At 58.2% G+C, this 56,184-nt stretch carries 57 protein-coding genes, 2 tRNA genes, 1 other RNA gene and 4 pseudogenes (2 of these 64 cut by a window edge); 16 read left to right on the forward strand and 48 right to left on the reverse strand.

Annotated elements, in window-relative coordinates:
- A protein-coding gene (gene fabV / locus C9411_RS09690) for an enoyl-ACP reductase FabV (RefSeq protein ID WP_048322950.1) crosses the window boundary here: on the reverse strand, positions 1-364 show its 5' end (the start). Its footprint begins 836 nt before the window's first position; the window shows 364 of its 1,200 coding nt (coding positions 1-364); it begins with the start codon at positions 362-364; the stop codon falls past the left edge of the window.
- A 286-nt stretch (positions 365-650) separates the two neighbouring features.
- Here fabV and C9411_RS09695 point away from each other — a divergent pair, with 286 nt between their 5' ends.
- Entirely contained in the window at positions 651-953 is a 303-nt protein-coding gene (locus tag C9411_RS09695) for a hypothetical protein (protein ID WP_063989554.1), read from the forward strand.
- Positions 954-1,003: 50 nt separating this feature from the next.
- Here the strand turns inward: C9411_RS09695 and C9411_RS09700 are convergent, their stop codons facing one another.
- The 6 genes and pseudogenes from C9411_RS09700 to C9411_RS25985 form a co-directional block, all read right to left on the reverse strand.
- Positions 1,004-1,354: a DUF4377 domain-containing protein gene (locus C9411_RS09700; protein ID WP_004940949.1), complete on the reverse strand. Its 351-nt coding sequence runs from the start codon at positions 1,352-1,354 to the stop codon at positions 1,004-1,006.
- A gap of 135 nt (positions 1,355-1,489) precedes the next feature.
- On the reverse strand, positions 1,490-1,897 hold the full coding sequence (locus tag C9411_RS09705; RefSeq protein ID WP_063989553.1) for a hypothetical protein: 408 nt from the start codon (positions 1,895-1,897) through the stop codon (positions 1,490-1,492).
- Between the two features lie 370 nt (positions 1,898-2,267).
- Positions 2,268-3,500: a hypothetical protein gene (locus C9411_RS25590; RefSeq protein WP_146158876.1), complete on the reverse strand. Its 1,233-nt coding sequence runs from the start codon at positions 3,498-3,500 to the stop codon at positions 2,268-2,270.
- 291 nt (positions 3,501-3,791) lie between these two features.
- Positions 3,792-4,073, reverse strand: a complete 282-nt coding sequence (locus tag C9411_RS09710) for a hypothetical protein (protein ID WP_107226954.1) — start codon at positions 4,071-4,073, stop codon at positions 3,792-3,794.
- Positions 4,074-4,174: 101 nt separating this feature from the next.
- Positions 4,175-5,233, reverse strand: coding sequence for an acyltransferase (locus tag C9411_RS09715; RefSeq protein WP_063989550.1), 1,059 nt, complete (start codon positions 5,231-5,233; stop codon positions 4,175-4,177).
- A 276-nt stretch (positions 5,234-5,509) separates the two neighbouring features.
- Positions 5,510-6,013: pseudogene (locus C9411_RS25985) on the reverse strand (hypothetical protein); the annotation flags it as partial.
- A 66-nt stretch (positions 6,014-6,079) separates the two neighbouring features.
- Between C9411_RS25985 and C9411_RS26185 the strand changes: the two are divergent.
- Positions 6,080-6,187 (forward strand): annotated as a pseudogene (locus C9411_RS26185) (hypothetical protein); the annotation flags it as partial.
- Between the two features lie 106 nt (positions 6,188-6,293).
- Positions 6,294-6,524, forward strand: a pseudogene (locus C9411_RS26190) (tyrosine-type recombinase/integrase); the annotation flags it as partial.
- 317 nt (positions 6,525-6,841) lie between these two features.
- Here the strand turns inward: C9411_RS26190 and C9411_RS09730 are convergent.
- The 4 genes from C9411_RS09730 to ftnA form a co-directional block, all read right to left on the reverse strand.
- Positions 6,842-7,183, reverse strand: coding sequence for a YebY family protein (locus C9411_RS09730; protein WP_107226956.1), 342 nt, complete (start codon positions 7,181-7,183; stop codon positions 6,842-6,844).
- A gap of 69 nt (positions 7,184-7,252) precedes the next feature.
- On the reverse strand, positions 7,253-8,134 hold the full coding sequence (gene copD / locus C9411_RS09735) for a copper homeostasis membrane protein CopD (RefSeq protein ID WP_063989547.1): 882 nt from the start codon (positions 8,132-8,134) through the stop codon (positions 7,253-7,255).
- A gap of 2 nt (positions 8,135-8,136) precedes the next feature.
- On the reverse strand, positions 8,137-8,520 hold the full coding sequence (yobA, locus tag C9411_RS09740; protein ID WP_004940886.1) for a CopC domain-containing protein YobA: 384 nt from the start codon (positions 8,518-8,520) through the stop codon (positions 8,137-8,139).
- Between the two features lie 324 nt (positions 8,521-8,844).
- Positions 8,845-9,363, reverse strand: a complete 519-nt coding sequence (ftnA, locus tag C9411_RS09745; RefSeq protein ID WP_025302449.1) for a non-heme ferritin — start codon at positions 9,361-9,363, stop codon at positions 8,845-8,847.
- 340 nt (positions 9,364-9,703) lie between these two features.
- On the opposite strand from ftnA, the gene C9411_RS09750 reads away from it, so the two are divergent.
- Entirely contained in the window at positions 9,704-9,934 is a 231-nt protein-coding gene (locus tag C9411_RS09750; RefSeq protein ID WP_063989545.1) for a DNA polymerase III subunit theta, read from the forward strand.
- Positions 9,935-9,967: 33 nt separating this feature from the next.
- Here the strand turns inward: C9411_RS09750 and pip are convergent, their stop codons facing one another.
- Together pip and dksA are read right to left on the reverse strand one after the other, a co-directional pair.
- Positions 9,968-10,921 carry a prolyl aminopeptidase gene (gene pip / locus C9411_RS09755; RefSeq protein WP_063990329.1) on the reverse strand — a complete coding sequence of 318 codons (954 nt, stop codon included), beginning with the start codon at positions 10,919-10,921 and terminating at the stop codon, positions 9,968-9,970.
- Between the two features lie 194 nt (positions 10,922-11,115).
- Complete coding sequence (gene dksA / locus C9411_RS09760; RefSeq protein ID WP_107226957.1) at positions 11,116-11,541, reverse strand: RNA polymerase-binding protein DksA; 426 nt, start codon at positions 11,539-11,541, stop codon at positions 11,116-11,118.
- 423 nt (positions 11,542-11,964) lie between these two features.
- Here dksA and exoX point away from each other — a divergent pair, with 423 nt between their 5' ends.
- Entirely contained in the window at positions 11,965-12,633 is a 669-nt protein-coding gene (gene exoX / locus C9411_RS09765; RefSeq protein ID WP_004928833.1) for an exodeoxyribonuclease X, read from the forward strand.
- 35 nt (positions 12,634-12,668) lie between these two features.
- Here exoX and C9411_RS09770 read toward each other — a convergent pair whose 3' ends face one another.
- The 6 genes from C9411_RS09770 to C9411_RS09795 form a co-directional block, all read right to left on the reverse strand.
- A complete protein-coding gene (locus C9411_RS09770; RefSeq protein WP_107226958.1) occupies positions 12,669-14,702 on the reverse strand; it encodes a S9 family peptidase in 2,034 nt (677 codons plus the stop codon).
- A gap of 68 nt (positions 14,703-14,770) precedes the next feature.
- The gene (locus C9411_RS09775; protein WP_107227003.1) at positions 14,771-15,424 is read right to left on the reverse strand and encodes a tellurite resistance TerB family protein; all 654 of its coding nucleotides are present in this window, start codon (positions 15,422-15,424) and stop codon (positions 14,771-14,773) included.
- A 149-nt stretch (positions 15,425-15,573) separates the two neighbouring features.
- Entirely contained in the window at positions 15,574-16,152 is a 579-nt protein-coding gene (locus tag C9411_RS09780) for a molecular chaperone (protein WP_063989542.1), read from the reverse strand.
- Between the two features lie 42 nt (positions 16,153-16,194).
- Positions 16,195-16,932, reverse strand: a complete 738-nt coding sequence (locus C9411_RS09785) for a phosphatase (RefSeq protein WP_004928821.1) — start codon at positions 16,930-16,932, stop codon at positions 16,195-16,197.
- A gap of 90 nt (positions 16,933-17,022) precedes the next feature.
- On the reverse strand, positions 17,023-17,964 hold the full coding sequence (gene ghrA, locus C9411_RS09790; protein WP_060419491.1) for a glyoxylate/hydroxypyruvate reductase GhrA: 942 nt from the start codon (positions 17,962-17,964) through the stop codon (positions 17,023-17,025).
- Between the two features lie 127 nt (positions 17,965-18,091).
- Complete coding sequence (locus tag C9411_RS09795; protein ID WP_107226959.1) at positions 18,092-19,558, reverse strand: peptide MFS transporter; 1,467 nt, start codon at positions 19,556-19,558, stop codon at positions 18,092-18,094.
- Between the two features lie 447 nt (positions 19,559-20,005).
- On the opposite strand from C9411_RS09795, the gene C9411_RS09800 reads away from it, so the two are divergent.
- The 3 genes from C9411_RS09800 to C9411_RS09810 all read left to right on the forward strand — a co-directional run bounded on the left by C9411_RS09800 (position 20,006) and on the right by C9411_RS09810 (position 20,978).
- Positions 20,006-20,095, forward strand: a tRNA-Ser gene (locus tag C9411_RS09800).
- 627 nt (positions 20,096-20,722) lie between these two features.
- Positions 20,723-20,812, forward strand: a tRNA-Ser gene (locus C9411_RS09805).
- A 46-nt stretch (positions 20,813-20,858) separates the two neighbouring features.
- A non-coding RNA gene (locus C9411_RS09810) (RtT sRNA) lies at positions 20,859-20,978 on the forward strand.
- A 219-nt stretch (positions 20,979-21,197) separates the two neighbouring features.
- Here the strand turns inward: C9411_RS09810 and C9411_RS09815 are convergent.
- Positions 21,198-21,554: a helix-turn-helix domain-containing protein gene (locus C9411_RS09815; RefSeq protein ID WP_004928813.1), complete on the reverse strand. Its 357-nt coding sequence runs from the start codon at positions 21,552-21,554 to the stop codon at positions 21,198-21,200.
- A gap of 295 nt (positions 21,555-21,849) precedes the next feature.
- Between C9411_RS09815 and sdeA the strand changes: the two genes are divergently transcribed.
- Positions 21,850-23,037 (forward strand): multidrug efflux RND transporter periplasmic adaptor subunit SdeA, encoded by a 1,188-nt coding sequence (gene sdeA / locus C9411_RS09820; RefSeq protein WP_107226960.1) that lies wholly within the window; start codon positions 21,850-21,852, stop codon positions 23,035-23,037.
- Positions 23,038-23,061: 24 nt separating this feature from the next.
- Positions 23,062-26,205 carry a multidrug efflux RND transporter permease subunit SdeB gene (gene sdeB, locus C9411_RS09825; protein WP_063989540.1) on the forward strand — a complete coding sequence of 1,048 codons (3,144 nt, stop codon included), beginning with the start codon at positions 23,062-23,064 and terminating at the stop codon, positions 26,203-26,205.
- Between the two features lie 65 nt (positions 26,206-26,270).
- On the opposite strand, the gene C9411_RS09830 is transcribed toward sdeB, so the two are convergent.
- From C9411_RS09830 to hinT, 9 genes are all read right to left on the reverse strand, one after another.
- Entirely contained in the window at positions 26,271-26,750 is a 480-nt protein-coding gene (locus C9411_RS09830) for an Rrf2 family transcriptional regulator (RefSeq protein WP_025302433.1), read from the reverse strand.
- A gap of 263 nt (positions 26,751-27,013) precedes the next feature.
- Positions 27,014-27,550, reverse strand: coding sequence for a glycine zipper 2TM domain-containing protein (locus C9411_RS09835; protein ID WP_167325016.1), 537 nt, complete (start codon positions 27,548-27,550; stop codon positions 27,014-27,016).
- A gap of 356 nt (positions 27,551-27,906) precedes the next feature.
- A complete protein-coding gene (locus C9411_RS09840) occupies positions 27,907-29,211 on the reverse strand; it encodes an NAD(P)/FAD-dependent oxidoreductase (RefSeq protein ID WP_004928794.1) in 1,305 nt (434 codons plus the stop codon).
- A gap of 332 nt (positions 29,212-29,543) precedes the next feature.
- Positions 29,544-30,086, reverse strand: a complete 543-nt coding sequence (ycfP, locus tag C9411_RS09845; protein ID WP_033638056.1) for an alpha/beta hydrolase YcfP — start codon at positions 30,084-30,086, stop codon at positions 29,544-29,546.
- A 79-nt stretch (positions 30,087-30,165) separates the two neighbouring features.
- Entirely contained in the window at positions 30,166-31,185 is a 1,020-nt protein-coding gene (gene nagZ / locus C9411_RS09850; RefSeq protein WP_049207136.1) for a beta-N-acetylhexosaminidase, read from the reverse strand.
- 38 nt (positions 31,186-31,223) lie between these two features.
- Entirely contained in the window at positions 31,224-32,090 is an 867-nt protein-coding gene (gene thiK, locus C9411_RS09855) for a thiamine kinase (protein WP_107226961.1), read from the reverse strand.
- Positions 32,071-32,661, reverse strand: a complete 591-nt coding sequence (gene lpoB, locus C9411_RS09860; RefSeq protein WP_107226962.1) for a penicillin-binding protein activator LpoB — start codon at positions 32,659-32,661, stop codon at positions 32,071-32,073. Before lpoB ends, thiK begins: the two co-directional genes overlap by 20 nt.
- 26 nt (positions 32,662-32,687) lie before the next feature.
- Positions 32,688-33,077: a YcfL family protein gene (locus C9411_RS09865; protein ID WP_015377465.1), complete on the reverse strand. Its 390-nt coding sequence runs from the start codon at positions 33,075-33,077 to the stop codon at positions 32,688-32,690.
- 11 nt (positions 33,078-33,088) lie between these two features.
- Positions 33,089-33,439, reverse strand: a complete 351-nt coding sequence (hinT, locus tag C9411_RS09870) for a purine nucleoside phosphoramidase (RefSeq protein ID WP_004928776.1) — start codon at positions 33,437-33,439, stop codon at positions 33,089-33,091.
- 221 nt (positions 33,440-33,660) lie between these two features.
- Between hinT and C9411_RS09875 the strand changes: the two genes are divergently transcribed.
- Positions 33,661-34,566: a transporter substrate-binding domain-containing protein gene (locus tag C9411_RS09875; RefSeq protein ID WP_107226963.1), complete on the forward strand. Its 906-nt coding sequence runs from the start codon at positions 33,661-33,663 to the stop codon at positions 34,564-34,566.
- On the opposite strand, the gene C9411_RS09880 is transcribed toward C9411_RS09875, so the two are convergent.
- Positions 34,563-34,940 (reverse strand): helix-turn-helix domain-containing protein, encoded by a 378-nt coding sequence (locus C9411_RS09880; RefSeq protein ID WP_074181196.1) that lies wholly within the window; start codon positions 34,938-34,940, stop codon positions 34,563-34,565. The genes C9411_RS09875 and C9411_RS09880 overlap by 4 nt on opposite strands.
- A 99-nt stretch (positions 34,941-35,039) precedes the next feature.
- On the opposite strand from C9411_RS09880, the gene C9411_RS09885 reads away from it, so the two are divergent.
- The gene (locus tag C9411_RS09885) at positions 35,040-35,789 is read left to right on the forward strand and encodes an SDR family oxidoreductase (RefSeq protein ID WP_107226964.1); all 750 of its coding nucleotides are present in this window, start codon (positions 35,040-35,042) and stop codon (positions 35,787-35,789) included.
- A gap of 37 nt (positions 35,790-35,826) precedes the next feature.
- Here the strand turns inward: C9411_RS09885 and C9411_RS09890 are convergent, their stop codons facing one another.
- On the reverse strand, positions 35,827-37,131 hold the full coding sequence (locus C9411_RS09890) for an Nramp family divalent metal transporter (protein WP_019455828.1): 1,305 nt from the start codon (positions 37,129-37,131) through the stop codon (positions 35,827-35,829).
- Positions 37,132-37,361: 230 nt separating this feature from the next.
- On the opposite strand from C9411_RS09890, the gene mntR reads away from it, so the two are divergent.
- Together mntR and C9411_RS09900 are read left to right on the forward strand one after the other, a co-directional pair.
- A complete protein-coding gene (gene mntR, locus C9411_RS09895) occupies positions 37,362-37,832 on the forward strand; it encodes a manganese-binding transcriptional regulator MntR (protein WP_004928761.1) in 471 nt (156 codons plus the stop codon).
- A gap of 14 nt (positions 37,833-37,846) precedes the next feature.
- Positions 37,847-38,212, forward strand: coding sequence for a DUF4180 domain-containing protein (locus C9411_RS09900; RefSeq protein WP_107226965.1), 366 nt, complete (start codon positions 37,847-37,849; stop codon positions 38,210-38,212).
- Positions 38,213-38,222: 10 nt separating this feature from the next.
- Here the strand turns inward: C9411_RS09900 and C9411_RS09905 are convergent.
- From C9411_RS09905 to yceD, 16 genes and pseudogenes are all read right to left on the reverse strand, one after another.
- Positions 38,223-38,348: pseudogene (locus C9411_RS09905) on the reverse strand (transposase); the annotation flags it as partial.
- Positions 38,349-38,372: 24 nt separating this feature from the next.
- The gene (locus tag C9411_RS09910) at positions 38,373-38,882 is read right to left on the reverse strand and encodes a hypothetical protein (protein WP_107226966.1); all 510 of its coding nucleotides are present in this window, start codon (positions 38,880-38,882) and stop codon (positions 38,373-38,375) included.
- Positions 38,883-39,116: 234 nt separating this feature from the next.
- On the reverse strand, positions 39,117-40,550 hold the full coding sequence (gene ptsG, locus C9411_RS09915) for a PTS glucose transporter subunit IIBC (protein ID WP_019455831.1): 1,434 nt from the start codon (positions 40,548-40,550) through the stop codon (positions 39,117-39,119).
- A gap of 343 nt (positions 40,551-40,893) precedes the next feature.
- Positions 40,894-41,670 carry a metal-dependent hydrolase gene (locus C9411_RS09920; protein ID WP_107226967.1) on the reverse strand — a complete coding sequence of 259 codons (777 nt, stop codon included), beginning with the start codon at positions 41,668-41,670 and terminating at the stop codon, positions 40,894-40,896.
- A 19-nt stretch (positions 41,671-41,689) separates the two neighbouring features.
- On the reverse strand, positions 41,690-42,697 hold the full coding sequence (gene holB, locus C9411_RS09925) for a DNA polymerase III subunit delta' (RefSeq protein ID WP_107226968.1): 1,008 nt from the start codon (positions 42,695-42,697) through the stop codon (positions 41,690-41,692).
- Positions 42,697-43,335 carry a dTMP kinase gene (gene tmk, locus C9411_RS09930; RefSeq protein WP_063989528.1) on the reverse strand — a complete coding sequence of 213 codons (639 nt, stop codon included), beginning with the start codon at positions 43,333-43,335 and terminating at the stop codon, positions 42,697-42,699. The genes holB and tmk overlap by 1 nt, the downstream gene beginning before the upstream one ends.
- Positions 43,325-44,350: an endolytic transglycosylase MltG gene (gene mltG, locus C9411_RS09935; RefSeq protein WP_049295380.1), complete on the reverse strand. Its 1,026-nt coding sequence runs from the start codon at positions 44,348-44,350 to the stop codon at positions 43,325-43,327. Before mltG ends, tmk begins: the two co-directional genes overlap by 11 nt.
- A gap of 13 nt (positions 44,351-44,363) precedes the next feature.
- Entirely contained in the window at positions 44,364-45,161 is a 798-nt protein-coding gene (pabC, locus tag C9411_RS09940) for an aminodeoxychorismate lyase (RefSeq protein ID WP_107226969.1), read from the reverse strand.
- Between the two features lie 145 nt (positions 45,162-45,306).
- A complete protein-coding gene (gene fabF / locus C9411_RS09945; RefSeq protein ID WP_025302412.1) occupies positions 45,307-46,548 on the reverse strand; it encodes a beta-ketoacyl-ACP synthase II in 1,242 nt (413 codons plus the stop codon).
- An 82-nt stretch (positions 46,549-46,630) separates the two neighbouring features.
- On the reverse strand, positions 46,631-46,867 hold the full coding sequence (acpP, locus tag C9411_RS09950; protein WP_004719003.1) for an acyl carrier protein: 237 nt from the start codon (positions 46,865-46,867) through the stop codon (positions 46,631-46,633).
- Positions 46,868-47,021: 154 nt separating this feature from the next.
- Positions 47,022-47,756: a 3-oxoacyl-ACP reductase FabG gene (gene fabG / locus C9411_RS09955; protein ID WP_016928193.1), complete on the reverse strand. Its 735-nt coding sequence runs from the start codon at positions 47,754-47,756 to the stop codon at positions 47,022-47,024.
- Between the two features lie 11 nt (positions 47,757-47,767).
- Positions 47,768-48,697 (reverse strand): ACP S-malonyltransferase, encoded by a 930-nt coding sequence (gene fabD, locus C9411_RS09960; protein WP_015377451.1) that lies wholly within the window; start codon positions 48,695-48,697, stop codon positions 47,768-47,770.
- A gap of 18 nt (positions 48,698-48,715) precedes the next feature.
- Positions 48,716-49,669, reverse strand: coding sequence for a beta-ketoacyl-ACP synthase III (locus C9411_RS09965; protein ID WP_025302411.1), 954 nt, complete (start codon positions 49,667-49,669; stop codon positions 48,716-48,718).
- A gap of 6 nt (positions 49,670-49,675) precedes the next feature.
- Positions 49,676-50,710 carry a phosphate acyltransferase PlsX gene (gene plsX / locus C9411_RS09970; RefSeq protein ID WP_071845251.1) on the reverse strand — a complete coding sequence of 345 codons (1,035 nt, stop codon included), beginning with the start codon at positions 50,708-50,710 and terminating at the stop codon, positions 49,676-49,678.
- Positions 50,711-50,721: 11 nt separating this feature from the next.
- Positions 50,722-50,889, reverse strand: coding sequence for a 50S ribosomal protein L32 (rpmF, locus tag C9411_RS09975; RefSeq protein ID WP_004927778.1), 168 nt, complete (start codon positions 50,887-50,889; stop codon positions 50,722-50,724).
- Between the two features lie 16 nt (positions 50,890-50,905).
- Positions 50,906-51,427 (reverse strand): 23S rRNA accumulation protein YceD, encoded by a 522-nt coding sequence (gene yceD, locus C9411_RS09980; RefSeq protein WP_004927780.1) that lies wholly within the window; start codon positions 51,425-51,427, stop codon positions 50,906-50,908.
- 141 nt (positions 51,428-51,568) lie between these two features.
- Here yceD and C9411_RS09985 point away from each other — a divergent pair, with 141 nt between their 5' ends.
- Entirely contained in the window at positions 51,569-52,150 is a 582-nt protein-coding gene (locus tag C9411_RS09985) for a nucleoside triphosphate pyrophosphatase (protein WP_107227004.1), read from the forward strand.
- Positions 52,151-52,156: 6 nt separating this feature from the next.
- On the opposite strand, the gene rluC is transcribed toward C9411_RS09985, so the two are convergent.
- Positions 52,157-53,116 (reverse strand): 23S rRNA pseudouridine(955/2504/2580) synthase RluC, encoded by a 960-nt coding sequence (gene rluC, locus C9411_RS09990; protein WP_107226970.1) that lies wholly within the window; start codon positions 53,114-53,116, stop codon positions 52,157-52,159.
- A 552-nt stretch (positions 53,117-53,668) separates the two neighbouring features.
- Between rluC and rne the strand changes: the two genes are divergently transcribed.
- Positions 53,669-56,184: the 5' portion of a ribonuclease E gene (rne, locus tag C9411_RS10000; protein ID WP_107226971.1), read on the forward strand. 865 nt of this gene lie beyond the right edge of the window; the window shows 2,516 of its 3,381 coding nt (coding positions 1-2,516); the start codon lies at positions 53,669-53,671; its stop codon lies beyond the right edge, outside the window.

Below are 56,184 nucleotides of genomic sequence, written 5' to 3' on the forward strand. Positions count from 1 at the left end.
TCACGGTCTGACGGCACTCGTTGGAGAATGCGTCGCCGTTGATGCTTTTCGCGTACAGGCCTTCTTCTTTAGCTGCCTTGTCGAAACCGGCGGAGTTGTACCAACCGGCGGAACCGGTTTTGCCTTCGCTGCCAGGCTTCTCGAAAAATACGCCGATGGTGGCCGCACCGCTGCCGAAAGCGGCATTGATGCGCGAGGCCAGACCGTAACCGGTAGATGCACCAATGACCAGCACCTTTTTAGGCCCGTTTTTCAGTTCGCCGCGCGACTTAACGTAGGCGATTTGCTCACGGACGTTGGCTTCACAGCCTGCCGGGTGAGCGGTGGTGCAGATAAAACCACGAATTTTAGGTTTGATAATCATAGTAATTTTTTCTTGGTAGCTAAAAACCGAAGGACAATATACCTGATTTTCTCGATATACTTAAGAAAGTGCGAAAACAAGCGCAGTGAACAGACCAGTTTAGTCGAGGGATCAGGGTTGCCCAACTCCGCATCGTGATGCTTCCACGCGCCACGCTTCGCACCCTCAGCGCGTTCAAGCCTTCCCTCTTCAAATCAGCAAAAGTTGATCATGCTTCTGGCGTTGCGCTATGGTGTGGCTGTTTTTCGGTCGAAATCCAGGGAAGATAAAATCACCAGGAACAGTAATGGAACCGACTTTATATTATATTCTTTCTACTCTTGCTGCCGCGGCCTGTCTGGCCGTGAAATACGGCTTCAGACCGTCTCTGGGTTCCAAGGGTTATGTCGTTCTGGTTACGATATGCTTTTTAATCCTTTGCTGGCAATTTACCCTTTTTGCCAACGGCAACGCGATGTTTATTGCTGACTCTGAAACATGGGCCAAAGAAAATTGGCCTCTACGCTACTGTGCGTTGGGGTTTGCTCTTGCACATGCCTTCGCCACTTTCGAATCCTCCAGAAGAAAGAAAAAAGACAAACTTTCCTGAAGACGTCACCACCAAATGAAACGCCAGTTGGTGGTGACGAGGGAGATCCATTACGCCTTGTTCTTTTCCAACTGCTCAATCAGCGTATAACGCAGCGATGAGGCATCGGCCGGTACGTTCTCCACCGGAGTGACGCGCACTTTCAGCCGATACTGATAGCCGGGTTCGAAAGTGAAGCCCTCGATGCCGGTATAGAACAACTCCCACGGCTGCTGCGCGGAGCGGCGCACCTGCATGCATTTCATCGGGCCGACGCCCACGCAGTCCACCAGCGCGCTGTTCACCAGCAACACTTCCGTTTGGCCGCCTTTCTCGTTTGCGGGCTGATTCATCGAGGTTCCCTCCTGGCTGCAGCCGGCCAGCGCGGCCAACGCAACAAATAACAACGCTTTAATTTTCAATGTACTGCACCAATAGTCATGTAGGTCAGGCAATCCTAACAAATTGACCGGATGAATTGAACCTTGCTCCGTATCACAGGAGCGACATTATTCGCTCGCACTTATTCTCCAAACTCATACGTTACAGGACAGGGGTCATGACGGTACGCTGTCGTTTTTATCATCAGCATCGATGAGAAAACCGGCATCACGAATCGCCGCCTTCACCTGCCTGGCGTCCATCACCGCCGTTTTCACATAGCCAAAAAAGGCCACCCGCGCGCCGGGCAAACGGATTGGCGTCGCCAGTTGGGCACGGAGTTCACGATTGCGCTGCGCCATCAGCTCGGCACGCGCCTGCCAAAACGCGGCGGGATCGGTTGGGGTTTCAGTGGCGGTCTCGAACAGAGACGCCAATTCGCTTAGCGCCTCCCACTCCGCCAACAGGACGGCAACCACCTCAGGATTAGCCACTTGCCCCCAATCAGAGGGTAAAGCCCCCTCACGCCACGCCTCGAGAGAGCCGGGCAACGCCCTCTTCAATTGGCTCAACCGATCGTTCAAAGCGGTTTTCCTTTTACAACGTCTAATGCCTTGATATTCCCCATAATGCCACTCTCGTTTAACCGGTGATGGGAGCAATGACCGGAGCTTATCAGCGCCATAAATGACGTAATGACTTTTGGTGCGGCTAAATTAGCGATATGTGCGGGTGGGGAATAAGGATGGAGATCGGGTTGGGATATGGCAGCTCGAAAAGAAGACTGAGGATAGTTGCAGATGACCTAGGGGGGCTTATAAATCAATCAGATAAAAAGGCAGAATACGATTCCTTTATGCAAAAACAATGAAAGCGTCTCTATAAAAAATAAAAGAAACCCCGGATTTTCCGGGGTGAGTGATTAAATCAATAGTAGACTAAGAGGGGAAAAAGTTAGTTTATGGGTTCTTTTATCCCATACATGTTCCGATCGCTATCCATCGAAACTCCACCGGGGAACTGCTGAACAGCGTTGGGCCCAGACGTTGCCACATAGTCAGTATTTGAAGGCCTCCCCTCGAAATACCTCTGGCTAGAGTCATTAGGAAATACAACAGCATTAATCATATTATGGCCTGCGTTATTCCCCCATTTGAGTTGTGCTATTTTATTGTTATGGAGTTGAAGATTTAGGTTATTAACACCAGAATAAGACTCATCATCACCTATTTGAACACCATACGTTCTGTTGGCATAAAATGTTCCTTGCACTATAGAATCATTAGAACGCAGCAGCAAACCCACACCTTTATTTGCCTCACTTTCAATCCCATAAGCAAGAATATTCGCCCCTGACTCAGTCCTCATGCCATTACCGTTAGCATACAGATGAGTATTAGTAAGCATTAGACCTCCTCCACTATAAAAGCCCTCCTTGTGCAGAACATCAATCCCCCATCCTCCATTGTTAGCAGCAATCATCCCAGAAACGATCGAATCATGCGGTCCTCGCATCGTCCATCCGTTGCCTTTATTGCTAATTAATTTCACTCGAGTAAAGTAAGACTCCATTGCGTCATTTTCATCTGGATGAACAGAACCGCTTGGAATAAATTGAGTAACTAACGCATCACCAGAGAACCGCTCGATTGATACATCTTCAAGCCAGAACCACAAGCCGTATATTTCAACACCATTAACGTTGGCTTTTTTTCCATCACCACCATCAATAGTAATGTCTTTTATTTTTATGTATTTAACACCAGGAAGACTTTTTCTATCACCATCTAATGGCGATGCAATTTTCAATGCATTCTTTTCGCTCAGGCTTGATAGTTTTTCATAGCCAGCACTTTGAATAATAGGCCCGGAAGAAGCTGAAGCTAATTTTAACTGAGTTCGATAGATTCCAGAGCCAATAACTTGGGATGCATTATCAATTACAATGCAAGGTGACGCACTGCAAGTCCATACTCCTGGCGAAAACTCAATAGCTTGCCCAACACCAAGCTTTATTGTAGATTTAATCTCACCCGGCTCATTGGCTTTGATAGTAATTTGCTTACCATTGGCGGCAATTATTTCTTTATTAATAATTTCGCCAATATTTGCCGTAGAAAATGCATATGCATAATTAGCCACTACAAATGGAATAATTGATAAAAAAGACACATATCCTTTTGTCATTGTTAGACATCCTTTTAACTTGAAGTTGAGAGCCAATAATTTAATGCTCGATAACCAAATGTCAACTTTAAAATACCTCAAACGTCACATTTATCGAGGTATTGCAACACATCATCATTATCAGCATAGCCTGTCCATCCCAAGTCCGCTCGTCCCAAATACTCCATTAGCAGAATTATTTCCTGGTGCTGTGATGCTAAGGTTTTCCGTGCATCCGTGGTTACAGTTGACCGTCCCCATTGCTGCACTAGTCCTAATGAGAGTATCCAGCTACCTGACCCTATCCCAAAATCAGTACCGTGCTAAATCAGAGAGGAGATCAATGTAAGTATTGGTCTCCGTGATGTTCTGAGCATTTTCTGTGGCAGCCTCAGCGCGGTCTGCATCGTCAGATACTGCCACTGCTGCTGCTTTCACCTCACGGCTAAACTTAAACGCGGCATCAGCGGACTGAGTTACGCTATCTGCAGACAAGCTGCTCTTTGTTTCGTCTGTTGCTTGTTGCGTGCTGCGGGCTCCCAGCACAATGTTTGTGCCAAAGACACCATCAACGGGTAATCCTTCAGATGACATAGAAAATTCTCCGAAATGATTCAGATCATGAAATGGTTTTTTTAATTGGGGCGCGGATAAAAAAGCCCCGGATTGCCCAGGGCTTACATTGAACTCCTTACTTATTGCACTGCAAATTTAGCCTCTGCTTTTCTTATGGTTTTTTTCCTTAATTTCTCTGATTGCCTTTCAACGGCTAGATACATTAAGATGCCAAATCCTATCACGAAAGCAAAAGCCATAAATAATTTAGCCGGGGTTAAGTCGGTTCTGTCCAGTGCCCAGAAAATATAGTTATACAAATAAATAGAAAACGAGCATTTCCCTACAAATGCTACACTGCGCACAACGTTAGGCACACTTCTTTCTGAGAACCGATTAATAAGTGACACCATTAACAATGCAAAAAACGATGAAATCAACACCTCATACAGCTTAACCTTGTTGTTAAAGCCATGTCCTTTGTAGAAAAGAAGCAATATAAATAATGCAACTAATATCCATTGAGCGTTCATCTTTCTTATAAATGAACCTATTTCGTTTTGATACATAGCACAAAGCCACCCCAAAACGAAAAGTGAAAGGTAAGATGGAATACCCCATGTTAACAATTGATTCTCACTGTAAAGATTAATCAAAATGCTAATTGCAAACACACTGACCAGCAAAATAACCCTTCTCAAAGCAGTAGTAAACAAAACAACCAGGGCCGGGAGAATTAAATAAAACTGCATCTCAACAGCGAGCGACCAATAAACCCCACTAATTGAGAAGAATGTCTTTTCTGAAAAATTGTGAATAAATAAAACATGGGATATTACATCAAAGAATCCTGTAGGTTTTATTGCAATGCCAAAACCTCGAATTAGAACAAACCAAACCGCGATTGATATGTAAAACGGAATAGCTATCCGTAAGTATCTTTTTAAAAAATAGATGCCATACTTCTTTGCTGAAAAGCCACTTGAAAATGCTTTTCCACTTGAGCCAGTCATACAATAGCCTGAAATTACAAAAAACATTCCAACACCGATCCACCCGTTACCAAAGAGCCCCATTACATCGAAGCCGAATGGTAGCGGTCGACCTAAAGAACCGGACCATAAGAAAAGGTGAAAGGCAGTAACGAGCATAACCGCTACACCTCTAAAAAAGTCAATAATATCATTGCGCTGAGACATGTCAGTTCCTTTGGTTATTGACGCAATGATAAGCCACCTGCCAGCAGATTACCAACCTATCGGAACACAAGAGTAACTGTCGATATTTTCATCGTCTGTCGGGATAAAACCATAAAACTCAAACCTTGTTTTTGTGTAGTTAACAGCATTGATATAACGATTATTGTCGGCGATTTTGCAGGTATAACGATGAATGGCGTAGTTGGATATGGGGTTGGAAAATTAACAATTCCCGTATAGGCGTTAATCTGCCCATTACCTCATTAGATCAGGATATTTTGGGTTGGTTACCGACTGCCAGCCGCGTGTCGGTGCTGCCGGCAGGTGCCACAACAGCGCCATCAATCTGGCATGTCGCGGTCACGGTCACCGAACCATCGATACCGATGACCACACTCACATGATGCCGTAGCTGTCGCGCACTGTGCCGTTGGTGATCAGTGAGCCGACCTGCCCCACGAGCCGCACATCAGCAGTGGAGCGGGACGCTGGCGTTACTGAGATGCCGTTAATTTTAACGTTGGAGGCCAAACCGCGTCCCTACGCCGTTGCGGGGCTCAAAGAGTTATAGACGGCGATCGTCATGTTGTTCGAGTCATGGATCCCGTGCGCATAGATCGCCAGCATCTGACCATCTTTGCTGATAGACGCCAGATAGACGTCGTCACCATAAATCTGCTGGAAATAACCGGTCAGCGTATTGAGTATTGCCTGATAATCGGGCGTGATCCCGCTCGCTGCCACAGTGGCCGCGAGCCCTAACGTATCGAGATTGAACATTGTTCCTCGCTGGTTACAGTTGTTTCACCGAAGTGATTAATGATACGGCGAAGAGAGAGTTATGACATGCGCTTACCGAAAAACCTGACATTCCGCCGAAACCGGAACGCGTTCTACTGGCGCAATCCAGTCACCAAAAAGGAGCTCTCTCTCGGTCAGATTTCGCGACACGAGGCTATCGCCCAGACGATTGGGGCCAGCCACTATATCGAGCAAAATGACTCTCCCGTTCTGCTCCTGGAGAAAATCAAGGGCAGCCACGAATACACGCTAAACGCCTGGCTTGATTCATCCCAACAGGTTAACGAAAAAATTTGTGGCCGCACGGAAAGCATCAGGTTTGGAGTTTCAGGAAAGCCCGCCGACGTTCCACGAGATCCGAAGCCTGTCCGGCCGCCTGTACGAAAAGCAGAACGACAAGGCATTTGCTCAAAAGCTGCTGGGGCATACAACCGAAATGATGACGCTGAAATATCTCAACACGAGGGGGAAGGAGTACGTGATGCTGTAAAAAACCGAATATCAAAATTAGAGTAAATTTCGAGTAATTTCGATTTTTTAGAAAAAAAAGACTTATAAATCAATCACACAAAAAAAGACCGAATACGATTCCTATATTCGGTCTAGGGAAATGGCTCTTGGGAGAGAGCCGTGCGCTAAAAGTTGGCATTTAATGCAGGGCTTGTTCAGCCGTGCACTTTAAGAGTAGCCTACCGCGCCAGTTTTGCCAGCCGCCCGGCGGCCGCGTGATAGTTTCGTGACGAAATAACTATGCGGCAAATGCGCATCAATCCGCGCGCGTTGGGCAAGGCGTTGGCAAACAAGCGGTTAGTCAGCGCACAGCTTCTCGGCGCGTTCAATGAACGGCGCCAGGCTCACTTTTTTCCCCGGTTCGGCAGGGTCGTCCAGCAGGAGCACCTCCAGCGGCTGCGCACGCTGATGGCCCTTCTTCACCTGTTGCTCCGCCGCGTCGTTGAGCGGGTATTGCATCAGGGTGCTGTTGTTGAGCACGAACAGCGCGCCGCCGCTGCGGCACTGCAGCGTCACTTCTTCCTTGGTGAACGCCCACTGTTTGCCGTACTCCAGTTTGGTGATGTTCACCAGTTTGTCTGCCGCCAGCGCGCCGGTCGCGGTTGCCAGCAGCGTAATGCCGAGTAATACCGATTTCATGTATTGGCCTTAAGGTTGCTATTCGCGTCAATTTTCTCGCAGCTTACCCGGTTGCGGCAAGCTGAAATGTCATACCGGCGCATAGGTTGCAAATAAACTGACCAGCAGCAGCACTGCCATCCCCAACCCGACTTCGAGCCAGCAGGCCAGCACCACGCCGCGCTGCGCCAGCGCCGGCACGCGGCTCATCGCCGGCACGATGGCGTAGCGATTGGCCAGCGCCACCATCACCATCAGCACCACCAGCGCGGCTTTGATCAGCAGCAGGCGTTGATAAGGCGAACTGAGGTTGAGCGGCCAACCGCCGAGAATGATCAGGCTGTTGACGATGCCGGTGACGATCACCGCCGCCACCGCCAGGTGCCCCCAGCGCGAGAAACGGATCAGCGTGGTGATGGCGTCGCTACGCCACTGCGGCGGCTGCAGGTAGCGCAGGCAGACCAGCAGCGGCGCCAGGCAGCCGAACCAGTAGCCGGCGGCCAGCAGGTGCACCGCATGGTTGGCGCGGTGCAGCGCGCCCAGCGCGCCTTCGTGCATCGCCGCGTGGCCGATAAACGCCAGGCTCACCAGCAGCAGCGCCGAACACAGCGCCAACGCCTGCGCGCGCGGCCGTTCCGGCAGCAGCAGGCTCAGGATCGCCAGCAGCGACAGGCCCAGATGCCAGCGCCACACTTCGCCAAAGGTGGTGCCGAGCACCGCCCACCAGACCTCCAGCCGCCAGGCGTCTTCCCAACCGTCGCCCATTTGCCCGGCCTGAATGGCCAGCAGCGCCACGGCGGAAAGCCCGGCAATCCAGGTGCCGGCAAGCAGCAGCGGGCGCACATCGCGGGAGAGGATCGGGGAGAGGCGCCGCGGTGACAATAAGGCGGTGAACAGGCTGATGCCGAACATCAGCATCACCGCCGCAAAGTGCACCAAGCGACACAGAACGAACAGGGTCGCCAGACTCACGATCAGTTTACGGTGAAGCTGTACTGGCCTTTGGTTTTATGCCCGTCGACCGACACCACATGCCAGCTGACGTTGTATTTGCCCGCGCTCAGCTCGCCTTCGATCGGCACGTTGACCTGGGTGTTGTTGTTCGGATCGAGCTGCAGCTTGCCGGTTTTCACCACGGCGTTGTCCGGGCCGGTGATTTTCACGCCGCTGAAGTTCGGCTCGATGCCTTCGGAGAAGCTGAGGGTCAGCGCTTTCGGCGCCGGGCTGACGCTGGCGTCGGCCTTCGGCGTTTCCACTTTCAGATGGGCGTGCGCCAGCGCTTGCTGCGAAGACAGGCCGACGAACAGGACGAAAACGGTGGAAAGCAGGCGACAGGAGGAACGAATTTTACCGATCACAGTGGTATCCCTTAACAGTAAAAGAGGGTCATAAGGGTTAAGGCCACAGCCAAGGCGATGTATCAGCGGCCCCAACCCACCGCAAATGATTGCGCCACGGGTAACAGAAAAAACGGGTCGTATCGGCTAACCCGCTGTTTTGACTCTACCATCCCTGTAGCGTATCGCGGTAAATCATAACGACCACGCTGCGGCAAGTCGAGCGCATCACTGGCATTTTGCGATCCGGCAGCACGTATCGCCGCATAACCGCGATAAACGCAGGGTAAAAAAAACCGCGCGTCAGGCTCGCCCGCGCGCGGTTTTTCGGTGTTCTGTTGCAGATTAAGCCTGGCCGTTGCCGCCCTGGCCCATCGCGCCCATTTTCTTCAGATCTTTGTCGATGAAGAACAGGCCTTTGCCGCTGGTGCCCACCAGCGCCAGCTTATCCAGCACGGATTTGAACAGTTTCTCTTCTTCGTGCTGCTCCGCCACGTACCACTGCAGGAAGTTAAAGGTGGAATAATCGTGTGCGGTCATGGCGGCGTGCGCCAGTTCGTTGATCTGACGGGTGATCAGCTGTTCGTGTTCGTAGGTCTGCTGGAACACGTCCGCCAGCGATTCGAACGCCACCGGCGGCGCGGCGATGCTGCCCAACAGCGGCAAAGAGCCAGTGTCGCTCAGGTAGTCGAACAGACGTTGCATATGCTGCATCTCTTCCTGAGAGTGCTCTTTAAGAAATGCGGCGGCGCCTTCAAAGCCTTTATCGCTGCACCATGCGCTCATCTGCAGGTACAGGTTGGCGGAGTAGAACTCCAGATTCAGTTGCTCATTCAGCTTTTGAGTCATTTCTTGCGTCAGCATAATGATTCCTTTTATTTTTCAGGTCATGAATTTAATTTCCGCGCATTATGCCCTGCTGCCGTAAAAATAAAAACACCTTATTTACACTCAAAACACATTTATTATAAATCATTTAAATATCATAAAGTTAAAATATTAAATCCGCATTGAGAATTAACATGATAATTATTTCCATCTTTTATTTAAATCAAAAAGCGAATCATTCTTATTTAAAAGAATAAATAGATTGCATTACTCCTGGGTAAATATCGCCCGCGACGGCGGCGCAACGGGCTTGCCAAGCGCCGCCGGGTGGATTACCTTCTGCGCAGGTTCAATGCGGCAAAGTAAGGAGCATAAGGTGGTTTACAATCTGGCCGAGTTGTCCAAAGAAGAAATGGACAGGGTGAACGTGGATCTCGCCGCCTCAGGCGTGGCGTACAAAGAGCGCTACAACATGCCGGTGATCCCGGAAGTGGTGGAGCGCGAGCAGCCGGAGCCGCTGCGCGACTATTTTCGCGAGCGCGTGGCCCACTACCGCGCGGAATCCCACAGGTTTTCGCGCCTGCCGTACGAGCCGAAGGTCAAGTAATAAAAAACCCGCCGTAACGGCGGGTTTTTTACGTCACTTGCCGGCGAACCGGTCGGTGGCGATCATCAGCTGGTGCAAAATGCCCGGCTCGTCATACGAGTGCCCCGCCCCTTCCACAATATGCAATTCCGCTTCCGGCCAGGCTTTGGCCAGATCCCAGGCGTTCTGCACCTGGCAGGCCATGTCATAGCGGCCGTGGACGATCACCGCCGGAATATGGCGGATCAGCGGCACATTGTGCAGCAGCTGGTCGTCGCTCTCCAGGAAGCCCAGATGGGTGAAGTAGTGGTTTTCAATGCGGGCGAACGCCAGCGCGAAATCATCCTCGCCGAACGAAGCGGATTCGCGGCTCGGCAACAGCGTCACCGTCTCCCCTTCCCACACGCTCCACAGCTTGGCCGCTTCGAGCTGCACCTGCGGATCGGCCGAGGTCAGCCGCTGCCGGTAGGCGGCGATCACGTCTTTACGTTCGTCATCCGACAGAATGGACAGCACGCGCGCCCATTTGTCCGGGAAGAAGCGTGAAGCGCCATCCTGGTAATACCAATGCAGTTCCTGTTTGCGCAGGGTGAAAATGCCGCGCAACACCATTTCACTGACGCGCTCCGGGTGGGTCTGCGCATAGGCGAGCGCCAGCGTTGATCCCCAGGAGCCGCCGAACACCAGCCATTGGTCGACGCCGGCCATTTCGCGCAGCCGCTCGATATCGGCCACCAAATGCCAGGTAGTGTTGTTGTCCAGACTGGCGTGCGGACGGGAGCGGCCACAGCCGCGCTGATCGAACAGCAGCACCTTGTAGCGTTCCGGGTCGAACAGCTGACGATGATGCGGGGAGATGCCGCCGCCCGGCCCGCCGTGAATGAAGACCGCCGGTTTACCGTTCGGGTTGCCGCTCAGCTCCCAGTAGATCCGGTGGCCATCCCCAGTGTCCAGCCAACCGCTGTCGTATGCCGCTAACGGCGGGTACAAACCTCGTAATTGTTCCATGGCGCTTTCCGTCTCTCTGTGAGTCATGCTTTCATCAAAGCGGAAGCCGCCCGGCAGGTCAACGGTAAAACCCGAAAACTCGAACGCGCGCCGAGAACTCGGCGCGCGTTTGCTCAAAATCGCAACGACCTGCCTGCAAAATGCCCACAGGCCCGATCGGTTGAGGGGCGAGATCGCCCCCCGGCAGGACTCAATTAGCCACCTTTGCGCATATGCGGCTCGCGCATCTCCTGTGCGGTTTTCGCTTCGATGCTCAGCTCTGCCGTCGGGCGCAGCAGCAGCCGCGCCAGCCCGATAGGTTCACCGGTTTCCCGGCAGTAGCCGTACTCGCCGTTCTGCAATCGCGCCAGCGCCGCATCGATTTTCGGCAGCAGGCGGCTTTCGCGATCCAACTGGCGGAACAGCAGGCGCAGATCCTCTTCGCGTGCCGCCTTGTCGGCTTCATCGCCCGTCGCTTCACCACCGTCGATCTCTTTTTTCAGCTCATCGATGTGCAGCAACAGTTTTTGCCGCTCATCCTGCAGCAGCTGACGGAAAAACGCCCGTTGAATCGAGTTCATATAATCAGAATCCGGCATGGCCAGCAGTTGCTGCGTATCCGGTAACGTCATGACTGTCATTGCGCTCTCCCAACATCAAAAGTGTAATATTATAACATAATATTAATTTTTAGCACCTGGTCATCAAAAAACAAAATTTCACGCACAAACAGCCAGTTAACCTAAACCTGCACTTTGCCGCTTGCATCCTCTTGGCTTTAGGCGGTTAATGGCTGAGCAAGCCACCCAATCATAGGTAACGAGAGGCCATCATGAGTAAGGGAATGGATAGCAAAAAGAATGCGAAGAAGAAGCCGTTGAAAACCCCAGCTGAGAAACGTGCGGAGAAACGCGCCAAAAAAGCGCATCCGTCTGGTGAGTAAGCGTCCTTCCATCCGTCATTAAACCCGCCAAGGCGGGTTTTTTATTGCCAGCAGCAAGGTGCGGTTGGCACGGCCGCCTGTGCCGGTTAAGCTGAGGCCTGACGGCAACGCGGAGGAAAACATGACGTTACGCGTAATAGATACCGAGACTTGTGGGCTGGACGGCGGCGTGGTGGAAGTGGCCTCCCTCGATCTGCTCGACGGTCAGTTAACCAACCCGATGAGCGATCTGGTCAGCCCGGATCGCCCCATCAGCCTCGACGCGATGGCGATTCATCACATCACCGAACAGATGGTGGAAGGCAAACCGCGCATCGCGGTGGCGATCGGCCGCTATCAGGGCAGCCCTTACTATGTGGCGCACAACGCCGCTTTCGATCGCGGCGTGCTGCCGGAGATGAATGGCGCCTGGATCTGTACCCTCAAGCTGGCGCGTACGCTGTATCCGGACATCAAGTACGGCAACCAATATCTGCGCTACGCGCTGAACCTGGACGTGCAGCTACCCGCAGACGCCACGCTATACCCGCACCGCGCGCTGTATGACTGCTACGTCACCGCCGCGCTGCTGCAACGCATCATCAAGGATTCGGGCTGGACGCCGGAGCAAATGGTGCAGATCACCGAACAACCGGTGCTGCTGAAGAAGTTCAAATTCGGCAAATATCGCGGGCAGGAGATCGATCGCATCGCCCAGGAAGATCCCGGCTATCTGCGCTGGATGCTGAAATCCATCGACGATCTGAGCCCGGACATGAAGCACACGCTGAAATACTATCTGATTGGCTAACACGGTGGGCGGCACAGGCCGCCCGCCGTTCGCCGTTACTCCGCCAGCGCCAGAATGAAGGCGTACTCCAGCGCAATATCTTCATAGGCCTTGAAGCGCCCGGACTTGCCACCGTGGCCGGCATCCATGTCGGTATACATCAGCAGCTGCCGATCGTCGGTTTTCAGCTCGCGCAGTTTGGCCACCCACTTGGCCGGCTCCCAATACTGCACCTGCGAATCGTGCAGGCCGGTTGTCACCAGCAGATGCGGGTATGCCTGTGCCTTTACCTGATCGTACGGGCTGTACTGCTTGATGTAGTCGTAATAAGCCTGTTCGTTCGGGTTGCCCCACTCGTCGTATTCGCCGGTGGTCAGCGGGATCGACTCGTCCAACATGGTGGTCACCACGTCGACGAACGGCACCTGCGCCACCACGCCGTGGAACAGCTGCGGCGCCTGGTTGATCACCGCCCCCATCAGCAGGCCGCCGGCGCTGCCGCCCATGGCGAACACCCGCTTGCCGTCGCCGTATCCCTGGGCGACCAGCGTTTCGGTCACGTCGATAAAATCGTTGAAGGTGTTCTGCTTGTTGAACAGCTTGCCGTCTTCATACCACAGCTGCCCCAACTCGCCGCCGCCGCGAATGTGCGCCAGCACGAACACGAAACCGCGATCGAGCAGGCTCAGGCGGCTGGCGCTGAACGCCGGATCCATGCTGCTGCCGTAGGAGCCGTAGCCGTACACCATCAGCGGGTTGGCGCCGCGCTGGAAGCTGTCCTGGCGATACACCAGCGAGACCGGCACCTCGACGCCGTCGCGCGCCTTCACCCACACTCGCTCGCTGCGGTAGTTTTCCGGCGTGAAGTTCTTCACTTCCTGCTGTTTGAGCATCGTCCGCTCGCCGCTGTCCATGTTCAGCTCGTACAGCGTAGTCGGGGTGGTCATCGACGAATAGCCGTAGCGCAGCAGCGCGGTCTCCGGATCCGGGTTATACGCCAGCCAGGTGGTGTAAGTCGGATCGTCGAAGGCGATGCGCTTCTCTTCGCCAGTCTGCCAGTGGATCTGGCGCAGCAGCGTCAGCCCGGCGCTGCGCTCCTCCACCACCAGCCAGTCGCGGAACAGGCTGAAGCCCTCCAGCATCACGTCGGCGCGCGGGGCGATCAGCGTCTGCCACTGCGCTTCGTCCGCCTGTTCGCTTTGGTACAGGCCGAAGTTCTTGCCGTCCTTGTTGGAGCGGATGTAGAAATGCTGGTGATAATGATCGATGGCGTACTCGTGATCCTTGCGGCGCGGCACGAACAGCTGCGGCTTGGCGTCCGCACGATCGGCGTCCAGCAGCAGGATCTCCGAGGTGGTGGTGCTGCTAAGGTGGATCAGGATAAAGCGCTCGGAGGTGGTCTTCTCCAGCCCGACGTAGAAGGTATCGTCCCGCTCTTCATAAATCAGCTCGTCCTGCTGCGGATCGCTGCCCACCACGTGGCGATAGACCTGATACGGCAACAGCGTCTTGGCGTGCTTGCGCACGTAGTAGATCGTCGAGGAGTCGTTGGCCCACTCGAAGCTGCCGGAGGTGTTCTCCAGCACTTCGTTCGCCCAGCTGCCGTCGGCCAGGTTCTTGAAGCGAATGTCATACTGGCGGCGCGACAGGAAATCCTCCGCCACCCCCAGCAGCTGGTTGTCGGGGCTGACGTCCAGCCCGCCCAGGGTGTAAAACTCGTGGTTCTCGGCGCGCTGGTTGCCGTCGATAAGCACCTCCCAGTGCTCGCTCTCGGCCTGCGGCTGGCGCACGGAAATCGCGTATTCGTTGCCCGGCTCATAGCGCGTCTGATAGCGATAGCCGTGGCGCACGTAAGGCACCGAATGTTCCTGCTGCGGAATGCGCGCCACCATCTCTTCGTACAGGGTTTCGCGCAGCGCCTGCTGCGGTTTCAGCATCGCATCGGTGTAGGCGTTTTCCGCCTGCAGGTAGTCCAGCACCTGGCGGTCTGCGCGCTCGTCGTCGCGCAGCCAGTAGTAGTCATCCACGCGCGTGTCGCCGTGGATGGTGATGGGATAAGGGCGTTTTTCCGCTTTCGGTGGGGTCATCATTGCTAAATCATCCGCTTACATAGATTGCGGCAAGAGTGACACGATTCCCCCCGGCTTGCCAAGCGGCGCTATGCCAGCTCGCGCTTTTTCTCGTTGACGTCGCTCTCGATGCCCTGCTTGACGTCCGCCGGGATCTTCAGCGCCTGCGCCAGCGCATCGAGGTAGCCGCGCTCCATAAAGTGGTCGACGTCGATCACCAGGCAGCTCAGATAGTAAACCTCCAGCGCCTCGTCTTCGTTTTGCACGCTGCGGGCGATCAGCTCCGGGTTGAGCGGCTGATCGAGCGCTTCCTGCACCCAACCCTGCGCCTCCTCCCCCACCTGCAGCTGCGCCAGGCTGTGATCAATGGCACGCTGCTCGTCGGCATCGATATGGCCGTCGCTCTTGGCGGCGAACACCAGCACCTGCACCAGGCGTTTGGCGCGCAGATCCACCGGCGTGGTTTGCAAACCGAACTGCGGTTCGCCCTGGTGGGTCTCTTTCACCCGCTGCTTGTACTTGTTCCACAGCACCGCGCCCACCGCCGCGCTGCCGCCGACGATCAGCGCATTCTTGCCGAACTTGCCCACCAGCTTGCGCGAGGATTTGTTGGCTAACAGCACGCCGACCAGGCCGCCCAGCGCCGTGGGCGCCAGCAGCTTACCGATGCCTTCCGCCCCGCCCATCGCGCCGGCCTTCTGCCCGATCAACGTTTGAATCTGCTGCATCCAGTTACTTTTCATCATCTACCCCTTGCGTGAAAAAGCGCGGCGCGCAGGCGCGGCCGAACCGACGGTAAACCGCCAGATTAGGGGATCTTTTGTCAATTTACGTCTGGGGGATGCAAACCTGTGTTTAGCGGGCCGGGCGGCCCGCCGGGATGGCTGCGGCGTTACGCTTCTTCGTCGCCCGCTTCGTCGTCCTGCTCGTACTCCGCCAGCTCGTCGCGCATCGCCTGGATGGCGTCGCGGGTCATCAGCGCCAGCGTGCGGTAAAAACCGGTGGTGGCGTGCGCTTCCACTTTGCCGAGGAAGCGGCCGCACCACGGCAGCAGGAACTCGTCGAACAGGGCGATCTGCGCCTGCGCTTCATCTTCCTGCGACTGATCTTCCAGCCAAGACGCCGCCAGCAGCAGCTGGCCGAAATGGTCGGCCGGCGCCTCCGCCAGCGGCATGCCGCGCTGCTGCAGGAAGGTGCGCACTTCGGCTTCGTTTGCGCCTTCGACGTAGTCGGAGCGGAACGGCGACACGCTGCATTCGCTGCCGACGAACATCGCGTTGAAGTCGGTCGCCAACTGGTTGACGTCGCAGCCCTGCTGCAGGCGCTTCAGCAGGTCATCCTGCTCCAGCGGCCAGTGCTGCTGCAGCTTGCCCTCTTTGATCAGCGCGAACAGCGGCACCAGAAGCGGATCCTGCGGCTGACGGTAGAACAGCGTACCCAGCACGCGGCAAACAATGGAAAACTCATTCATGATAATGCCTTATACAATACGGAAAATTTTGCCGGGACGATGTCACAAATCGGCCAATTCCGCAATCGCCGGCTTGCCGCGCCGTTCGAGAAAGTCCAGCAACCGGCGCGGGCTGACGTTGAGAATGCGCTCTTGCGGGAAGCCCACCTCTTCGATGATGCGTTCGCAGTGCTCAAAGTTACCCAGCGAAAAGGCGACGTGCGAATCCGAGCCCAGCGCCAGCCAGCCGCCGGCATCGCGCACCGCGGCGGCGATCGCCCGGCAGTTGGCCTCGCTGCCCTTGCGCGAATGGGTGAACGACGAGTTATTCAGCTCCAGCGCCACCTCGTATTTGGCCGCCGCCGCCGCGACGGCGGGAATGTCGATCGGGTAGCGCGGGTTGCCAGGGTGGCTGATGATATGCACGTCCCCCTGCGCCATCGCGGCGATCATCGCTTCAGTATTGGACGCTTTATCCTGCGGCGCAAACACCGGCTCATGGAAACCGGCGATGATCACGTCGGTGGCGGTCAACATCGGACCGGTGCAGTCGATGTCGCCCTGCAGGTTTTTGATGTTGGCTTCGATGCCGCGCAAAATGCCCACGCCGTTCACCCGGCGCGGCCACACGTGCATGTTCATAAAGTGCCAGTAGTGCGGCGCATCGGCCATGTCCGGGCCGTGATCGGTGATGGCGAACAGCTTGATGCCCTTCTGCTGGGCTTCGGCGATGTAATCGTGCAGCGTGCTGTAAGCGTGGGTGCTGGCGACGGTGTGCATATGCAAATCAACGGGGTACATTGTTTCTCCTTCCAGAGGGCCCGCCCGCAAAGGTACGGGCAGGCGCGATGACGGTGTCAGCTTATCAGTTACCGAACGGCGGCTGAAGGATCAGTATCCCCGTTGCCTGTCGACCACGCCGGCCGGGGCATGCCCCGCCTCCAGCGCGCGAATGTTGGCGGCGATCTGATCCATCGCCTGCTGCGGCAACGTGATGGCAGCAATATGCGGGGTAATGGTGACACGCGGATGACGCCAGAACGGGTGATCCTGCGGCAGCGGCTCGCGGGCGAACACGTCCAGCGTGGCGGCGGCCAGCTGCCCCTGCTCGAGCGCCGCCAACAGATCGGCCTCCACCAGATGCGCGCCGCGCGCGATGTTGATGAGATAGGCGCCCGTGCTCAACTGCGCGAACAGCTCGCGGTTGAGGATGCCGACGGTCTCCGGCGTATTGGGCAGCAGGTTGATCACCAATTTGACGCCGTCGAGGAAGGCCGCGCGCTGCGCCTCCCCGGCGAAGCTTTGCACGCCATCGATCTGTTTGGCGCTGCGGCTCCAGCAGCGCACGCTGAAGCCAAACTCGGTCAGTTTGCGCGCCACGCTCTGCCCCAGCACGCCGGCGCCGAGGATGCCGATGGTGAAATCATCCAGCGAGTGCGGATCGAGCGGCTGCCACTCCTGCCGCTGCTGCAGCGCCTGATACTCGTCGAAACGACGGAAATAGCGCAGCACATAGCTCAGCGCATATTCCTGCATCTGCTGCGCCATGCCGGTATCCTCCAGCCGCAGCAGCGGTACGCCGGCGGGCAGCGTGCCGGGGTGCTTTCGCTCCTGATCGAGGATCGCGTCAACGCCGGCGCCGAGGGCGAACACCGCTTTCAGATCGCGACGATTGGCCAGCATTTCGTGCGGCGGGCGCCACACCAGCGCATAATCGGCCGGCCGCTCGTCGCCGCGCTGCCACTCGCGGATCTCGGCCTGCGGCAGGCGTTGCTTGATGCCGGCCAGCCATTCCTGGGCGTTGAACAAGGGGTGGTAATAAATGATGTTCATACTGCGGGGCTCCCGTTTGTTTTTATTGGTTTTCCTCCAGCCTTCCGCGATTCGCCGCCGGATGCAAGCGTTAAAGCCCAAAATAAAAACAGCCCCGACCAGTGGGGCTGTTGTGCATACTCATCAATCAGGCGGCAGACGGGGCGTCGCGCTGGATAAGGCGCCGCAGCAGCGGAATGAGAATCAGCATCGCCACGCCGACGCCCGTCGCCCCCCAGCCCAGCGCGCTGAAGATTTCGCTGTAGCCGGGGTTGGTTTGCAGCGGCGTGCTGCCGCTGTTTTCCGGCATCAGGCCGGAGACGTAGCCCGCCAGCACCGAGGCGACGCCGGTCACCATCATCCAGCAGCCCATCATCACGCCCTGATAGCGCGGTGGCGCCAGCTTGCCGATCATGGCGTAACCGATCGGCGAGATCATCAATTCACCGACGCTTTGCAACACATAGCTGATAACGATCCATTTGAATGCCACCAGCCCGTCGCCGCCCGTCATGCTGATACCCAGCGGCAGCACCAGCATGCCGAGCCCGATGCAGAACAGCGACCCGGAGAACTGCAGCGGAATGTCGATGTTGCAACCGCGAGCGCGCAGGCGGTTGAACCACCAGGCCAGCAGCGGGCCGCCCACCACGATCACCAGCGTGTTGATGTTCTGGAGCCACTGCGGCGCCACCTGAATACCGTAAACGTTCAGGTTGATGTTGTGCTCGGAGAACAGCATCAGCCCCATCGGCGCCAGCTGGTACAGCGCCCAAAACACCAGCGAGCCCAGCGCCAGAATCAGATAGGCCGCCATTCTGCGGCGCTCATCGCGTGGATGGTGGCGCAGCGTCACCACGCACAGCATCAGGAAGATCAGCGCACCGAGCACGATCACGAAGTGGCCGCTGAACTCGGCGTGGGTCAGCATCACGCGGATGATCGGCACCAGTGCCACCAGTACCGCCAGCCCGACCAGCATGCGCCAACGGTATTGGCTGCGGCTGGCGTCGTGCAGCGGGGTATTGAGATCCGCCAGAATGCGCCAGCGGCAGACGGCGACGATGATCGCCGCAGCGTTACCCAGCGTAGCGAACAGGAACAGCGCGCGGTAGTTTTCCGTCAGTTGGAAATAACCGGCGACGGTAAAGCCGACGAAGAACCCGAGGTTCATGCCGGCATAGTTCCACAGGAACGCCGATTCGCGCCGGTCATCATCCGGCTTGAAACGCTGGGTGAGCATCATATTGATGCAGGTGACGTTAAGGCCGCTGCCGGTCAGGAACATCGCCAGCCCCCAGTACAGCCCCCACACGCCCGCGACGGCAATCAGCGCGCAGCCGATCACCTGCAGCACCATGCCGAGCACGAACAGATTGCGGTTACTGAGGAATCGGCCGCCGAGGTAGCCGCCGAACATGTGCAGACCATAGTTGAAGGCGCCGAATACGCCCATCATGGCGTTGGCGCTGCTTTCGTTGAAGCCCAGCCGCTTGGTGGCGTACAGCACCAGCGTAGAGTAAAGCACGGCGAAGCCGAGCGTGGCGAAGATCTGGATGAAGAACAGCGCCCCCGCACCGGGGGGAATGGCATGGCGCGCTTGCGGCGCCGGCATGGCATCTGAAGGAGTCAAAACGAACCTCTACTGCATTATTATGTAATGAGTCTGTCCCTGTCTGCGATATCGCCGGCCTGTCACCCGGCAATCTGCGCGGCGTCGTGATATTCCTTGCCAAAAACGCCGCGCCGACATGATTCCATTTAGCGACACATCTGACTAATAATCCAGTATTAATGCATATAACAGCAAACAACCCAATCTCATTGGCGATATATTGAGCTACCTGCACAGAAAAAGGTCAAACAATCGTCTTTCATGGATTCTGGCCGCTGCCTGCCCTGCCCGCTGGCGACCACGAGTGGAAATATCGTTCGGTAAATCAGCAAATTGCTGCAAGTTTGGCTAAACAGTCATGAGAATGAAATAAGAGGGTTGACGCTGAGATCAGATTCTCCTACATTAGCGCCCGTCGACAGCGCAAAGCGTTTTCGACAACAAAACGGTGAGGTGTCTGAGTGGCTGAAGGAGCACGCCTGGAAAGTGTGTATACGCGAAAGTGTATCGAGGGTTCGAACCCCTCTCTCACCGCCAAATTCAAAGAGAAAGCCTGGATTCGCGTCCAGGCTTTTTTTTGCATGGTGTACCGCCGAGAGGGGCGAGAAGCCTCGACAGGGTTCGACAAAACGCCTGAGTTTTGGACCGCCAACGGCGGCCCGCAGGGTGAGCGCAGCGAATCAAGCCCTCTCTCACCGCCAAATTCAAAGAGAAAGCCTGGATTCGCATCCAGGCTTTTTTTTTTGCATGATGCACCGCCGAGAGGGGCGAGAAGCCTCGACTGGGTTCGACAAAACGCCTGCGTTTTGGACCGCCAACGGCGGCCCGCAGGGTGAGCGCAGCGAATCAAGCCCTCTCTCACCGCCAAATTCAAAGAGAAAGCCTGGATTCGCGTCCAGGCTTTTTTTTGCATGGTGTACCGCCGAGAGGGATGCGCATCCCTCCCTCTGCGATCGCGACTCCCATTTCCGCCGGTTATCCGCGAACCTTACCCCTGATTTTCTCGCCCTTTCATGGCTTCAGCCCTGCCGTTCGCCGCAGTTTTCAGCAAAGTGCGCACGGCTTGAGCGGACGAACAAAAACACAGAAATTATTCTTGACCGGATCGGCCCCACTCCCTATAGTAGCGCCCCGTTGCAGCGATGATTTCGCAACAAAAAATATGGTGAGGTGTCCGAGTGGCTGAAGGAGCACGCCTGGAAAGTGTGTATACGCGAAAGTGTATCGAGGGTTCGAATCCCTCCCTCACCGCCATATTCTACAAAGAAGCCTGAACTCACGTTCAGGCTTTTTTGTATGCATAGCGCACTGACCGGGAGGGTGAAAACCCTCGACAGGGTTCGACAAAACGCCCGCGTTTTGGACCGCCAACGGCGGCCCGCAGGGTGAGCGCAGCGAATCTATCCCTCCCTCACCGCCATATTCTACAAAGAAGCCTGAACTCACGTTCAGGCTTTTTTGTATGCATAGCGCACTGACCGGGAGGGTGAAAACCCTCGACAGGGTTCGACAAAACGCCTGCGTTTTGGACCGCCAACGGCGGCCCGCAGGGTGAGCGCAGCGAATTTATCCCTCGTTCCACATAGACAAAAAAGCCCGAACGCAAATTCAGGCTTTTTTATCCCCACTCGCCAACCGCTCAGTGGTGCGTGCGCCCCATAGACGCCGGCTGCGCCAACGCGCGGCGCCAGTCGCCCGGCGTTTGGCCGAACTGGCGCTTGAAGCTGCGGTTGAACGACTGCTGTGAGTCGAAGCCAAGCGAAATCGCCACGCTGACGATAGGCTCGCCGCTGTTGGCCAGGCGCTCCGCCGATACTTTCAGTTTTTGCATGCGGATATACTCCCCTAGCGCGTAGCCGGTCTGGCGTTTGAACATGCGCTGCAGATGCCATTTGGAATAGCCCGCGCGGTCCGCCACGGTGTTGATATCCAGTTTCTCTTCCAGATTGTTGTCGATCCACGCCTTCAAATCGGTAATAAAGCCCGTCGTGTTCATGCTGATGCTCCCATCATTCGGCAGGGTCACCCTCTGCCCGATGCACATACGTTGCAACAGTTTCGCTTTAAATGCAATTTTTATTATTGCATTTACCAGAAAGCCGCCACTATACTCCACCCAATTAATGTAACCGATATTGATACATTAATGTGACACCAATGTGTTTCAAAACCTAACGCTGCGCCGCTGCACGACGCAGCCGCCCCCTCACCGCACGCCGGCGCGGGGGCGAATCCCGGAGAACAGGGCCGGGTATGGGGCCTGACCGCGCTTACTTATCGGAATAAAAATAATGGCAAATCAACCAAACTCATCGTTCAACGCCGGCGGCCGCACGCGCGCCGTCGCTCTGGGCCAGCGGCTCTCCGGGGTGGCGCTGTTGGCCGCCCTGCTCGCCGGATGCGACAACAGCGTCGCGCACAACGCCCCGCCACCGCCGCCGGTGGTCAGTGCCGCCAGCGTGGTGGTCAAGCCGATCAGCCAGTGGGATGCGTTCAACGGCCGGGTCGAAGCGGTGCAAAGCGTGCAACTGCGCCCACGGGTCTCCGGCTACATCGAGCGGGTCAACTACACCGAAGGCGACGAGGTGAAAAAAGGCCAGGTGCTGTTCACCATCGACGATCGCACCTACCGCGCCGCACGCGAACAGGCGCAGGCGGAACTGGTGCGGGCTCGCAACCAGGCCGCCCTGGCGCGCAGCGAATCCTCGCGCACCGAGAAACTGATCGGCACTCAGGCCATCTCTCAGGAAGTCTGGGAGCAGCGTCGGTCATCCGCCGCGCAGGCGCAAAGCAACGTGCTGGCGGCGCAGGCCCAGCTCGATATGGCGCAGCTGAATCTCGACTTTACCCGCGTTATCGCGCCGATTGACGGGCGCGCCAGCCGCGCGATGATCACCGCCGGCAACCTGGTCACCGCCGGCGACAGCGCCAGCGTGCTGACGACGCTGGTGTCGCTCGACAAGGTCTATGTCTATTTCGACGTGGATGAAGCCACCTTCCTGCGCTATCAGCAGCAGGGCCGGCACGACGCGCGCCTGCCGGTGAAGGTCGGCCTGGTAGGCGAAGACGGCACCCCGCATCAGGGGCTGGTGGATTTCACCGATAACCAGCTGAACGCCGGGACCGGCACCATCCGCATGCGCGCCCTGCTCGACAACCGCGATCGCCGCTTCACGCCGGGGCTGTTCGCCCGGGTACAGATGCCCGGCAGCGCCGAGTTCAACGCCATGCTGATCGACGATAAAGCGGTGATGACCGATCAGAACCGCAAGTTCGTTTACATCGTCGATAAAGACGGCAAGGCGCAGCGCCGCGACATCGACGTGGGCCGCATGGCCGAAGGATTGCGCATCGTGCAGAAAGGGTTGGCAAACGGCGATCGGGTGATCGTTGACGGCATGCAGAAAGTGTTTATGCCGGGCATGCCGGTCGACGCGAAAGCCGTCGCCATGACTCCTATCGCCTCCGCACTTAACTAAGCTCCCAGCAGAGACTTCTGACCCATGGACTTTTCCCGCTTTTTCATCGACCGACCGATCTTTGCCGCGGTGCTGTCGATCCTGATTTTTGTCGCTGGGGTGATAGCCATCCCGCTGCTGCCGATCAGCGAGTACCCGGACGTGGTGCCGCCCAGCGTGCAGGTGCGCGCAGAATACCCGGGCGCCAACCCGAAAGAGATCGCTGAAACGGTGGCCACGCCGCTGGAAGAAGCGATCAACGGCGTTGAAAACATGATGTACATGAAATCGGTCGCCGGTTCCGACGGCGTGCTGGTGACCACCGTCACCTTCCGCCCGGGCACCGATCCCGATCAGGCGCAGGTGCAGGTGCAAAACCGCGTGGCGCAGGCCGAAGCGCGCCTGCCGGAAGACGTGCGTCGCCAGGGCATCACCACCCAGAAGCAGTCCCCGGCGCTGACGCTGGTAGTGCATCTGGTCTCGCCTTCCGGCAAATACGATTCGCTGTATCTACGCAATTACGCCACCCTGAAGGTCAAGGATGAGCTGGCCCGCCTGCCGGGCGTCGGCCAGGTGCAGATCTTCGGCGCCGGTGAGTATGCGATGCGCATCTGGCTTGATCCGAACAAGGTCGCCGCGCGCGGGCTGACCGCCTCCGACGTGGTGAGCGCCATGCAGGAGCAGAACGTGCAGGTCTCCGCCGGCCAGCTCGGCGCAGAGCCGATGCCGACGCGCAGCGACTATCTGCTGTCGATCAACGCCCAGGGCCGCCTGCAAACCGAAGAAGAGTTCGGCAACATCATCCTCAAGAGCGGCGACAACGGCGAGATCGTGCGGCTGCGCGATGTGGCGCGCATCGAAATGGGCTCCGGCAGCTACGCGCTGCGCGCCCAGCTCAATAACAAGGATGCGGTCGGTATCGGTATCTTCCAGTCGCCGGGCGCCAACGCCATCGAGCTGTCGGACGCGGTGCGCGGCAAGATGGCCGAACTGGCGACCCGCTTCCCGGACGGCATGAGCTGGAAATCGCCTTACGATCCGACGGTGTTTGTGCGCGATTCGATCCGCGCGGTGGTGGATACCCTGCTGGAAGCGGTGATCCTGGTGGTGCTGGTGGTCATTCTGTTCCTGCAAACCTGGCGCGCCTCGATCATTCCGCTGTTGGCGGTCCCGATCTCCGTGGTCGGCACCTTTGCCGCGCTGTATCTGCTGGGCTTCTCGCTCAATACCCTCAGCCTGTTCGGGCTGGTGCTGGCGATCGGCATCGTGGTGGATGACGCCATCGTGGTGGTGGAAAACGTCGAGCGTAATATCGAAGAGGGGCTGTCGCCGCTGGCGGCGGCGCACCAGGCGATGCGCGAGGTCTCCGGCCCGATCATCGCCATCGCCGTGGTGCTGTGCGCGGTGTTCGTACCGATGGCGTTCCTCTCCGGCGTTACCGGCCAGTTCTACAAGCAGTTCGCCGTCACCATCGCCATCTCGACGGTGATCTCCGCCATCAACTCGCTGACCCTGTCGCCGGCGCTGGCGGCGCGCTTGCTCAAACCGCACGGCGCGCCGAAAGATCTGCCGTCGCGCCTGATCGACCGGCTGTTTGGCTGGCTGTTCCGGCCGTTCAACCGTTTCTTCGCCAGCGGTTCGCACCGCTACCAGCGCGGCGTATCCCGCGTGCTGGGCCGGCGCGGCGCGGTGTTCGTCGTCTATCTGCTGCTGCTGGCCGCCGCCGGGGTGATGTTCAAGACCGTGCCCGGCGGCTTTATCCCGACGCAGGACAAGCTGTACCTGATCGGCGGCGTGAAAATGCCGGAAGGCGCCTCGCTGGAACGCACCGATGCGGTGATCCGCAAGATGAGCGCCATCGGCCTGAGCGTGGACGGCGTCACCGATGCGGTGGCCTTCCCCGGCCTGAACGCGCTGCAGTTCACCAATACGCCGAATACCGGCACGGTGTTCTTCGCGCTGGAGTCGTTGAGTACCCGTACCCGCACCGCGGCGCAGATCAACGCCGAAATCAACGCGCGCATCTCACAGATTCAGGAAGGTTTCGCCTTCTCAATCATGCCGCCGCCGATCCTCGGTATCGGCCAGGGCTCCGGCTATTCGCTGTACGTGCAGGATCGCGCCGGGCTGGGCTACGGCGCGCTGCAGACGGCGATCAACACGATGTCCGGCGCCATTATGCAAACGCCGGGGATGGGCTTCCCGATCTCCTCGTATCAGGCCAACGTGCCGCAGCTGGATGCCAAAATCGATCGCGACAAGGCCAAGGCGCAGGGGGTGCCGCTCAATGCGCTGTTCAGCACGCTGCAGACCTACCTCGGTTCGTCTTACATCAACGACTTCAACCGCTACGGCCGCACCTGGAAGGTGATGGCGCAGGCCGACGGCCAGTTCCGCGACAGCGTGGAGGACATCGCCAACCTGCGCACCCGCAACGACAAAGGCGAAATGGTGCCGATCGGCAGCATGGTCAGCATCGGCACCACCTACGGCCCGGATCCGGTGATCCGCTATAACGGCTTCCCGGCGGCGGATCTGATCGGCGACGCCGATCCGCGCGTGCTCTCCTCTACCCAGGCGATGGGCGCGCTGACGCAGATGGCCGGCAAGCTGCTGCCGAACGGCATGAACATCCAGTGGACCGATCTGAGCTACCAGCAATCGACCCAGGGCAACGCCGCGCTGGTGGTGTTCCCGGTGGCGGTGTTGCTGGCGTTCCTCGCGCTGGCGGCGCTGTATGAGAGCTGGACGCTGCCGTTGGCGGTGATCCTGATCGTGCCGATGACCATGCTGTCGGCGCTGTTCGGCGTGTGGCTGACCGGCGGCGACAACAATGTGTTCGTGCAGGTCGGGCTGGTCGTTCTGATGGGGCTGGCCTGCAAGAACGCCATTCTGATCGTCGAGTTCGCCCGCGAGCTGGAAATGCAGGGCAAAGGCATCGTCGAGGCGGCACTGGAGGCCTGTCGCCTGCGGTTGCGGCCGATCGTGATGACCTCCATCGCCTTCATCGCCGGCACCATCCCGCTGATCCTCGGCCACGGCGCCGGCGCCGAGGTGCGTGGCGTCACCGGCATCACGGTGTTCTCCGGCATGTTGGGGGTCACCCTGTTCGGGCTGTTCCTGACGCCGGTGTTCTACGTCACCCTGCGGCGCCTGGTGGCGCGCAAAGCACAGTCACAGACCGTCTGAATGCGGCGTTAAAATGCAAAAAGGTCGGGCATTGCCCGACCTTTTTTTATGCATGCGAACCGCGATTATTTGTCGGCGGTTTCAGCCTCTTGCGCGGCGGCGTACTCCGCGCAGGCGCGCTTGTCGCCCCGCTCCAGTTCGGCCAGCGAATCGGCCACGGTGTGGCGCGCCAGCACCGCAAGCGAAGCCTGCTCGGCCTCGTTCACCACCGATTTGAAATACCAGCAGGCGTTGGCGCTCACCAGGCAACGGGCCGGCACTTCAGGGCGGGAAGCCCAGATGCGCTTATCGTCGATCACCGCCAGATAGATGTCCCGCAGGGTGATCTCTTCCGCCGGGCGGCCGAGATGGATAGAGCCGTTTCGGCCCAGGGTGGAAACGATGATGCCGTCTTTGGTCAGCGGGACCATCAGTTTGCGGATAAAACTGGGGTTGGCTTCCAGAGCGGCGGCGAGGGTGGCGCTTGTCGAACGCATGCCCTGCTTCTCAGCTACGGCGACGCTAAGGACCATTTGCAACGCTGTCGGAAAGCGAAAATCTAACATGTCGTTATCTCTGCGAGACGAAATACTCGGGTTTGGCCGGTGTGGCGATTGGCACCGAACACACCGCTTAATTGCACAATAATATAACAAACGCGGGGGCTTTTTTGAAGTTTTGCCCAGTGATATCGCACGCAGACATTAGAACAATCGCAAATTCTTGGCAGGCAGAAAACAGAAACCCGCGTCAATGTTAACGCCGCTCGCTTAACCGGGTTAAACGATCAGAACTAACACTGCCCGCGGGCTTAATTCGAATGTGGCGATCAGGCTCTGTTCAGCACCAGTTGCCCGTTTTTATCCAACGGGATTTGCGTGCCCGGATCGTGATCCATGCGGATCTTGCCCTGCTGATTACCGATCTTGTAAGTCACGTCATAACCCAGCATTTTCTGGGACTTGTCGTAGACCGTTTTGCAACGCTGCTGAACGCTGGTGCTGACGTCGTTGTTCTGCATCGCCCCTTGCACCTGGTTGCCGGCATAGCCACCGCCCAGCGCGCCGACCACGGTCGCCACGTCGCGCCCCCGACCGCCACCGAACTGGTGGCCGATCACGCCGCCCGCCACTGCGCCCAGCACAGAACCGGCGATGCGGTTTTCATCCTGCACCGGCGCACGGTGCGTAACGGTGACGTTGCGGCATTCCTGACGCGGCGTTTTGATGGTTTCTTTGATCGGCGTTGCGGCGAGCACCTGCGCGTACTGCGGACCGGCAGAAAAGACGTCCAGGCTGGCTACTGCTGCAATCCCCAGAGCGGCAGCGACACCAATTCCAACACCGGCTAACATTGACTTGTTCACAGGAAACCTCCTGAAAGTGTTACCACGCATTTTTTCCGGGGTCTGTGACCGGCTGGCACCGCGCTTATTATTTTGCGCATGGGCGGCTTGCGGTATCCCGGTTTACGGCGTGCGCGACGCGCCGTCTGTAAACGAGGTAAAGTCTGCACAATGATCTGAGGACCCGCAATAAGACAAGGGGACCAAAAATGCGGGAAAACGGCCGTTTTCCCGTTGTTTAGGAGGAATCTTAAGAATTTTACCCATGTCGACGACAGCTTATGCTGAAGAATCAAGCAACCGCCGCCGTTCGCCTCGCGCCGCCCAAAAAAAACCCGCGCGGGCGAACCGGCGCGGGTTGATCGACAAAGGCAGGATCAGTGCATTTTCAGACGCGGGCGGATCACCCGGTTGATGCCGCCCACCAGCATCATCAGGCCGGTTTTGATATAGCCGTGCAACGCCACTTGGTGCATGCGGTACAGCGAGATGTAAACGAAACGCGCGATGCGCCCTTCCACCATCATCGAGCCGCGCATCAGGTTGCCCATCAGACTGCCGACGGTGCTGAAGCGCGACAGCGACACCAGCGAGCCGTGGTCTTTATACACGTATGGCTTCAGCGTCTGGCCGTTCATCAGCGCCAGAATATTGGTGGCGCAGCGCGAAGCCATCTGGTGCGCCGACTGGGCGCGCGGCGGCACGAAACCGCCCCCCTCTTTCGGGCAAGAGGCGCAGTCGCCGATGGCGAAGATGTTCGGATCGCGCGTGGTCTGCAGCGTCGGCTCCACCACCAACTGGTTGATGCGGTTGGTTTCCAGGCCGCCGATGTCTTTCATGAAGTCCGGCGCCTTAATGCCGGCCGCCCACACCATCAGATCGGCGTCGATAAACTCGCCGCCCTTGGTGTTCAGGCCTTTGGCGTCCGCGCTGGTCACCATGGTGTTGGTCAGCACGCGCACGCCCAATTTGATCAGTTCCTGGTGCGCAGCGGCGGAAATGCGCGGCGGCAGCGCCGGCAGAATGCGCTCGCCGGCTTCCACCAGCGTCACGTTGAGCGCGCTGTTGTCCAGGCCTTCGAAACCGTAGCTGTGCAGCTGCTTGACCGCGTTGTGCAGTTCGGCGGACAGCTCAACGCCGGTGGCGCCGCCGCCGACGATAGCGATGTTGACCCGCTCTTTTTGCCCCGGCTGCGCCGAGAACTTCAGGAACAGGTTGAGCATTTCGTTGTGGAAACGACGTGCCTGATGTGGGTTATCCAGGAAGATGCAGTGCTCTTTCACGCCCGGCGTACCGAAATCGTTCGAGGTGCTGCCCAGCGCCATCACCAGGATGTCGTACGGCAATTCGCGCGCCGGCACCAACTCGCCGCCCTGCTCGTCGCAGATCTGCGCCAGCTGCAGCGTTTGCGTCTCGCGGTTGATGTTGGTCAACGACCCCAGCTGGAAGCTGAAATGGTGGTTGCGCGCGTGCGCCAGGTAGCTGAGCGCATCCACGCCGTCATCGAGGGAACCGGTTGCCACTTCGTGCAACAGCGGTTTCCACAAATGGCTGTGGTTGCGATCCACCAGCGTGATCTCCGCTTTGTTCTTGCGGCCAAGTTTATGGCCCAGGCTGGTCGCCAGCTCCAGACCACCGGCGCCGCCGCCAACAATAACGATTTTCTTCTTTGGCGTTGTCAAAATAACCCCCTAAATGTGAACCATTTGTTATTCCAGAGTAAATAAATAATATCCTTAGAATACATAGGGTTCGCTTAAAATAAATCGGCTCTCTAAGGCCAGAATAACATGCGAGGTTATTTGGTCATACCAAAATTGACGTACATCAATTTTTTTTGGTTAAAGGCTGGACGAGGGGATTTTTTGGGGATTGCGATTCAAATAGTTAGCGCTGAGTCACAGTTTTAAATTTTGCCGATTGCAACACGGAATCTTGCTTTGACGCACAAAAAAGCCGCACTTTCCGTCGGTGAAAAACGGGGAGCGCGGCTCGCGGCAGCGTTATGAAACTGTTAACCCAGTGCCTTGAACGCCTTGATCCGCTGCAGATGCGGCGAGATGTTTTTGAACTTGTGCGTCTGCTGTTCATCCCACACGATTTCGTAGTAGTGATGCAGCAATTCGGCGCTGCGCCGGTTATCCAGCACCTCGTCGTGCCGCGACAGCACCACCAGACAGCGATCGCGATTTTTCTCGCGGAAATCCTCCACGCACTTGGTGGCAATATCGCGGTACTCTTCCGGCCGGTCTATCTTGCCGTGCATGTGCTCTTCCGGGTACAGATTGGGATTGAACATCGCCTGGCGAATGCCGCACAGAAAGCCGATGCGCTCCGCCCAGAAACCGCCGAGGCCGACCCCGCAGATCAACGGATGCGCATCGCCGCCCTGCTGCACCGCCTTGTCCACCTCTTTCAACAGATGCTGCATGTCGTGACGCGGATGCAGCGTGCTGTAGCTGATGAAGCGCACGTCCGGATCGATAAACTGCAGCTGTAACACCTTTTCATGATTGCCGGGACTGGTGGAATCAAAGCCGTGCAAATAGATAATCATGTGGATCCTCGCAACAAGCCAAGGGCCGCGGGCGCGGCCCTCATCATTTCCGCTCTGCGCCGCGATGCGGCGCCTGGATTCACCCTTGCGAACGCTGCTTGTGCTCCTCCCAGCGTTCGCTCAGCGCGCTGAGCGCCTTGTGCGCCTGCTGCCAGCGCTCGGAGTCGCGCAGTTCCTGACGGGTGAACTGACCGCGATGATATAACCGCTTCACCTTCTCTGCTTTGACCGGGGACAGGTTATCCAGCACGCTGACCGCACCTTCGCGGTGGTTGCACACCAGGATCATGTCGCAACCGGCATCCAGCGCCGCCTGGCCGCGCTCGGCGTAGCTGCCCATGATCGCGGCGCCTTCCATCGACAGATCGTCGGAGAAAATCACGCCGTCGAAGCCCAGTTCCTGACGCAGGATCTGCTGCAGCCAGTATGGCGAGCCGCTGGCCGGACGCGGGTCCGCTTCAGTATAGATGACATGGGCCGGCATGACGGCGTCCAACAGCTGGCGGTTGATCAGCTCGCGGAAGATCGCCATGTCGTGCTCACGGATCTGCGCCAGCGGCCGCGGATCGCGCGGGGTTTCCTTGTGCGAATCGGCGCTGACGGCGCCGTGCCCCGGGAAGTGTTTGCCGGTGGTTTTCATGCCGGCGCTGTGCATGCCGAGGATAAAGCGTTCCGCCATCGCCAGCGCCTGCTGCGGATCGCTGTGGAACGAACGTTCGCCGATCGCCGCGCTGCCGTGGCCGATATCCAGCACCGGCGCAAAGCTGATGTCGATATCCTGCGCGATCATCTCCGCCGCCATCAGCCAGCCGGCCTCCTGCGCCAGACGGCCACCTTCCTGCGCATCGTGCAACGCGGCAAACGACTGCGCCGCCGGTAAACGGGTGAAGCCCTCGCGGAAGCGCTGTACGCGCCCGCCCTCCTGATCTACCGCCACCACCAGCCGATCGTGCGATTCGGCGCGGATCTGGCGCACCAGCTCACGCAACTGCTCCGCATCGTGGAAGTTGCGGGTAAACAGGATCAATCCGCCAACCAGCGGGTGTTTCAATATTTCGCGTTCTTCTGCATCCAGCTCGTAGCCGGCGACATCTAGCATTACTGGGCCCACGGGCACCTCACTTCATTATTGTTCGTTCAGAATTCGGATGATGATAAACAAAGTCGCCGGCGCACCGCCGCGCCCCAGCGCAAAAATTCGGCGTCGCCGCTCTGCTGCCAGCGCACTTCAAACCACAGCAGCATCAGATAATCCACCCACGGCAGCCAGCGGCGCACCTGCGCCTGCAGCCGGGCGACGTCGTGATAGCCCTGGCGCGCGTAGTGCTGCAAAAAGCGCTGCTGTTGGGCGGCCGACCAAGCGTTGGCGCGAAACAGCGCGGCGATATCCAGCGCCACGTCGCCGTCGGCGGCATATTCCCAGTCGATCAGCCGCAGCCCCGCGCCGGTGGCGAGCAGATTGCCCGGATGAATGTCCATGTGCAGCGGCGCCAGGCGCAGCGGCCGTGGCAAGGCGCTGCGTAAAAAATGACGCTGCAGGCGCAGCCAGTCAGGGGTTAAACGCCGCCTATCCAGTTGCTGCCAGTAGCGGAGGAACTGCCGTCGCAGATCCAGTCGGTAACCGCTGAGCGGCCGCCGATGCAGTTCCGCCGCCATCGCCGCCAGCTCGCCGCGCTGATTCAGCGCCGCAAACTCGGTATCTGTGACGACGTCACCTTCGAGCCACTCGAGGATAAGCCACTGATTATTCTGTGCGAAAACCCGTGGCCCCAGCCCTGGCGCGCAGCGGCGCAGGACCCGCGCTTCCCGCTGGCGGCTCACGCCCAGCGCACGCTTTTCCGCACTGTGCTGCCGCGCCAACAGCGTGATGCCCGCGCCGTCGATGCGCCAGCTCTCGCCGGTCAGCCCCTGCACCGGGCTAAAATGACAACCGGCGGTATTCACCGCCGGCAGTCTGGTTTCCATCAATCGTCGCAGCGCGGCCTCAGCGTTTAACGGCGCCATTGCCCGACCAGACGATCTCGCCGGTTTGCACCAGCATCAGCTGCATATCCAACGCCGGCGACTTCACGTCGCCGCTGACGTCGCTGTACAGCACGTACTGCGCGCCGACGATACGCGCCAGGCCAATCGCCTTGCTGCGCGAACCGAAGCTGTCATCCGCCGACAGGCCCAGCGTTTGTCTGGCGCTGGTCAGCTTCGCTTCCGGCACCACGCTGAAGGTGGAATTCGACGCCAGCGCCTTATACAGCGCCGCGGTGGCTTTGCCCATCTGCAGCGAACCATTGGTGTTGTTCTTGACGCTGTCCAGCAGCAGCACGCTGCCGGCCGTGACGCCATCGGCCTTCAGCATCTGCCCCACCAGCGGCTGAACGCTGCCCAGCCAGTCAAGCTGCTGGATTTTCGGCGGCTGCGGCACCGGCTCGGTGGTTGGCGGCTGTGGCTGCTCGACCGGCGGCGTCGGTTGATCCGGCTCGACGGTGACCGGCGGCAGCGGCTGATCCGGCTCGGGCGGACGCGACAGACAGCCGCTCAGGGTTAATGCGGCCAGCGCCACTAAGACGTACTTTTTCATGCTTTTTCTCCAAACCTGGCAAGCGCTTACAGGTACAGATACAGACGCGCGCTTTTGGCGTCCAGGTTGCCGTTAATCGAGTAGATTTTGGCGTCCGAGTCGGGCGCCACGACGATCTCGCGCGGTTTCTCGAAGGGACGAATATCCAGCCCCTGCGCGTCGTACCAATAGAAACGATAATGTACGGTGACCGGCGTCGGCTGGCTGTTATTGAGCACCGAGGTCGCCATCACCCGCCCGGAGGCGTTCGAAATCGAGGGCGTATCGGCCAAAATGCCGGCGGTCAGCACCGAAGGATCCATCACCACCGTCTGCCCTTGGTTGACCGCGATGCCGGGCGGTGAACTGCATCCCATCAGCAACGCGGCGGGCAGCGCCAACGCCATCAGACCACGCAGAGTTTTTTTACCGCGCATGATTTCCTCGCTTAACGTGACAACAGCGGCCCCAGCGAGCGGCCACCGACCAGGTGCATATGAATATGATAGACCTCCTGACCGGCGTGGCGGTTGCAGTTGACGATCAGGCGATAGCCGTCTTCGGCGATGCCTTCCTGTTCGGCGATCTTCGCCGCGGCGGTGATCATGCGGCCCAGCGCGGCTTCGTGCTCCACGGTCACATCGTTGACGGTTGGGATCAGCACGTTGGGAACGATCAGCACATGGGTGGGTGCCTGAGGGGAGATGTCACGGAAAGCGGTGACCAGTTCATCCTGATAAACCACATCAGCAGGGATTTCGCGGCGGATAATTTTACTGAAAATCGTTTCTTCGGCCATCTGGCGTTCCTTGTTTTACACAATTAGCTGTACGCAGTATGAGTGACAAATTCTACTGCTTTCAACCTGATTGCGCACTTTCCGCGTCGAGTGCTGCAGATTCGCGCAGGCCGGCGCCCCGTTTGTGCATCTTTTCACTTTGGTTATTCACTATTGTTGCTTTACTTGCCCTGTGCCGCCGCCAATAGTAACCCCATGATTAACAAAGAGTAGAGGGTGTTATGCCACTGAGGATTTCGGCGCTGTACGCGCTGTTGCTGAGCGCTGCCGTTCAGGCGGCCACGGCGGGCGGTATCGATCTGCGGGCTAACCAAGAGCCGATACGCGCAGAGCCGAACCCGGCCGCTATCACACTGATTCCGGCGAATTTTCACTTTGCCGTGCCCGGCAAGCTGACGGTGGCGGTGGCGTTCGAGAATTCTCCGCCGCTAGCGCTGTTCGCCGAGGACAATAAAACGCTGATCGGCAGCGATCCGGACATCGCCCGCCTGGTGGCCGACAGCCTCGGGCTGGCGCTGAATCTGGTGCCTACCTCCTGGGAGGATTGGCCGCTGGGCATCAGCGCCGGCAAATACGATGCGGCGATCTTCAACATCGCCGTCACCAAGCAGCGCAAGACCAAATTCGACTTCGCGACCTATCGGGTGGACACGCTGGGCTTTTACGTCAAATCCACCAGCCACATCACCTCGATCAACCGGCCGCAGGACGTCGCCGGGCTGCGGATCATCGTCGGATCCGGCACCAATCAGGAAAACATACTGCTGGGATGGGATAAGCAAAACCGCGCCGCCGGGCTGCCGCCGGTACAGCCGATCTACGTGACCGACGACGCCGCCACCAACCTGAGCATTCAGTCCGGGCGCGCCGACGCATTCTTCGGCCCCCACTCCACCGGCGCCTACAAGGCGGCGCTGACCGGCAAAACCAAAATGGTCGGCATCGGCCCCAACGTGGCCTACGTGGCGGTTACCAGCAAGAAAGACAATGGGCTGGTGAACGCCATCAACGCCGCCATCAACGGCGTCATCGTCAGCGGCGAATACGCGCAGGTGCTGGAGCGCTGGGGCGAAGGCGATGAAAAGGTCGAGCGTTCCGCCATCAACCCGCCGGGCATCGGCGACTAGCCGCCGATCAGCTGCGGCGCGTGCCGGCGCATCCACTCGGCCAGCGAGTCGAGCGTCGGCCGCAGCGATTTGCCGAGTGCGGTGACCTGGTACTCCACCCGCGGCGGCACTTCGGGAAATACCTGCCGCGTCACCAGGCCGCGCAGCTCGAACAGCCGCAGCTGGCGCGTCAGCTCTTTTTGCGCAATGGGCGCCACCGCCCGCTGCAGCTCACTGAATCGCACAGGGCCGTCGATCACGATCAGCCGGTACAGGATCGGTATCGCCCATTTGCCCGACACCAGATTGACGAAGTCCACCATCGGGCAGGATTCGCCCGCCGCCGGCAACGCCGCCAAATTATTTTCCGCCGCTAATGGCGCTTGTGCCGTCATTTCATCCCACCTCGCCCTTTAGTATCCAAAAGGTGCCTACTATGCAAAAGGAACTATAGCGCAAATAATGCCGCAACTGACGCTAAAGAGGAATCGGTTATGTCACGACTGCAAGGCAAATACGCATTGATTACCGGCGGTACCAGCGGCATCGGGTTGGAAACCGCCCGCCAGTTCATCGCCGAGGGCGCGACGGTGGCGATCACCGGGCGTAGCCAAAGCGCCCTGGACGCGGCGGGCCAGGCATTGGCGGGCAAGGCACTGTTGCTGCTGAGCGACGCCGGCGATATCCCGCAGCAGCGCGAACTGGCGCAGCGGCTGGGGCAACGGTGGCCGCGGCTGGACGTGCTGTACATCAACGCCGGCGACGTAACGCATCGCCCGCTGCAGGAGTGGGATGAGCAGAGCTATCAGCGGCTGATGGACATCAACCTGAAGGGGCCATTTTTTCTGATCCAGGCGTTGCTGCCGCTGCTGGCCAACCCGTCTTCGGTGATCCTGTGCGGTTCGGTCAGCGCCCATATCGGCCTGCCGCAGAGCAGCGCCTACGCCGCCAGCAAAGCCGGCTTGCTATCGCTGGCCAGAACGCTGTCCGGCGAGCTGCACGCGCGCGGCATTCGCCTTAACGGCCTCAGCCCCGGCCCGACCGAAACCCCGGCATTGGGAAAACTGGGGTTGGCGGAAGCGGATGAGCAGATATTGCGTGACGATATCCGCGCGCTGGTGCCGATCGGCCGCATGGGCAGCGCGCTGGAACTGGCCAAAGCGGCGGTGTTTCTGGCGGCGGACGAATCGGCGTTTATGGTCGGCGCCGAGCTGCAGATGGACGGCGGCGTGGGGAATTTATAATTTAGCGACACGGCCGCGCCCCGCGCGGCCCATAAGATCACCCCAGCCCAGGGATATCGACGCCGAAGGTCTGCAACAGCAGCACCACGTTGAGCAGTACGATCACCACCGTGCCGACCACCGCCGCCAGACTGGTCCAGCGGCCGTTGGCGAACTCGCCCATGATGTCGCGGCGACGGGTGAACATCACCAGCGCGATCATCGGCGCCGGCAGCGCAAGGCTCAGCACCACCTGGCTGTAGACCAGTGCGTCGGTGGCGTTGACGCCCATCGCCACCACGATAAACGCCGGCACCATGGTCACCAGACGGCGCACCCACACCGGAATGCGGAAACCGACGAAGCCCTGCATGATCATCTGCCCGGCCATGGTGCCTACCACTGAGCTGGAAATGCCGGAGGCGATCAGCGACGCGAGGAAAATGCCGGCGGCCGCCGCGCCGAACAGCGGCGTCAGCGTATGGTAGGCGGTGCCAATTTCGGCCACGTCGCTATTACCGGCGTGGAAAGCGCTCGAGGCCATGATGACCATCGCAATATTCACCAGCCCGGCGAGCGCCAGCGCGATCACCACCTCAATATTGGAGAAACGCAGCAGCTTGCGCCGCTCGCCGTTGTCGCTCGCCGGGCTGCGGTGCTGGGTCAGCCCCGAGTGCAGGAAAATGGCGTGCGGCATCACGGTGGCACCGATAATGCCGACGGCGATGGTCAGCGCCTGCGCATCCGGCAACTGCGGCGTCACCATGCCGATCCCGGCCGCCTGCCAATCCACCGGCACGATGAACATCTCTACCAGGTAGCACAGCGCGATGATGCCCACCAGACCACCGATCATCAGCTCGACCGGGCGGAAACCTTTCTTTTCCACCATCAACAGCGCATAGGTGATCACCGCCGTCACCCCCATCCCCGCCAGCAGCGGCATGTGGAACAGCAGCGCCAGCGCGATCGCCCCGCCAAGAAACTCCGCCAGATCGGTGGCCATCGCCGCCACTTCGCTGAGCAGCCACATGCCGATCACCACCGGCCGTGAAAACTGGTCGCGGCACATCTCCGCCAGATTGCGGTTGGTGACGATGCCCAGCTTGGCCGACAGCGCCTGAAACAGCATGGCGATCAGGTTGGCCATCACCACCACCCACAGCAGGCTGTAGCCGTATTTCGCCCCGGCCTGAATGTTGGTGGCAAAGTTGCCGGGATCCATATAGGCAATAGAGGCAATCACCGCCGGGCCGGCGAACAGCAGCGGCGTAAAGGCACCGCGCTTGCGTCCGGCAAGGGCGGCGCCAATCGCAATGTTGGTCCGTTCGGTTAACGATGGAGTGGTTGCCGCATCACGCATGAAGTACCCTCAATCTTTTACTGGTTATTTTTCCACCTATCATGCTGACAATGTAGCATCGGCTACACTTTATGCAACAGGCGAAATTCATTGGCTTTGTGTAGAGATATTTCTAACTACCACAATGCGTGGCATCGAATTGATAATGTGTGCTATTTGGACTAACTTAGGGCAACCCTCCCCGCATTGCCGGGAGATGCCATTTTTATGCTTACAGGACGCCCCACGCTATGGTTACCCGCGCGCCAGATAACGCCGACCGCCACGCCCAGACCGACATGCCGGACGAGGCTGAGCACGCCCTGCGTTTTAGCCGCGCCCGCGAAGCGCAGTCCAATGCGCTGATCGAAGATTACGTTGAGCTGATCGCCGATTTGCTGCAAAGCACCCGCGAAGCCAGAACCACCGACATCGCACGCCGCTTCGGTGTGTCTCACCCGACGGCAATCAAAAATATCGCGCGGCTGAAAAGCGCTGGACTGGTGGAATCGCGCCCTTATCGCGGGGTGTTTTTAACCGAGGAAGGCGAGCAGCTGGCGCAGAAGGTGCGCCGCCGTCACCGCATCGTGGTCGATCTGTTGATGTGCCTCGGGGTGCCGAGCGAAACTGCCGAGCTGGACAGCGAAGGGATTGAACACCATATCTCGGACGAAACGCTGGCGGTGTTCGAGCATTACCTGCAGCAACACGCCAAGCCCTGACTCCCAGAGCGCCGATGCGCTACGCCGTGCGGCACATCCATGATCTGCGCCTGGTGGTTTTCGCCGAAGCCGGGCCGCTGTTGAAAGACGAAAACGACGTCAGCCTGTTTATCGCGCCCGCCTTTGAGCACAATGCCGGGATGATTGCCCTTCCCATCAACCGCCTCGACGCCGCCTTCTTCCAGCTCAGAAGCGGCATTGCCGGCGCCGTATTGCAGACATTCATCAACTACCGCCTGCGCGTGGCGCTGCTGGGCGCTGTCTCCCCCTGGCTGACGCAAAGCAACACGCTGCAAGACTTTGTGCGTGAAGCCAATCGCGGCGAACAGGTCTGGTTCCTCCCTTCTCTCGCCGAGCTCGAACAGCGGCTTGGTGCCTGATAGAAAAGGTTCATCGCGCTTTACCGGGAAGTGCTGCTTTGATTTTCAGGAAGAAGTAAGCGTTATCCCGAAAACCATGGGCCATTCGCTTCACCACTTTTATCTTATTGTTCATCCCTTCCAGTATGCGGATATGATCACTCTTCCTCATTTTGATATTTCAAGGAGATGTAGTTGCATGCAAAACCACAGCTCCCAAGGCATTACTCCTTTTCTGAACAAAAATCACCCTGTCAGATTCATAGTTACCACCGGGGTAACATATCCTGATATTGGTCCCTAAATCGGGATCATCAACATCTGCACCAGAACAGCTTTTGTAACTTCCTGATGCGTAAGAATAGTGGACCGTATAACTGGACGTTTCGCCTGGCACCAGATACGTAATTGTGATTATTGGAATCAAAAAAATAAATAACAAAGAAACGCAAGCGCCACCATAAAACTTTAGATAATCAATGTACTTATTGCTTTTAACAGCACCTTTATTTATAAAATACAATGAAATAAATAGGGACAACACCATCGCAGAAACAATCATGCAGCGACTCGTTGAAACACGGAGAAAAGTGATTTGATAAATTTCTCGCTTCCATACGATGAATAGAAAAACAACAATTAGAAATGATATGGTCGCAGCGAAGAGAAACGGATAGGAATACTTTTTCACTCGAAGAATCCTTCTTACAAAATCCTTGTTATAGGTATAGACATTAGACCTATGTTGTTGGGACTACACGTCAACGCAACAGTCTTAAGTCGGTTTAACGGCGAAATCCCGCGCAGTTTTGCACAATAATTCGATCTCATCCATTACAGACCTGCTCTGGTGCGGGTTCGTTCTACTTTGGACCTTGCAAAAAAAGGGAGGCTTTCGCCTCCCTTGGTAACTCCCCTGCCTGAATCAGTGATTACGGATGTATTCGTCCATATCGGTTTTCAGGTTGTCGGACTTGGTGCCGAAGATGGCCTGCACGCCGGAGCCCGCGACGACTACGCCGGCTGCGCCCAGTTTCTTCAGGCCCGCCTGGTCAACTTTGGACACGTCGGCCACACTGACGCGCAGACGGGTGATGCAAGCATCCAGGTTAGTGATGTTTTCTTTACCGCCGAAGGCCTGAACCAGCGCCGCGGACATTTCGGAACCGCCCTGCGCAGTCTGCTCGGCAGCGGTGTCTTCACGGCCCGGGGTTTTCAGATCCAGCTTGGCGATCAGCACGCGGAAGATGGTGTAGTACACCAGACCGTAGATGATGCCGACGATTGGGAACAGCCAGATTTTGCTGCTGTTGCCGCTCAGTACGATAAAGTCGATCAGGCCGTGCGAGAAGCTGGTGCCGTCACGCATGCCCAACAGGATGCAGATTGGGAACGCCAGACCGGCCAGGATAGCGTGGATCACGTACAGGATCGGCGCGACGAACATGAAGGAGAACTCGATCGGCTCGGTGATACCGGTCAGGAACGAGGTCAGCGCGGCGGAGATCATGATGCCGCCGACTTTCGCGCGGTTTTCCGGCTTGGCCGAGTGCCAGATGGCGATGGCCGCAGCAGGCAGACCGTACATTTTGAACAGGAAGCCGCCGGACAGTTTGCCCGCGGTTGGGTCACCCGCCATGTAGCGAGGGATGTCGCCGTGGAATACCTGGCCCGCCGCGTTGGTGAATTCACCAATTTGCATTTGGAACGGTACGTTCCAGATGTGGTGCAGACCGAACGGCACCAGAGCACGCTCAACCACGCCGTAAATGCCGAAGGCCACGACCGGGTTCTGATAAGCCGCCCACTGCGAGAAGGTCTGGATAGCCGTACCGATCGGCGGCCAGATGAAGGACAGCACTACGCCAAGAACGATCGCCGCCAGACCGGAAATGATCGGCACGAAACGCTTACCGGCAAAGAAGCCCAGGTATTCCGGCAGTTGAATGCGGAAGAAGCGGTTGAACATATAGGCCGCGATGGCACCGGAGATAATCCCCCCGAGCACACCGGTATCCGCCAGGTGTTTGGCCGCAATCTCTTCAGCCGGCAGGTGCAGCACCAGCGGCGCAACCACCGCCATGGTTTTCACCATGATGCCGTAGGCCACCACCGCCGCCAGCGCGGAAACGCCGTCGTTGTTGGTAAAGCCCAGAGCGACGCCGATGGCGAAAATCAGCGGCATGTTGGCGAAGACTGAACCGCCCGCTTCCGCCATCACGTGGGAGACTACCGCAGGTAGCCAGCTAAAGTTGGCGGAGCCGACGCCCAGCAGGATACCTGCGATAGGCAACACGGACACCGGCAGCATGAGCGATTTACCTACTTTTTGCAGGTTTGCAAATGCGTTCTTGAACATAGTTGAGTGTGCTCCTGAGTAATAATGCTTTGCTACTTCTTGTCGCGATGATTCGCGCTGCAAGGGGGGGGAGAAAAACCCCTGCAATTCAGGGTGTCTGAGCACCCCTTGAATTTATTACGCAGAGTAAAATAAATAGCCTGCGCAATGTTTGATGACAATCACGTTTCGATGATCGAGCCGCGGTAACTTTGCATAAACCGGCTGTTTTTTGGCAAAACAGGCCAAAAAACACGCATCAATCCCCTGAAACGGGAGGAAACCTTACCCGTTTCAGTGATTAATTACGAGCTTAAAAAAAATTACGCAGACAATGACCTACAGCTATAGCCTAGGTCAAAGATCACAGATCGAGGTGAAATAAGCGTGAAAAGTTGGCGGTGGTGGCTTCGGCCAGTTGTTCCAGGCTCACGCCCTTCAATACCGCCATGTATTCAGCCACATCGCGCACATAGGCGGGTTGGTTTTCTTTGCCGCGATGCGGCACCGGCGCCAGATAAGGCGAGTCGGTTTCCACCAGAATGCGATCCAGCGGCACATAGCGGGCCACCTCACGCAGCTGTTCGGCGTTGCGGAAGGTCACGATGCCTGAGAAGGAGATGTAGAAGCCCAGATCCAGCAGAGCTTCGGCCGTGGCCAGATCTTCAGTGAAGCAGTGAAGTACGCCGCCGCAGTCCTGTGCCTTCTCTTCACGCAGGATCGCCAGCGTGTCCGCGCGCGCATCACGGGTGTGGACGATCACCGGCTTGTTCAGATCCCGGCCGATGCGGATATGTTCGCGGAAAGAGTCCTGCTGCAGCTCAAGGTTATCTTTCTGGTAGAAGTAATCGAGCCCGGTTTCCCCCAGCGCTACCACCTGCTCCGCCGCCGCCAGGCGGCGCAGCTCGGCGTACTCATACCCCTCTTCCAGATTGAGCGGATGCACCCCGCAGGAGAAGGCCACGTCGTTGCGCTCGCCGATCAGCTCGGTCATGGAACGGTAGCCCGGCAACGTGGTGGCGACCGCCAGTACATAGCCGACGTCGCGCGCTTTGGCTTTGGCCAGCGCATCGTCCACATTCTGGTGCAGAGTTTGATAATCCAGACTGTCAAGGTGGCAATGAGAATCGACTAACAACATAATTTTTAACTCTTTTACTTTACAGCGAATGAAGTTGGGAATAGCCGGCGGCGCCAAGCATCTGTTCCCAGCGAAGTAACTGTTCGGTCAGCAGCAGCTCGCGATTGACGCCCACTACGCTGAGCAGCTGATAGCGGCAGTTCAGCCACTGCTGCACAATCTGCTGCAGCGAGACGCTGCTCAGCAGGCTGGCCAGCTGATGCACCAGCGGCTGCTGATCCTGATTCAATACATAGTGATGCGCACCCTGCTGCCACTTCATCGCGTCCACCAGCAGCGCGCACAGCCAGTGCAGGCGCTCGGCGACGTCTTCATGGTTCAACACCGGCAACAGCGACAGCATATCGCGCTGCGGCAGCGCGGCGCTCAACGCGGCGCACAGGGCGCTGCGCTGTTGCCACTGCTGCGGCTGCAACAGCTGTTCGGCGGCCAGCGGCGCGCCGTCGTGCAGGCGCAGCGCCGTGAGGCGGTCCGTCTGAGATCCGGCCGCCTGCCTGCCCAGCCACTGCAGGCTGAGCTGCTCATCCGGGCTCGCCAAATGCCAGTACAGGCAGCGGCTGCGCAGCGTCGCCATCAGCCGCGACGGCTCACGGCAACCCAGCAGAAAATAGGTTTTCTCCGGCGGCTCTTCCAGCGTTTTAAGCAGCGCGTTGGCCGCCGCTTCGGTCAGCTGTTCCGCCTGCGGCAGCCAAATCACTTTGGCGCCGCCCTGCTGCGCGTGGGCGTACAGCGTTTCAATCACCTGACGGATCGGCTCAATGCCCAGGCTGCTCTTGCCCTTTTCCGGCGCCAGCACGTGATAATCCGGGTGGTTGCCCGCCAGCATCAGCCGGCAGCTGTGGCACTCGCCGCAGCTTTTTTCACCGTTGCGCTGCTGGCAGATCAACCAGCGGCTCAGGCCGTAGGCCAGCGCGTCGTCACCGTTGCCTGCCGCCGCGTGCAGCAGCAGCGCATGATGGCCGCGGCCGTCGGCGTACTGCCCAATCAGCTGGCGATAAGGGCCGTTCAACCACGGGTACCAGTTCATTATGCGCCTTCCTGCTGCCGCAGCCAGTGGCCGACGCAGTCGCGGATCGCCGCGGTCACCTGCTCCAGCGGCTGGGCGGCGTCGACGGTGACGATGGTTTCATCCTGCGCCGCCAGCTCGAGATAGCGAGCGCGGGTGCGCTCGAAGAACGGCAGCGCCTCCTGTTCGATGCGATCCAGCTGACCGCGCGCCTGTGCGCGTTGTAAGCCGACCAGCGGCGGCAGATCGAGATAGACCGTCAAATCCGGGTGGAAATCCCCCAGCACGGTGTCGCGCAGCGAGCTCATCAACTGCGGATCCACACCGCGACCGCCGCCCTGGTAAGCCTGTGAAGAGAGATCGTGGCGATCGCCCACCACCCAGGCGCCGCGCGCCAGAGCAGGTTTGATCACGGTTTCCACCAGCTGCACGCGCGCGGCGTACAGCATCAATACTTCGGCCTTGATGGTCGGCAATTCGCCGTCGATGCCGCGCTTGAACAGATCGCGCAGCTTCTCCGCCAGCGGCGTGCCGCCCGGCTCGCGGGTGAAGACGATGTCGCTGACGCCGTGTTCACGCAGCACATTGACCACCGTGTCGCGCGCGGTAGTTTTACCCGCGCCTTCCAGCCCTTCGATAACAACGAATTTACTTTTCATTCTTTTCCTTTAACGCCTGACGGTACACGCGCACCGCCTGGTTATGGCTCGCCAGATTGGTGGTGAAGGTATGCCCACCCTTGCCGTCGGCGACAAAATAGAGATATGGCGTTTTGGCCGGATTGGCGGCCGCCTGCAGCGAGGCCTCACCCGGCATGGCGATCGGCGTTGGCGGCAGGCCGGCGATCACATAGGTGTTGTAAGGCGTCGGCGTCTCCAGATCCTTGCGCGTGATGTTGCCATTATAGCTTTCGCCCATGCCGTAGATCACCGTCGGATCGGTCTGCAGGCGCATGCCGATGCGCAAACGGTTGACGAACACCGACGCCACCTTGCTGCGCTCTTCCGGCACCGCAGTCTCTTTCTCGACGATCGAGGCCATGGTCAGCAGCTCTTCCGGCGTTTTATACGGCAGGCTGGTGTCGCGGCCGGCCCAGGCGGCCTGCAGCGCTTTGTTCATGCGCACGTGTGCGCGTTTGAGCAGCGCGATGTCGCTCATGCCGGCGGTATACTGATAGGTATCCGGGTACAAATGCCCTTCCGGCGTTTCTCCCGCAGGAATACCAAGCGCAGCGGCAATCTCCGCTTCGCTCTTGCCCGCCAGGGTATGCTTCAGGTATTTGGACTGCTGCAGCACCTGCTGCCAGTCACGCAGGCGTGAGCCCTCGATAAAGCGTGCAGTGAACTGTGCCTCTTTGCCGCTGGCCAACAGTTTCAGCATCTGGCGCACCGTCATGCCCGGCGTAAACCGGTAGGTACCGGCTTTAAACTCCGCCAACTCCGGCTCCAGTTTCAGCAACCACTGGAACCAGCGCCCGTTGCGCACCAGTTTATCGCGTACCAATAGCCCTTCCAGCGCCACCCGGCCGGTGCCGGCCGGCAGCTTGAAGATGGTTTCTTGCTGGATAGCCAGCGGCGTATCGGCAAAGCGTTCGATCTTCTGGTAGCCCCAAAACAGCAGTGCCAATACCAGAACAACAATAACAGACAGGACCTTCAGCTTTCTTTTCTTCATCAATCAGCCATGGTTAACAGTGTGGACGCAAAAAATCATACAGCTGGCGCGAATGATAACGCCATGATTGCGCAGCATTTACCGGCAGCAGCGGCATCAGCGCATTGCTCACCAGGACTTCGTCGGCATCGGCCAGCGTCGCCAACGGTTCACTGACGCAGTGCAGACGGTATTCCGAGCCCGCCAGCAGCGCGATCACCCGCCGCCGCATCAGGCCCGCGACGCCCGCCTGGCTCAGATCCGGGGTAAATACCGCTTTTCCCTTACGCCAGAACAAATTAGCCGCACAGCATTCCACCAGCATACCGGCAGTGTCAAGCACCAGCGCCTCGTCTGCGGCCGTCTGGTCAAGATGCGCGCGGATCAGCACCTGCTCCAGACGGTTCAAATGCTTCAACCCCGCCAGCAACGGATTGCGCGCCAGCGCCACCGGGCTGAGCGCAAGAGAGATGCCCTGCTCGCGCCACTGCAAATAGTGCGCAGGGTAACTGCTGCGGGCAACGATACGCGTCGGGTTTTCGCACCCCGTCGGGCTGTAGCCCCGTCCGCCGCTGCCGCGCGTCAGTATCGCTTTGACCACGCCGAGCGGAATTGATTCGGCCGCCTGTGCCATCTCCCGCTCGAAAGCCAGCCAATCGGTGGCGGGCAGCATCAGCCGCTGCGCCGCTTGCTGCAGCCGCTCCAAATGCCAGGGCAGCAGCTCGATTTTGCCATCGATAACCCGGGCGGTAGTAAAGCAGCCATCGCCGAACTGCAGGCCGCGATCGCTTGGCGCCAGTGCATCGTGGCGTTGTCCGTTAATCCAGTACATGCTTCCTCCTGTTGCCGGGTGATTTCATTACGCTCGCAGAATAGCAGGCGGCGAGACGATACGCAGCCCCGCCGGCGGCCAAACGACGGGCGTAAAAAAGCCCGGTTAAAAAACCGGGCTTTTCGTCAGCTATCCACAGCGCGAGTTACACTCGGCGGAAGATCAGCGAGCCGTTGGTGCCGCCGAAGCCGAAGGAGTTACACAGGGTGAACTCCATATCACTCACCTGGCGCGCTTCGTGAGGCACGAAGTCCAGATCGCAACCTTCATCCGGGTTATCCAGGTTGATGGTTGGCGGTACCGCCTGATCGCGCAGCGCCAGCACGGTGAAGATAGACTCGATCGCGCCTGCCGCACCCAACAGGTGGCCGGTCATCGATTTGGTAGAGCTCACCAGCACACGCTGGGCATCGGCACCGAAGACGGATTTCACCGCCTGCGCTTCCGCCTGGTCGCCCGCCGGCGTAGAAGTGCCGTGCGCATTGATGTAGCCGATTTGTGACGGGGTCACACCGGCGTCAAGCAGGGCATTTTCCATCGCCAGCGCAGCGCCTGCGCCATTTTCCGGTGGCGACGTCATGTGATAAGCATCGCTGCTCATCCCAAAGCCCACCACTTCGGCATAGATTTTCGCGCCGCGTTTTTTCGCGTGCTCGTACTCTTCCAGCACCATCATGCCGGCGCCGTCACCCAGCACGAAGCCGTCGCGGTCTTTATCCCACGGACGGCTCGCCGCCTGCGGGTTGTCATTACGGGTGGACAGGGCGCGCGCTGCGCCAAAGCCGCCGACGCCCAATGGGGTGCTGGCTTTCTCTGCCCCACCGGCCAGCATCACGTCAGCATCATTGTAAGCAATGATACGTGCCGCATGGCCGATGTTGTGCACACCTGAAGTACAGGCGGTGGCGATGGAAATGCTTGGGCCACGCATGCCGTACATGATTGTCAGGTGGCCTGCAATCATATTCACGATGGTGGATGGCACGAAGAACGGACTGATTTTCCGTGGGCCACCGTTGACCAGTGAACTGTGGTTTTCTTCGATCAAACCCAGGCCGCCGATGCCGGAACCGATCGCGGCTCCAATGCGGCTGGCGTTAGCCTCGGTGATGTCCAGACCTGCATCCTGCATGGCTTGCATGCCGGCAGCGATACCGTACTGGATAAAGGCATCCATCTTGCGCGCATCTTTGCGAGAGATGAAATCCTCAGAATTAAAATTCTTTACCAGGCCAGCAAACTTGGTCGCATAGGCAGTGGTATCGAAATGGTCGATCAGGCTGATGCCACTCTGACCGGCAAGAAGAGCGTTCCACGTGGACTCTACCGTATTGCCGACAGGAGACAACATGCCCAGTCCGGTCACAACTACTCGACGCTTAGACACGTTTGTCCTCCAGGGAGGGAAAAATATGACACTAGGGATAGAAAAAACTTAGGCGGTCGAACGACCGCCTAGATATGTTCTCTTACTGCTGGCTAGCGTTGATGAAATCAATAGCTGCCTGAACAGTAGTGATCTTCTCAGCTTCTTCGTCTGGAATCTCGGTGTCGAATTCTTCTTCCAGTGCCATTACCAGCTCAACGGTGTCAAGAGAATCAGCGCCCAGATCTTCAACGAAAGAAGCGTTGTTCAAAACTTCTTCCTGTTTAACACCCAGTTGCTCAACAATGATTTTCTTAACGCGTTCTTCGATAGTGCTCATACTCTTAAATTTCCTATCAAAACTCGCTTTCGCGATGGTTTTCGTAGTGTATAAAATGCTGAAAAAGATGCAACTAAATCCCGGCTGGTCAAACCACGATTTTACGCTATTTTGCGGTTTTTGCCTCAAATAACGCAAATGGTTTTCACATTTTTTAAATCATGTACATGCCGCCATTGACATGTAACGTTTCACCGGTGATATAGCCGGCCTCATCAGAGGCCAAAAATGCAACAGCGCTGGCGATTTCTTTAGCATCGCCCAGCCGGTTGGCTGGAACTGATGACAAAATGCCTGCGCGTTGATCATCTGTCAACGCCCGTGTCATGTCCGTCTCAATAAAGCCAGGTGCCACGACGTTGACCGTAATGCCACGCGAAGCAACTTCACGTGCCAAAGATTTGCTAAAACCAATCAGACCGGCTTTAGCCGCCGCGTAGTTCGCCTGCCCTGCGTTCCCCATGGTACCGACAACGGAACCGATGGTGATGATACGGCCAAACCGCTTTTTCATCATAGCGCGCATTACCGCTTTTGACAGGCGGAATACGGAAGTCAGGTTGGTGTCGAGGATATCCTCCCACTCGTCATCCTTCATACGCATCAGCAGGTTATCACGCGTGATGCCGGCATTATTCACTAAAATGTCGATTTCGCCAAATTCGGCGCGAATCGATGCGAGCACGCTGTCGATAGATTGCGCATCAACAACGTTCAACATAAACCCTTTGCCGTTTGCGCCCAGGTAGCTGCTGATCGCTTCAGCGCCGCTCTCGCTGGTCGCGGTGCCGATCACTTTGGCGCCGCGTGCCACAAACGTTTCTGCAATAGCTCGGCCAATACCACGGCTCGCGCCGGTGACCAGAACGATTTTACCTTCGAAGCTCATCATTTTCCTCTTTATTGTTCAAGCGCCGCCGACAGGCTGGCGGTGTCGTTCACCGCCGCAGCCGTCAGGGTGTCAACAATACGTTTAGTCAGGCCGGTCAGCACTTTGCCCGGCCCCACTTCCAGCAGCGACGTCACTCCCTGTGCTGCGATAAATTCTACGCTCTCGGTCCAACGTACCGGGCTGTACAGCTGACGCACCAGCGCGCTGCGGATCGCTTCCGGATCGTTTTCAGTGCGCACGTCGACGTTATTCACCACCGGCACCTGCGGCGCGTTGAAGGTGATGTCCTGCAGCGCCACGGCCAGTTTGTCGGCGGCCGGCTTCATCAGTGCGCAGTGCGAAGGCACGCTCACCGGCAGCGGCAGCGCACGTTTGGCGCCGGCGGCTTTGCAGGCGGCGCCTGCGCGCTCAACCGCTTCTTTGTTGCCGGCGATGACCACCTGGCCCGGCGAGTTGAAGTTGACCGGAGAAACCACCTGCCCTTGCGCAGACTCTTCACACGCCTTGGCGATTGCGTCGTTGTCCAGACCGATGATGGCGTACATCGCGCCGGTGCCTTCCGGCACCGCTTCCTGCATCAGCTTGCCGCGCAGCTCGACCAGACGGATCGCCGCCTTGAAGTCCAGCACGCCGGCACAGACCAGCGCCGAGTATTCGCCCAGGCTGTGGCCCGCCATCAGCGCAGGCGCTTTACCGCCCTGCTGCTGCCAAACGCGGAAAATCGCCACCGAGGCGGCCAGCAGAGCCGGTTGGGTCTGCCAGGTTTTGTTCAGTTCTTCCGCCGGGCCTTGCTGCACCAGTTGCCACAGGTCGTAACCCAGGGCGGAAGAGGCTTCGCCGAAGGTTTCTTCGACGATCGGGAACTGTGCGGCCAACTCGGCCAGCATGCCAACGGTCTGCGACCCCTGGCCCGGGAAAACAAAAGCAAATTGCGTCATTTTTTCTTCCTGTCCAAATCAGAAACGAACCAGCGCCGAGCCCCAGGTAAAGCCGCCGCCGAAGGCCTCCAGCAGCACCAGTTGGCCACGCTGAATTCGCCCGTCGCGCACGGCTTCGTCCAGTGCGGAAGGCACCGAGGCGGCAGAGGTGTTGCCGTGACGATCGAGCGTCACCACCACTTTGTCCATTCCCATGCCCAGTTTTTTCGCCGTTGCGCTGATGATGCGCAGGTTGGCCTGGTGCGGTACCAGCCAATCCAGCTCGCTGCGGTCCATGTTGTTGGCCTGCAACGTCTCGTCGACGATGCGCGCCAGCTCGGTAACCGCAACCTTGAAGACTTCGTTGCCCGCCATGGTGACATAGGCCGGCTTGTCTTGATTCTGACGATCCTTGTACGGTAGCGTCAGCAGGTTGCCGTAGCTGCCGTCGGCATGCAGATGGGTAGACAGAATGCCCGGCGCTTCAGAAGCCCCCAGCACCACCGCCCCTGCGCCATCGCCAAACAGAATGATGGTGCCGCGATCTTCAGGATCCAGCGTGCGCGACAAGACGTCCGCGCCGATAACCAACGCATGTTTGACCGCGCCGTTTTTCACGTACTGATCGGCCACGCTGAGCGCGTAAGTGAAGCCGGCGCAGGCCGCAGCCAGATCGAACGCCGCACAGTCTTTGATGCCCAGCATTTGCTGCACCAGACACGCCGCGCTCGGGAACGCGTGAGTGGTCGTGGTGGTCGCCACGACGATCAGCCCAATGTCTTCTTTAGCCACACCTGCCATTTCCAGCGCTTTCTCAGCGGCCTGGAAGCTCATCGTCGCAACGGTTTCATCCGCAGCGGCGATGCGACGTTCGCGGATACCGGTACGCGTGACGATCCACTCGTCAGAGGTATCCACCATTTTTTCCAAATCAGCATTGGTGCGCACTTGTACGGGCAAATAACTCCCCGTACCGAGAATCTTTGTATACATGTACGATCAGTCACTCTTAGGTAATACAGCCTCAAGGCGCGCAGCAATCCTTTCCGGGACTTGCCGCTGCACCGCCTGCACAGCCTGTTCGATTGCGACTGCAAACGCGTGAGGGTTCGCAGCGCCGTGGCTCTTGACTACGGTGCTGCGCAATCCTAACAGACATGCGCCATTATACTGGTCGGGGTTCAGGTGGCCGAACCGCTTAACCACCCGTTTTTGCAACCAACGGCCCAACAATTTCAGCCACCACGCTTGCTTGTTTCCGTCGCCGGACGATTTCAGCAGCGATAAGAACACCCTGACCACCCCTTCCATGGTTTTCAGGGTGACGTTGCCCACGAAGCCATCGCAAACCAACACGTCGGTCTTGCCGGTGAGCAGTTCGTTTCCTTCCAGGTAACCAATATAGTTGATTGCCGGAGTATTTTTTAGCACAGCGGCCGCTTCGCGGATATTATCCAGGCCTTTGGTCTCTTCTTCGCCAATATTCAGCAGCGCCACCCGCGGTTGCGCAATGCCGATCACCTCTTCCGCCATCACCGCACCCATCACGGCAAACTGCACCAGCATGGTGCTGTCGCACTCAACGTTGGCGCCCAGATCCAGCACCACGGTTTTACTGCGTTGCTGATTCGGGATCGCCGTCATCAGCGCCGGGCGTTCGATGCCTTCCAGCGGCTTGACCAACAGCTTCGCCAATCCCATCAGCGCACCGGTATTGCCGGCGCTGACGCAGCCCTGTGCATTTCCACTGCTGAGCTGCTCGAGCGCAATGCGCATCGACGTGCCGCGGCTGGCGCGTATCGCTTGTGAAGGTTTGGCGTCGCCGGCGATCACGGACTCGGCGGGCACGACTTGCAAACGCTCCAGAAGAACCGGATCGGCGTGGGCAAGCAAAGGGGAGATGACGTCGGGATTGCCGACCAGCAGGAGATGAAGCTGTAAATTAGAGGCCAGTGCCTGCAACGAAGCAGGCACTGTGACGCAGGGACCGAAGTCCCCGCCCATTGCATCTAACGCCAGGGTTAGACGAGTCAAGGTATCGCTACTTAGCCGATAACCTTGCGACCGCGGTAGAAACCGTCGGCAGTGATGTGGTGACGACGGTGAGTTTCACCGGATACTTTGTCTACAGACAGAGTAGTCGTGGTCAGAGCATCGTGAGAACGACGCATGCCACGCTTGGAACGGGTTGGTTTATTCTGTTGTACGGCCATGGACCTTACTCCTCAATTACTTACGCTTTAAACTGGCTAATACGGCAAACGGATTCGGTTTCTCCGCCTCGGGAGGCAGTTGGCCGAATACCATGTCCGCTTCGGACACTTCACAGTGTTCAGATTCATGTACCGGAACGACAGGCAGTGAAAGAATAATTTCGTCTTCAATCATTGCCAACAGATCGACTTCGCCAAACTCGTCAACTTCGATCGGTTCGTACGCTTCCGGTAATGCCTCAGCCTGCTCATCATTGACGACCGGGCTAAAACAATATGTTGTGTGAACCTGATGTTCGAACGGGACTCCACAGCGTTGGCACATCAACGTTACCGTGACGTCCGCATGCCCTGTTATCACCGCGAGGCGCTGATTGTCGATATTGAACGACAACGACACCTCGACATCACTGTCCACACTGACCACAGAGTCGGCAACACGAGTAACCTGCTCAGGCGCATAGACACCAGCATAGTCCAGGCGTTTCTGAGCGGTACGTACCGCATCAATGGTCAAGGGTAATTTTACCTTTTGCATAGGGCGCGCATATTAACTTTGTAACGACATAGAGTCAAAGAAAAAGGCCGTAAAACGGCTCCTTTCACCAATATTCGCTTCCACAGCGGCCGACAGTTTAAAATGCCGTACCCATTTACGCTACGGTTTGCGAAAAAAATTATGCAGAGATTGCTTTTAGCTTCCACCTCCCCCTATCGAAAAATGCTGCTGGAGAAGCTGCAGCTGCCCTTCGACTGCGCCGCACCCGAGGTGGATGAAACCCCACTGCCGGGCGAAACCGCCGAAGCGCTGGTGCTGCGCCTGGCGGCGGCGAAGGCTCAGGCGCTGGCCCTCGCCTATCCCGAACATCTGATCATCGGCTCCGATCAGGTCTGCGTGATCGATGGCAACATCACCGGCAAGCCCCATACCGAGGAGAACGCCCGGGCGCAGCTGCGCCAGGCCAGCGGCCAAGCCGTGACTTTCTATACCGGCCTGGCGCTGTACAACGGGCGCAGCAAGCAACTGCAGGCCCTGTGCGAGCCGTTCCACGTGCATTTTCGCGCGCTGAGCGAAGCGGAGATCGCTGCCTATATTCGTCTGGAGCAGCCGCTGAACTGCGCAGGCAGTTTCAAGAGCGAGGGATTGGGGATCGCGCTGTTCGACAGGCTGGAAGGCCGGGACCCGAACGCCCTGATCGGCCTGCCGTTGATCGCGCTGTTGGAGATGTTGCGGGCTGAAGGCATCAACCCGCTGGTCTGACGCGGATTACTTGGCCGCTTGCCGGCGCAGCATCTGCAGGCAGTGGCGCAGCTCTTCGTCCATCGGCGCTTCGATGCGCATCGTTTCGCCAGTGGACGGATGCTCGAAGCGCAGCGCCGCGGCGTGCAGGAACAGCCGCTTCAGGCCGGTACCCGCCAGTTGGCGATCGAACTCACGGTCGCCATAGCGATCGTCAAAGGCGATCGGGTGCCCGGCATGCAGAGTGTGCACGCGGATCTGGTGAGTACGCCCGGTGATCGGGCTGGCCTTCACCAGAGTGGCGAATTCGTAACGCTCTTCCACCTTGAAGCGGGTTTCCGAAGGTTTGCCTTCGCTGCTGACGCGCACGATGCGTTCGCCGCTTTGCAGAATGTTTTTCAGCAGCGGCGCCTGTACGGCCTTGCAGTGGGACTGCCACTGGCCGCGCACCAGCGCCAGATAATCCTTCTGCATGCCTTTCAGCCGCAGCTGTTCATGCAGCGAGCGCAGCGCGGAACGCTTCTTGGCCACCAACAGCACGCCGGAGGTATCGCGATCCAGACGGTGCACCAGCTCGAGGAAACGGGCTTCCGGGCGCAGCGCGCGCAGCCCTTCGATCACACCGAAGCTCAGGCCGCTGCCGCCGTGCACCGCGGTGCCGGAAGGCTTGTTGAGGATCAGCAGGTGGTCGTCTTCATAGAGGATGCAGTCCGCCAGTGCGGCTACCTTATCCAGCTTGGCCGACACCGGCGTCTCTTCACGCTCGGCCACGCGCACCGGCGGCACGCGTACCACGTCGCCGGCCGCCAATTTGTATTCGGCCTTGATGCGTCCTTTATTGACCCGCACCTCGCCTTTGCGCACGATGCGGTAAATCATGCTCTTCGGCACGCCTTTCAGGCGAGCGAGCAGAAAGTTGTCGATTCTCTGACCGGCTTCGTCGTCGGAAATCGTGATGAATTGTACTGCTGGATTGTTCGTTTTCATGGTGCGGGATTCTAAATAGAGCGCGTGAATAGCGCCACATCTTTTTCTGTGCTTAACTGTCTCTCTGACGGCGGGCGAAACCCCAGCGGACAATAAGGCAGCAAGCCGATTTGAACGTTTGCGATTTCTTCCGCAGTTAAGGAAAAGTCACCTTGCTATAACGGCATCAGCAGTGGAATAATGCAGTTACTTTCCGCGTTGATTCTCGTTAAACAGGGAAAACGGTGGAATTATAAAATTTGTCTGATCGCGCAAAAACGCAGCAATGGCGTAAGACGTAATGCGAAATCAAACAATTAGCGGGCTGCGGGTTGCAGCTTGGCCGGCAAATGGAATCAGATCTGTCGACGTAAATCAGAGGCTATTCCCCTAGTAAAAGTGCTGTCTTTCACAAAGAAAAGCAGGCTTACCGAGATAATGCGCCCCTATGCAGGCGACAACCGTGAGGTTGACGGCTTTGCGAGAAGACACGGGGCTTTCGGTTTAACTCCGGCCATGAGGTTATTTTGCCCGCAGCTTTGTCGATAATGTAAAAATAACGAGTAAGTTAAGATGAAAAGAATGTTGATTAACGCAACTCAGCAGGAAGAGTTGCGTGTTGCCCTCGTAGATGGACAGCGGCTGTATGATTTGGATATCGAAAGTCCGGGTCATGAGCAGAAAAAAGCGAATATTTACAAAGGCAAAATCACCCGCATTGAACCAAGTCTTGAAGCAGCGTTCGTGGACTACGGCGCAGAACGACATGGTTTCCTCCCCCTTAAAGAAATCGCCCGCGAATACTTCCCTAGCAATTACTCTTCCCATGGCCGCCCAAACATCAAAGATGTGCTGCGCGAAGGCCAGGAAGTCATCGTTCAGGTAGACAAAGAAGAACGTGGCAACAAAGGCGCCGCCTTGACCACCTTCATCAGTCTCGCGGGCAGCTATCTGGTGCTGATGCCGAACAACCCGCGTGCAGGCGGTATTTCTCGCCGCATCGAGGGCGACGATCGCACCGAGCTGAAAGAAGCGCTCTCCTCGTTGCAACTGCCGGACGGCATGGGCCTGATCGTTCGCACCGCGGGCGTAGGCAAATCCGCCGACGCGCTGCAGTGGGATCTCTCCTTCCGCCTCAAGCACTGGGAAGCGATTAAAAAAGCCGCCGAAGGCCGCTCTGCGCCGTTCCTGATCCACCAGGAAAGCAACGTTATCGTGCGCGCCTTCCGCGATTACCTGCGCCCGGACATCGGCGAAATCCTGATCGACAACCCGAAAATTCTCGATCTGGCCAAAGAGCACATCGCTGCGCTGGGCCGCCCGGATTTCAGCAGCAAAATCAAACTGTACAGCGGTGAAATCCCTCTGTTCAGCCACTACCAGATCGAATCGCAGATCGAATCCGCCTTCCAGCGCGAAGTGCGTCTGCCGTCCGGCGGCTCGATCGTCATCGACAGTACAGAAGCGCTGACCGCCATCGACATCAACTCCGCCCGCGCAACCCGCGGCGGCGACATCGAAGAGACGGCGTTCAACACCAACCTGGAAGCGGCGGACGAGATCGCTCGCCAGCTGCGCCTGCGTGACCTTGGCGGCCTGATCGTCATCGACTTCATCGACATGACGCCGGTTCGCCACCAGCGCGAAGTGGAAAACCGCCTGCGCGACGCCGTGCGCCAGGACCGCGCGCGCATCCAGATCGGCCGCATTTCCCGTTTCGGTCTGCTGGAAATGTCCCGTCAGCGCCTCAGCCCGTCGCTGGGCGAGTCCAGCCACCACGTGTGCCCTCGCTGTAACGGCACCGGCACCATCCGCGACAACGAATCGCTGGCGCTGTCCATCCTGCGCCTGATCGAAGAAGAAGCGCTGAAGGAAAACACCAAAGAAGTTCACGCTATCGTGCCGGTTCAGGTCGCTTCGTACCTGCTGAACGAAAAGCGCGAATCCGTCAGCGCGATCGAAAAACGCCAGGGCGGCGTGAAAGCCGTCATCGTGCCGAACGATCAGATGCAAACCCCGCACTACTCGGTGCTGCGCGTGCGCAAGGGAGAGGAAACCTCTACCCTCAGCTACCTGCTGCCGAAGCTGCATGAAGAAGACATGGAGCGCCCGCTGGAAGATGCGCCGATGGAGCGCAAACGTCCAGAGCAACCGGCCCTGGCTTCCTTCTCACTGTCCGCCGATGCGCCGCCGCCGGCTGAAGAACCCGTCGCCGTGGCCAAGCCTGCCGCTACCGCCGCCAAGGCTCAAGCCGCAGCGCCGGTCGCCGCCAAGCCGGGCTTCCTGGGCCGCCTGTTCGGGGGGCTGAAGAGCCTGTTCGCCGGTGAAGAACAACCTGCCGTCGAAGAAGCCAAACCGGCCGAAACGCCGAAGGCGGAAGGCAACGGTGAAAACCGTCGTCAGGATCGTCGCGGTCAGCGCCGTCAAGGCACCGGCCGTAAAGAGCGCGGTGAGCGTGGCGATCGTCCGGAACGCGGCGAGCGTAAAGAGCGCGGTGAAGGCCGTGACAATCGCGAGCGCGACAACCGTGAACCGCGTGAGAACCGCGAAGGCCGTGAATCGCGTGAATCCCGCGATGAGCAGCGCCGCAACCGCCGCAACCAGCAGCAGAACGCACCGGTAGCGGAGGAAACCGCCTCGGAAGAAAGCGCTAAAGCGCCGCGCGAAGATCAGCAGCAGCGTCGTGAGCAACGTGCTGAACGCCAGCGTCGTCGTCAGGAAGAGAAGCGCCAGGCTCAGCAGGAAGTGAAAGCGCTGGAAAGCGTTGAAGCGGTCGAGAGCACCGACGAAGAGCAGGAAGAACGCCAGCAGCAGAATATGCAGCGCCGTCAGCGCCGCCCTCTGTCGCAGAAAGTGCGTATCCTGTCTGCGGAAGAAGAACTGCAGCGTGCAGCGGAAGAGCTGTTGGCGCCGAAAGCGCCGGTCGCGAAAGCCGCCGACGCGCAGTCGACCGCCGACGACAGCGTCAAGCTGCTGCCGGAAACCGTTGCCGCTCAGCCGGAAGACGATGCCCAGGGCGAAAACCGCGGCAATGGTGAAGGCATGCCGCGTCGCTCCCGTCGTTCACCGCGTCACCTGCGCGTCAGCGG

This window comes from Serratia sp. Nf2 (assembly GCF_003028435.1).
GTDB lineage: Bacteria > Pseudomonadota > Gammaproteobacteria > Enterobacterales > Enterobacteriaceae > Serratia > Serratia marcescens_L.

What these genes read in the sequence shown, in the direction of transcription:
- C9411_RS09815 (WP_004928813.1), bottom strand. Translation starts at nt 21,554, where the DNA reads ATGAACACGACGGGCTTTATTACCGATTTGAAGGCGTGGATCGACAAC.
- pip (WP_063990329.1), bottom strand. Translation starts at nt 10,921, where the DNA reads ATGGAACAATTACGAGGTTTGTACCCGCCGTTAGCGGCATACGACAGC.
- ghrA (WP_060419491.1), bottom strand. Translation starts at nt 17,964, where the DNA reads ATGAACATCATTTATTACCACCCCTTGTTCAACGCCCAGGAATGGCTG.
- C9411_RS09795 (WP_107226959.1), bottom strand. Translation starts at nt 19,558, where the DNA reads ATGCCGGCGCCGCAAGCGCGCCATGCCATTCCCCCCGGTGCGGGGGCG.
- mltG (WP_049295380.1), bottom strand. Translation starts at nt 44,350, where the DNA reads ATGAAGAAAAGAAAGCTGAAGGTCCTGTCTGTTATTGTTGTTCTGGTA.
- mntR (WP_004928761.1), top strand. Translation starts at nt 37,362, where the DNA reads ATGGTTACCCGCGCGCCAGATAACGCCGACCGCCACGCCCAGACCGAC.
- C9411_RS09710 (WP_107226954.1), bottom strand. Translation starts at nt 4,073, where the DNA reads ATGTCATCTGAAGGATTACCCGTTGATGGTGTCTTTGGCACAAACATT.
- C9411_RS09985 (WP_107227004.1), top strand. Translation starts at nt 51,569, where the DNA reads ATGCAGAGATTGCTTTTAGCTTCCACCTCCCCCTATCGAAAAATGCTG.
- pabC (WP_107226969.1), bottom strand. Translation starts at nt 45,161, where the DNA reads ATGTACTGGATTAACGGACAACGCCACGATGCACTGGCGCCAAGCGAT.
- C9411_RS09830 (WP_025302433.1), bottom strand. Translation starts at nt 26,750, where the DNA reads ATGTTAGATTTTCGCTTTCCGACAGCGTTGCAAATGGTCCTTAGCGTC.
- C9411_RS09900 (WP_107226965.1), top strand. Translation starts at nt 37,847, where the DNA reads ATGCGCTACGCCGTGCGGCACATCCATGATCTGCGCCTGGTGGTTTTC.
- C9411_RS09920 (WP_107226967.1), bottom strand. Translation starts at nt 41,670, where the DNA reads ATGTTGTTAGTCGATTCTCATTGCCACCTTGACAGTCTGGATTATCAA.
- C9411_RS09780 (WP_063989542.1), bottom strand. Translation starts at nt 16,152, where the DNA reads ATGAATGAGTTTTCCATTGTTTGCCGCGTGCTGGGTACGCTGTTCTAC.
- ptsG (WP_019455831.1), bottom strand. Translation starts at nt 40,550, where the DNA reads ATGTTCAAGAACGCATTTGCAAACCTGCAAAAAGTAGGTAAATCGCTC.
- thiK (WP_107226961.1), bottom strand. Translation starts at nt 32,090, where the DNA reads ATGGCGCCGTTAAACGCTGAGGCCGCGCTGCGACGATTGATGGAAACC.
- sdeA (WP_107226960.1), top strand. Translation starts at nt 21,850, where the DNA reads ATGGCAAATCAACCAAACTCATCGTTCAACGCCGGCGGCCGCACGCGC.
- yceD (WP_004927780.1), bottom strand. Translation starts at nt 51,427, where the DNA reads ATGCAAAAGGTAAAATTACCCTTGACCATTGATGCGGTACGTACCGCT.
- C9411_RS09695 (WP_063989554.1), top strand. Translation starts at nt 651, where the DNA reads ATGGAACCGACTTTATATTATATTCTTTCTACTCTTGCTGCCGCGGCC.
- C9411_RS09730 (WP_107226956.1), bottom strand. Translation starts at nt 7,183, where the DNA reads ATGAAATCGGTATTACTCGGCATTACGCTGCTGGCAACCGCGACCGGC.
- holB (WP_107226968.1), bottom strand. Translation starts at nt 42,697, where the DNA reads ATGAACTGGTACCCGTGGTTGAACGGCCCTTATCGCCAGCTGATTGGG.
- rluC (WP_107226970.1), bottom strand. Translation starts at nt 53,116, where the DNA reads ATGAAAACGAACAATCCAGCAGTACAATTCATCACGATTTCCGACGAC.
- acpP (WP_004719003.1), bottom strand. Translation starts at nt 46,867, where the DNA reads ATGAGCACTATCGAAGAACGCGTTAAGAAAATCATTGTTGAGCAACTG.
- ycfP (WP_033638056.1), bottom strand. Translation starts at nt 30,086, where the DNA reads ATGATTATCTATTTGCACGGCTTTGATTCCACCAGTCCCGGCAATCAT.
- C9411_RS09775 (WP_107227003.1), bottom strand. Translation starts at nt 15,424, where the DNA reads ATGAAAAGTAACTGGATGCAGCAGATTCAAACGTTGATCGGGCAGAAG.
- ftnA (WP_025302449.1), bottom strand. Translation starts at nt 9,363, where the DNA reads ATGCTGACGCAAGAAATGACTCAAAAGCTGAATGAGCAACTGAATCTG.
- sdeB (WP_063989540.1), top strand. Translation starts at nt 23,062, where the DNA reads ATGGACTTTTCCCGCTTTTTCATCGACCGACCGATCTTTGCCGCGGTG.
- fabD (WP_015377451.1), bottom strand. Translation starts at nt 48,697, where the DNA reads ATGACGCAATTTGCTTTTGTTTTCCCGGGCCAGGGGTCGCAGACCGTT.
- C9411_RS09875 (WP_107226963.1), top strand. Translation starts at nt 33,661, where the DNA reads ATGCCACTGAGGATTTCGGCGCTGTACGCGCTGTTGCTGAGCGCTGCC.
- dksA (WP_107226957.1), bottom strand. Translation starts at nt 11,541, where the DNA reads ATGACAGTCATGACGTTACCGGATACGCAGCAACTGCTGGCCATGCCG.
- C9411_RS09785 (WP_004928821.1), bottom strand. Translation starts at nt 16,932, where the DNA reads ATGTACCCCGTTGATTTGCATATGCACACCGTCGCCAGCACCCACGCT.
- C9411_RS09880 (WP_074181196.1), bottom strand. Translation starts at nt 34,940, where the DNA reads ATGACGGCACAAGCGCCATTAGCGGCGGAAAATAATTTGGCGGCGTTG.
- C9411_RS09885 (WP_107226964.1), top strand. Translation starts at nt 35,040, where the DNA reads ATGTCACGACTGCAAGGCAAATACGCATTGATTACCGGCGGTACCAGC.
- C9411_RS09890 (WP_019455828.1), bottom strand. Translation starts at nt 37,131, where the DNA reads ATGCGTGATGCGGCAACCACTCCATCGTTAACCGAACGGACCAACATT.
- C9411_RS09715 (WP_063989550.1), bottom strand. Translation starts at nt 5,233, where the DNA reads ATGTCTCAGCGCAATGATATTATTGACTTTTTTAGAGGTGTAGCGGTT.
- C9411_RS09770 (WP_107226958.1), bottom strand. Translation starts at nt 14,702, where the DNA reads ATGATGACCCCACCGAAAGCGGAAAAACGCCCTTATCCCATCACCATC.
- exoX (WP_004928833.1), top strand. Translation starts at nt 11,965, where the DNA reads ATGACGTTACGCGTAATAGATACCGAGACTTGTGGGCTGGACGGCGGC.
- C9411_RS25590 (WP_146158876.1), bottom strand. Translation starts at nt 3,500, where the DNA reads ATGACAAAAGGATATGTGTCTTTTTTATCAATTATTCCATTTGTAGTG.
- C9411_RS09865 (WP_015377465.1), bottom strand. Translation starts at nt 33,077, where the DNA reads ATGCGCGGTAAAAAAACTCTGCGTGGTCTGATGGCGTTGGCGCTGCCC.
- rpmF (WP_004927778.1), bottom strand. Translation starts at nt 50,889, where the DNA reads ATGGCCGTACAACAGAATAAACCAACCCGTTCCAAGCGTGGCATGCGT.
- C9411_RS09965 (WP_025302411.1), bottom strand. Translation starts at nt 49,669, where the DNA reads ATGTATACAAAGATTCTCGGTACGGGGAGTTATTTGCCCGTACAAGTG.
- hinT (WP_004928776.1), bottom strand. Translation starts at nt 33,439, where the DNA reads ATGGCCGAAGAAACGATTTTCAGTAAAATTATCCGCCGCGAAATCCCT.
- nagZ (WP_049207136.1), bottom strand. Translation starts at nt 31,185, where the DNA reads ATGCTAGATGTCGCCGGCTACGAGCTGGATGCAGAAGAACGCGAAATA.
- tmk (WP_063989528.1), bottom strand. Translation starts at nt 43,335, where the DNA reads ATGAAAAGTAAATTCGTTGTTATCGAAGGGCTGGAAGGCGCGGGTAAA.
- lpoB (WP_107226962.1), bottom strand. Translation starts at nt 32,661, where the DNA reads ATGAAAAAGTACGTCTTAGTGGCGCTGGCCGCATTAACCCTGAGCGGC.
- fabG (WP_016928193.1), bottom strand. Translation starts at nt 47,756, where the DNA reads ATGAGCTTCGAAGGTAAAATCGTTCTGGTCACCGGCGCGAGCCGTGGT.